The following is a 57,671-nucleotide window of genomic DNA, read 5'->3' as shown; positions in this document are numbered from 1 at the left end:
TTAGTGGCAGCTGTTTTTCTTTCGGCATGTTCCGCAGACATTGATAATTACCGCTCTTCTACACCGACTTTTGACGTATTCGGTTATTTCGAAGGCGACATAAAGGCGTGGGGGATGGTGCAAGATTATACCGAACAGCAAACCCGTCGCTTTGAAGTCGATATAGTGGGTACTGTAGAAGGTGATACGCTGACGCTGGTGGAAGACTTCGTGTTTGATGACGGAGAGGTGGACCAGCGAATTTGGGTTATCACTAGATTAGAAGACGGTAGTTATGAAGGTAAGGCAGACGATATTATAGGTGTAGCAACAGGGGAAGAGCAGGGCAATGCGCTACAGTGGCAATATGACTTTGAGCTACAAATGGAGGATTCATCAGTGACGGTTGCTTTTGATGATTGGCTTTATCGTCAGGATGACAGACACGTTTTCAATCTAACGAAAATAAAAAAGTTTGGTGTGGAAGTAGGAACAATAACCTTGTTCTTCCAAAAGCAGCCATAACAAATGGGGCTGATCTTCAATTAATAATCCATTCCATATAACTAAAATTATTTTCTCCCGACCTAACTCCCCTAACTAAAAAAGGTTGACGCTTTCGCGTCAACCTTTTAAGTATCTGGTCGTTACAGGAGTATTACAGCTTATCTGTCAGCTCGATTGCTTGACCGATATAGTTCGCTGGTGTCATTTCTTTCAGACGTGCTTTCTCGTGCTCAGGAAGCTCAAGACCGTCGATGAAGTTACGCATTGCTTCGCCGTCTACACGCTTACCACGAGTTAGCTCTTTCAGCTTCTCGTATGGCTTCTCGATGCCGTAACGACGCATAACGGTTTGTACTGGCTCAGCTAGTACTTCCCAGTTCTTGTCTAGTTCAGCAAGAAGCGCTTCACGGTTTACTTCTAGCTTGCTGATGCCTTTAAGTGTCGAAGTGTAAGCGATGATAGCGTAGCCAACACCAACACCAAGGTTACGTAGAACCGTTGAGTCAGTTAGGTCACGTTGCCAACGAGAGATAGGCAGTTTCTGTGCTAGGTGGCCGAATACAGCGTTCGCAAGACCTAGGTTACCTTCTGAGTTTTCAAAGTCGATTGGGTTAACTTTGTGAGGCATTGTTGAAGAACCGATCTCACCAGCAATAGTTTTTTGCTTGAAGTGGCCTAGTGCAATGTAACCCCAAACGTCACGGTCGAAGTCAATCAGGATAGTGTTGAAACGAGCGATAGCGTCGAACAGCTCAGCGATGTAATCGTGCGGTTCGATTTGAGTTGTGTAAGGGTTCCAAGTTACGCCTAGAGACTCTGTGATGAACTCTTCAGAGAACTTGTGCCAATCTAGCTCTGGGTAAGCAGAAAGGTGTGCATTGTAGTTACCTACTGCACCGTTGATTTTCGCTAGGATCTCAACGTTTTCGATTTGCTTGAATTGACGCTCCATACGGTACGCCACGTTTGCCATTTCTTTACCCATAGTAGATGGAGAAGCAGGCTGACCGTGTGTACGAGATAGAAGAGGAATGTCGCGGTATTCCACTGCTAGTGCTTTGATAGCGTCGATTAGGTTACGGATTTCTGGAAGAATCACGTTCTCACGCGCTTCTTTAAGCATTAGAGCGTGTGATGTGTTGTTGATGTCTTCAGAAGTACATGCGAAGTGGAAGAACTCGTTTACTGCGTGCAGTTCAGGAACGTCTGCTACTTTCTCTTTTAGGAAGTACTCAACCGCTTTTACGTCGTGGTTAGTTGTACGCTCGATCTCTTTGATACGGCGTGCATCTTCTTCAGAGAAGTTTGCAGCAAGGTCGTCTAGGAATTGGTTTGCTTCTGCGCTAAACGCTGGCACTTCTGCAATTTCAGCAGTAGCAGCAAGCTTTTGTAGCCAGCGGATTTCAACGATAGTACGGTACTTTAGTAGACCGTATTCACTGAAAATTTCGCGTAACGCAATTGTCTTGCTTCCGTAACGGCCGTCTACTGGTGAAACAGCAGTCAATGCTGACAGTTCCATGATGTTCTCCTGAATTGGGTTTCTAAATTTCGTGAGCTTTATACCAATAACTGTGGCAATTGTCACGAATATTGCGCAAACGTTTGCGCGAGATTTGTTTTAGTCGAAAAAAATGAGCTCGCGATAAACGCGAGCTGCTTATTTGATATTTTACTACAGACGAGCAAGAAGGATTTGTGCTTGCTCTACCATCTTCTTGCGCCCGAAGATTAGGTGGCGACGCTTACCACCAACTTGACGCCAAAGAACTGCACTACGAATGCCAGATAACAACAGCGCACGAACTTTGTGTTGGCTTGCCGTCTGCTGCAGTACAGATGGCGTGCCCGTTACTTGAATGCGTGGGCCAATAGGGCTAACGACATCCAGATAGATGCTCGCTAAATTGCTGATCATTTGATCGTCTAGTAGCTCAAAGTGCTCTGACTGACGCTTGGCCATTTGAATACGATCACCAAGCTGAGACATAGCATCGTTTCGAGAGCTTAACTTACGTTCTAACGCCATTAAACTAATAATGTAACGAGTAATTTCACTGCCTGATGGTGTGCTATCAATCCCTTTAACCAAGCATTCTAGGCCGAGCTTTAGATCGGCTTCGCGACCGAATACGCCAACTGTGTTAGCAGGGTTAGTGCTCAAAATAGCGTTGATTGATGTTTCAAAAGCATCTTGATCACAATGTCCGTTTCTCGCTACCTGTTGAACTAAAGCAACAGCTTGGCAAATCCCAGCGAAAGCGATAGTACGGTCATAAAGTGTATTCGCCACGTAACGACTCCTAAGCTTGAGAATATTTAATGCGTTGCTCGATGATGCCGCCACCTAGGCACACGTCACCTTTGTAGAACACTGCTGATTGACCTGGAGTTACAGCAATTTGTGGCTCGTCAAAGATAACTTTAATGTTTTCATCATCGATAGGGATGATTGTACAAGGAATATCTTCCTGACGGTAACGAGTTTTCACTGTGCACTTCATAACATCGCGAATTGGCTCACGATCTACCCAGTGAAGTTGTGATGCAAGTAGACCTTCTGATTTCAACATTGGATGGTCTTTACCTTGAACGGCAATCAAAACGTTACGTTCTAGATCTTTCTCACCAACGAACCATGGGTCCTCGTTACCACCGCCGCCTTTACGGCCACCAATGTGTAGACCTTTACGCTGACCAAGTGTGTGGTACATCAGGCCTTGGTGTTGACCAATCACTTCGCCTTCTGGAGTCTCGATATTACCAGGCTGAGCTGGAAGGTAGCGACCCAGGAATTCCGTAAACTTACGTTCACCGATGAAACAAATACCAGTAGAGTCTTTCTTCTTCGCCGTGATTAGATCTTGCTCTTCAGCAATGCGGCGTACTTCTGGCTTCTCTAGGTCACCAACAGGGAATAGGCTACGTGCGATTTGCTCGTTGCTTAATGTGTACAGGAAGTAGCTTTGATCTTTGTTGCCATCTAGACCACGCAGCATCTGTGGTTTTTCACCATTTTCTGGGAAAGAGCGACGCACATAGTGGCCCATTGCAATGTAATCAGCATCAAGTACTTCATCAGCGAATTCTAGGAATGCTTTGAACTTGATTTCTTTGTTACAAAGAATGTCAGGGTTCGGAGTACGGCCAGCTTTGTATTCAGCAAGGAAGTACTCAAATACGTTATCCCAGTATTCGGCAGCAAAGTTGATAGTGTGTAGGTGGATGCCTAGCTTGTCACATACTGCCTGAGCGTCAGCAAGATCTTCTGCCGCTGTACAATATTCTTCGTTGTCATCTTCTTCCCAGTTCTTCATGAAAAGGCCTTCTACTTGGTAGCCTTGCTGCTTTAGAAGATACGCGGAAACAGATGAATCAACGCCGCCGGACATACCGACGATGACTTTCTTTTGGCTGTTATCAGACATTACTAAACACCACTTAAATAAACGGGATGCAGATTCTATCAGAATCCACAGACCGGTGACAGATCCGAGATCGAAATCACAATTCGTTTCGCTGGATTTTTCTTCAACAAAGATTCGAACGAGTAATTTCGCAAGTATAGAAGAGGTATATATGGCATAGTTGGCCAAAATCCAAGAGGAAACACCAAATGACAGAAGAAAACCAATTTATGCAAGAAAGTGAGTTGATTGAAATTGTGGAAAATCAGCTCGAAGATGGCAACCCGCTTAAAGTAAAAGAAACCCTTATGCGTTTAATGATGACTGGCACACCACGTGAAGATGCGGTTGCGATGATGGCATGTGCGATGTCAATTGAGATTTTTGATGTAATGAAGAATGAAGGTGAGTTCAACCTAAAGCGTTATAGCGAGCACCTTGAGCAACTACCAGATCTCAGCTTTATGGAAGGTGAATAAGCCACCTAAAAGAAAAAAGCTGTCAGCAAACGTTTGCTATAATCGCTTTTATTGCTGCTTTATTATTAGCGGTATAGAATCCGCTCTCCTTTTCATCCCCTTACTCAGACTGACAATATGAAATTTCCTGGACAACGCAAATCGAAGCACTATTTTCCTGTTCATGCTCGTGACCCGCTGGTGAGCCAAGCACAAGAAAGCAAGAAGATGACGCGCACTCACATCATTGGTATTGACCAAACCTTGGTTGATATTGAAGCAAAAGTTACAACGGATGTGATTGAAAAGTACGGTCTGAGTAAAGGTCACTCTCTGGTTATCGATGACGAAAGAGCAGAAGAGTTATACCAGCAACTGAAAGAAGAGAACTTGATTACCAATGAGTATGCGGGCGGTACAATTGGTAACACGCTACATAACTACTCCGTGCTAGCGGATGATCGCTCCACACTACTTGGAGTGATGAGCCAGGATATTAAGATTGGCAGCTACGGTTACCGTTATCTTTGTAATACATCAAGCCGCATGGATTTGAACTACCTACAAGGTGTAGATGGTGCAATTGGCCGTTGCTTTGCTCTTATCACAGAAGACGGTGAACGTACTTTTGCTATCAGCGAAGGGCAAATGAACCAACTGCATCCTGATAGCATTCCAGAGAAAATCTTTAAAAATGCATCAGCACTTGTACTGACGTCATATCTAGTACGTTGCAAAGACGGCGACCCAATGCCGGAAGCAACAATGAAAGCGATTGAGTACGCGAAAAAGAATGATGTGCCTGTTGTTCTGACTCTAGGCACAAAGTTTGTTATTCAAGATGATCCTAAATATTGGCAAGAATTCATTCGAGATAACGTTTCTGTCGTTGCGATGAATGAAGATGAAGCAGAAGCTCTGACGGGGGAATCTGATCCACTTGCTGCGTCTGATAAAACATTGGAGTGGGCTGATCTAGTATTGTGCACGGCGGGTCCTGTAGGTCTATTTATGGCTGGGTATACGGAAGATAGCGCGAAGCGCGAAACTTCTTTGCCATTACTTCCAGGGTCAATTGCTGAATTTAATCGTTATGAATTCAGTCGTCCGGCGAAAAAAGACTCATGCGAGACGCCAATAAAAGTGTACTCGCATATCTCGCCATATATGGGTGGCCCAGAAAAAATTAAGAATACAAATGGCGCAGGTGATGCCGCGTTATCTGCTGTTCTTCATGATATGGCAGCAAATAAATACCATAAAGAAAATGTGCCTAATTCAAGCAAGCACAGTAACGAGTATTTAACTTACTCTTCTTTTTCTCAAGTCTGCAAATACGCAAACCGTGCTAGCTACGAAGTTCTCGTGCAACATTCACCACGATTGTCGCGCGGACTTCCTGAGCGAGAAGATAGCCTAGAAGAAGCATACTGGGAACGTTAATACGAAGCGGTTTAATTAACTATTCTGTAACTAAAGTAAAAGGCACATTAAGAAATGTGCCTTTTTTATTTGTAATGGTTTAAATAAAAAAGGCTCCCTATGGGAGCCTTTTAAAAATAGCACGGATCTAGATTAGGAACTCATCCAGAGATTTACCTGCATCAAGTTGCTCTTGAATCGCCGAAGGTGTACGACCTTGGCCAGTCCAAGTTTTCTCATTACCGTTTGAATCTGTGTATTTGTATTTAGCAGGGCGAGGTGCGCGCTTCGCTTTGCCTTTCGTCTTAGTTTCGCCAGATAGCGCAGTAATAAGTGCTTCTACGTCAATACCGTCTTGAGCGATTTTCTCAGCAATCTCTGCAAGCTTAGCTTCTTGCTCTGCTTGTGCTGCGCGTTCTGCTTCTTCTGCTTCACGACGCTCATCTACGACAGTAGTGAGTTTATCTAGAGCTTCTTCCAATTGTTCTAGAGTCAGCTCACGAGAAAATGCACGAAGGCTACGGATATTTAGAAGGGTTTTAGTCAGCTCTGACATAACGATTCCTATTAAAAGGTTAATGTGTTGGGCACTTTTTATCGTTACGATTAAATAATGCCAATCTATAAATAAACAAGAGTCCTTATATTTAACTTTATCTTTTCCTTATGTGCAAATGCTAAATCAAGATTTTGTTTAAATTTGACTATTTTTTAAAGCAATTAATATTATTACACTCGAAATAAATCATTATTAGATGAGAACTAAAATCAACAATCATTATTGTATAGAGAGAGTGACAGCTTGGTTTTTTATAAAAAAATTTGAGTTATTACTTAAAAATATGAAGCATCCATCTTTAATGGTGTGTCATATATCCTTAATTTATTGATATAAGATAAACCATGATATTTCTAAGGTAGTAATAATGTTTCATAAATAACATGATTGATGTGATTTCAGTTGCACAAAACTTATGGAAGTAGGCAAGGTTTATAAATTATCTCAGTCATTATTTATTTGTTTAATTTAGTTTGATGTGTTGCATTGACTCTCATCATAAGTACAATGGCTGCCACCTGATGCAATATTGCAGACAATTTGTTGTTAATTTGTACAGTTAGTGGTTAATTGTTTGTTGTTGCCGTAGAGGCGCGGTCTCGAAGAGTAGCTATTATTGGGGTGATGCCAATGAATAATAGTGGAAGGCGAAGATTGCCGAAGTAAGTAACTCATCAAAGTTACTTGCTGGGGTTGTATCTGAAAGGAACAACACTGCCATAGTATATATTCACATTAAACTATGGAGCGCTACTGTAGGGTTGGGTGGAGTGTTCGCTTCCCTGTCGCTAAGTTCAACATGAGCACGTATCGTATGCTACGTGACTTGTCTGCAGTAGATCTCTAGCCAAACTTTGGTTTTTGAAGATCATGAATTTAATAGATTTTTCTAGTTCTCCTGTTTCATTATTGCCACCTATTGTCGCTTTGACTTTGGCGATTTTGACTCGACGTGTATTAGTTTCCTTGGGTGTAGGTATCGTGCTAGGTGCGGTGCTACTTAATAGCTGGTCTATCAGCGACACCGCAGGTTACGTCAGTTCTCAAGTTTCTTCTGTCTTTATTGAAGATGGCGGAATTAACACTTGGAACATGAGCATTGTTGGTTTCCTAATCTTATTAGGTATGACAACAGCTTTATTAACGCTATCTGGCGGTACTCGTGCTTTTGCTGAATGGGCACAATCTCGAGTGAAGAGTAAACGCGGCTCCAAACTTCTTGCCGCCTTTTTAGGCGTATTCATTTTTGTCGATGATTACTTTAATAGCCTTGCTGTTGGTGCGATCTCTCGCCCAGTAACCGATCGCTTTTATGTGTCTCGCGCTAAGCTTGCGTACATTCTAGACTCAACCGCTGCTCCAATGTGTGTAATTATGCCTGCTTCTAGCTGGGGTGCTTACATTATTACTATTATTGGCGGGATCTTAGTCTCACATGGGATCACAGAGTATTCGGCTCTTGGCGCATATGTTCGTCTTATCCCAATGAACTTCTACGCCGTTTTTGCGCTGCTAATGGTGTTCGCTGTTGCGTGGTTTGGTCTTGATATTGGTAAAATGCGTGAGCATGAAATCTCTGCATCGCAAGGTCGTGGCTTTGATAAAGACAAAGAAAATGACTCGCAAGAAGCGCATGACCTAAACGAAGAGCTAGATATCCGTGAAAGTGAAAAGGGTAAAGTGTCAGATTTGATACTTCCTATCGTAACGCTGATTATCGCGACTATCGCTTCAATGCTTTACACGGGTGGCCAAGCATTGGCTGCTGATGGTAAGGAGTTTGCGCTTCTTGGTGCTTTTGAAAATACAGATGTAGGTACATCACTAATCTACGGTAGCTTGCTTGGCTTAGCTGTTGCACTGTTTACTGTTGTGAAGCAAGGTCTACCAATGGCTGAGATCGCACGTACACTTTGGATTGGTGCTAAGTCTATGTTTGGTGCGATTCTAATCTTAGTATTTGCCTGGACCATTGGTTCTGTTATCGGTGATATGAAGACTGGTACTTACCTTTCGACAATGGCGCAGGGCAACATTAACCCACACTGGCTACCAGTTATCCTATTCTTGTTGTCTGGCCTAATGGCGTTCTCAACAGGTACTTCATGGGGTACGTTCGGCATTATGCTACCAATCGCGGGTGACATGGCTGGCGCAACAGACGTAGCGCTAATGCTACCGATGCTGAGTGCGGTTTTAGCTGGTGCGGTATTCGGTGACCATTGTTCACCAATCTCAGATACGACTATCTTGTCATCGACGGGTGCACGTTGTAACCACATTGATCACGTATCAACACAGCTACCTTATGCATTATCAGTCGCGCTTGTTTCATGCGTGGGCTTTATTGCTCTTGGTATGACTGCTTCAATTGCGTTTTCGTTTATTGCAGCGTCGATAACATTCGTTATCGTTTGCGCTATTTTGTCATGGCTTTCAAAGTCTAAAATAGCGTCTTGCCAGAGTGCGTAATTCACTGATTTAAAAGGTGAAATTGTAGGAGGCTTCGGCCTCCTTTTTTATTTGTATTATACAATTCGAATTTTTTTAAAATTAAGGGTTGAAAAAAGTAATCAGCTTGGTTAGTGTGGTTGGTAACAAAGCAAATGAGAAGAGCCTTGAAATAAGTATGCGTAATTTTGTAATGAACATTCATCACCATCATCACCCAATCTAGTCTTTCGGGCGATGTACGCATACCCGGGAGGCAGGAAACTCCCGGAGGTAAAATCAAAGTAAAAGCAGATTTTAAACCCTCGGGAGACTTCAATCTCCCGAGGGTTTTTTAGTTTTATTAGTTTGAAAAATACTTAGATATCAAAATCTTGCATAGGGACAAAGCAATGCAAACACAACGTTTAAGAATCGCAATTCAGAAAAAAGGTCGTCTTAGCAAAGAGAGTCAAGCTCTACTAAAACAGTGCGGCGTAAAGTTCAACGTAATGGGCGAGCGTTTAGTTGTCCATTCTGAAAATATGCCAATTGATTTACTCTTGGTTCGTGACGACGACATCCCAGGTTTAATTATGGATGGCGTGGTTGACCTTGGCTTTATTGGCGAAAATGAACTAGAAGAAGTTCGCCTTGACCGCAAAGCATTAGGTGAACCCTGCGAGTTTGTTCAGCTTCGTCGACTTGATTTTGGTGGCTGTCGTTTATCTATCGCAATCGACAAGGACGAAGAGTACAACGGTCCACAAGACTTAGCTGGCAAGCGTATTGCTACAACGTATCCTCAACTTCTAAAAGCGTACATGGATGAAGCCGGCGTTCCATTCTCTACATGTATGCTGACAGGCTCTGTAGAAGTTGCGCCTCGCGCGGGTCTCGCTGATGCTATCGCTGATTTGGTTTCTACAGGTGCAACACTGGAAGCGAACGGCCTTAAAGAAGCTGAAATTATCTTCAAATCAAAAGCGACATTGATTCAACGCACAGGTGAGTTCGACGCAGACAAAGTGGCGCTAATCGAAAAGCTGTTAACTCGCATGCAAGGCGTGCAGCAAGCGAAAGAATCTAAGTACATTATGCTTCACGCCCCAGCAGAGAAGTTAGATCAAATTAAAGCACTACTGCCAGGTGCTGAAGACCCAACTGTTCTTCCTCTTTCTGCAGATAAGCAGAAAATGGCTGTTCACTTAGTGAGTTCTGAAAACCTATTCTGGGAAACAATGGAACAGCTGAAAGAGTTGGGCGCAAGTTCAATTCTCGTTCTACCAATTGAAAAAATGATGGAGTAAGCATCATGAGAACAGTCGTTTGGCAATCATTAAGTGAGAATCAGCAAGACTCTATTTTGGAGCGCCCTGCTATTGCAGAAGGTGCCAATATCACCACTGCTGTGGCCGAAGTTATTGCTAAAGTTCGAGAAGAAGGTGACTCTGCTCTTATTGAGCTGACAGAAAAGTTTGACCGTGTTAAGCCTGAATCCATTCGTGTTTCTTCTCAGGAAATTAAGGCAGCGTCAGAGCGTTTGTCAGAGTCAATGAAGAGCGCACTAGAGCAAGCTTACGCCAATATTTCTAAGTTCCACAAAGCGCAAAAGCCGCAACCGATCAAGGTGGAAACGCAGCCAGGTGTTCTTTGTGAACAAGTAACACGTCCAATTCAAAAAGTGGGTTTGTACATTCCTGGTGGCAGTGCGCCTTTGCCATCGACTGTTTTGATGCTCGGCGTTCCTGCAAAAATTGCAGGTTGTCGTAAAGTCGTTCTTTGTTCTCCACCCCCAATCGCTGATGAGATCCTTTATGTCGCGAAACTGTGTGGCATTGATGAGGTGTATAACGTCGGTGGTGGCCAAGCAGTTGCTGCAATGGCTTATGGCACCGAGACTGTATCGAAAGTAGATAAGATCTTTGGTCCGGGCAACGCTTACGTGACCGAAGCAAAACGACAGGTTAGCAATGATTTCCGCGGTGCTGCGATTGATATGCCAGCAGGGCCATCAGAAGTTCTTGTGATTGCCGATGAAACCGCAGATCCAGACTTTATCGCTGCGGATCTTTTGAGCCAAGCAGAACACGGTCCTGATTCTCAAGTGGTATTGGTGACTCCTTCTCCTGTGATTGCTGATCAAGTGACGGATGCGGTTCAACGTCAGCTTAAGGAGCTATCTCGTGCAGACATCGCAGAAAAGGCTCTGGCATCAAGCTTGATCATTATTTCCGAGTCGATGACGCAGTCAGTTTCTATTTCCAATTACTACGGTCCTGAGCACTTGATTGTTCAGACTAAGAACCCTCGTGAGCTTCTACCTCTACTTGATAATGCAGGCTCTATCTTCCTTGGGGATTGGTCGCCTGAATCTGCGGGAGATTACGCATCGGGGACTAACCACGTCCTTCCTACTTACGGTTACACACGTACTTATTCAAGCTTAGGTTTGGCGGATTTCTCTAAACGAATGACGGTTCAGGAGCTTTCTGCTGATGGTTTAAAGAACCTTGCACCAACGGTAGTCACGATGGCTGAAGCGGAAGGTCTGGACGCTCACAAACGTGCTGTTACTATCCGCGTAGAAAAATTAGCAAGTAAGTAAGAATAAGAGAGTAATGAGATGGAAAAGCTAGCGCGTAAACAAGTCCAACAGCTTACCCCTTATATGTCGGCTCGCCGAATCGGTGGTACGGGTGACGTATGGCTAAATGCCAACGAATCACCATTTAACAATGAATACAAAACAGACTTTGCTCGTCTTAATCGTTACAGCGAATGCCAACCGAAAGAACTGATTTCCGCTTACGCAGCGTATGCGGGTGTGAAACCAGAACAAACACTGACTTCTCGCGGCGCAGACGAAGGTATTGAGTTATTAATTCGTGCATTCTGTGAGCCGGGTGAAGATGCGATTCTTTACTGCCCACCAACTTACGGTATGTACGCCATCAGTGCAGAAACCATCGGTGTAGAGCGCAAAACCGTGCCGCTAACGTCAGATTGGCAACTAGACCTTGCAGGCATCGAAGCTAATCTGGATAACGTGAAACTGGTTTTTGTATGTTCGCCAAACAACCCAACGGGTAACTTGGTTAAGCGTGAGGACATTGTGTCTCTGCTTGAGATGACAAAAGACCGTGCAATCGTGGTGATGGATGAAGCGTACATCGATTTTTGTCCAGAAGCGTCAACGGTAGACCTACTGGCGCAATACCCGAATCTTGCGATTCTGCGTACTCTGTCGAAAGCTTTTGCGCTTGCAGGTCTGCGTTGTGGATTTACGCTTGCGAACGAAGAGCTTATTAATGTACTTCTTAAAGTTATCGCACCTTACCCAGTCCCAGTTCCAGTGGCAGAAATTGCGACTCAGGCGCTTTCGGAAGCTGGTTTAGCACGAGCGAAGTTTCAAGTTCTCGATTTGAATGCAAACCGTGCTTACTTGCAAGTTGGCCTTTCAATGATTCCGGGTTTGGAAGTGTTTGAAGGGTGGGGGAACTACCTATTGGTGAAATTCCCAGATGGCGATGACCTTTTCAAAGCGGCTTGGGATACGGGCATTATTTTGCGTAACTCGCCAATTGAAAACTGTGTGCGTATCAGTGTGGGTAACCGTGACGAGTGCGAAAAAACGCTTGGATTTATCAGAAACTACTACGCATAAATAGAGACAGAATTTATCGCTCTCGCTCAATAGCGGGAGCGCCAAAAGAATAGCAATAAGGAAGTTCGAGTGAGCAAACAACAAAAAATCCTTTTTATTGATCGTGATGGCACCTTAATTGTCGAGCCGCCGATTGATTTTCAAGTAGACCGTTTAGATAAACTAAAACTGGAACCATTTGTTATCCCAAGCCTGCTGTCGTTGCAGGATGCAGGATACCGTCTAGTGATGGTCACGAACCAAGATGGTTTGGGTACCGACAGCTACCCACAAGCTGATTTTGATGCACCACACAACATGATGATGGAGATCTTTGAATCTCAAGGTGTGAAGTTTGATGATGTGCTGATTTGTCCTCACTTCGATGAAGATAACTGCTCTTGCCGTAAGCCTAAATTGGGCTTGGTAAAAGAGTACCTTCAAGGTGGCAAAGTGGATTTTCAAAACTCTGTTGTGATTGGCGATCGTCAAACCGATCTTCAACTTGCAGAAAACATGGCAATTCGTGGCATTCAATACAACCCAGAAACCATGGGTTGGAAACAGATCCTAAAAGATCTCACGGTGAAGGCTCGCGTTGCTGAAGTGGTTCGCACCACAAAAGAAACAGACATTAAAGTATTCGTTAATCTTGACGAGCAAGGCGGTAACGATATTTCTACAGGTCTTGGCTTTTTTGACCACATGCTGGATCAAATTGCGACGCACGGTGGATTCCAAATGGTGTGCAAAGTGGAAGGTGACCTGCACATTGATGATCACCACACAGTAGAAGATACCGCTCTTGCGTTGGGTCAAGCGTTGAAAGAAGCACTGGGTGACAAGCGTGGTATTGGTCGCTTTGGCTTTAGCTTGCCAATGGATGAGTGTTTGGCGCAATGCGCACTAGACCTATCAGGTCGTCCTTACCTTAAGTTCGACGCGCAGTTTAGTCGTGAGCAAGTGGGTGATCTTTCAACAGAGATGGTGGTTCACTTCTTCCGCTCTCTGACTGACACATTAGCGTGTACGTTGCACCTGTCTTCTGCGGGCAACAATGATCACCACATCATTGAAAGCTTGTTTAAAGCGTTTGGTCGTACTTTGCGCCAAGCAATCAAAGTAGAAGGCACTGAGCTACCAAGTAGTAAAGGCGTGCTTTAAGGCTAACTTTAGCAAGGAGAAAAACAGTGACAGAACAGAAAGTTGTCATTATCGATACTGGCTGTGCCAACGTTTCTTCGGTGAAGTTTGCCATTGAACGCCTAGGCTATGACGTAACGATTTCAAAAGATCCGCAAGTCGTATTATCCGCAGATAAGCTATTCCTACCGGGTGTGGGAACCGCCAGCGAAGCGATGAAGAACCTAGAAGAGCGCGATCTGATCAGCTTGGTAAAACAGGTAGAAAAGCCATTACTAGGTATCTGTTTAGGCATGCAACTGTTGGGCAAAGTGTCTCAAGAGAAAGGGCAGAAAGCCGACGAGTTAGTTGAGTGTCTTGGACTTTGTGATGGCGAAGTGAAGCTACTACAAACTGGCGATTTGCCGTTGCCGCATATGGGGTGGAACACGGTCTCTGCAAAAGCAGGTAATCCACTTTTCAAAGATATTGAAGAAGGAGAGTATTTCTACTTCGTGCACAGCTTTGCGATGCCTGTTGGGGATTACACGATTGCGGAATGTGAATACGGCAACCCGTTCACAGCAGCAGTACAAAGCGGTAACTATTACGGCGTGCAATTCCACCCTGAGCGTTCTTCAAAAGCGGGCGCGAAGCTTATTCAAAACTTCTTAGAATTATAAAAGGGATTTAGTGTGATTATTCCAGCTCTTGATTTAATTGAAGGACAGGTGGTTCGCCTTTATCAAGGTGATTACGGCCAAGTAACTGAGTACAAAGTCGACCCAGCAGAGCAGTTCAACTTGTACCACCAAGCTGGTGCTAACTGGCTGCACTTGGTGGATTTAACTGGCGCGAAAGACACGACAGCACGTCAACTTGATTTAATTGCAAAGCTACTAGCAAGCACGCCAGCGAACATCCAAATCGGTGGCGGAGTGCGCACAGAGCAAGACGTGATTGAGCTGCTAGAAGCGGGGGCTCAGCGTGTTGTCGTTGGCTCAACAGCAGTAAAACAGCCAGAGCTTGTGAAAGGTTGGATGGAAAAATACGGTGCAGAGAAAATCGTTCTCGCGCTAGACATCAACATCGATCAAGACGGCACACGTAAAGTAGCGATTTCTGGTTGGCAAGAAGATTCAGGCGTGACTATCGAAGCTCTGATCAACGATTACCTGACGGTAGGTTTGCAGCACGTGCTTTGTACGGACATTTCTCGTGACGGTACGCTAGAAGGCTCAAACGTAGAGCTTTATGTCGACCTATGTAAACAGTACCCACAAGTGCAGTTTCAATCTTCAGGTGGCATTGGCTCATTAGCAGATATCGAAGCGCTAAAAGGCAGCGGTGTGGCTGGTGTGATTGTTGGTCGTGCGCTGTTAGATGGTAAATTCACAGCAGAGGAGGCATTTGCATGCTGGCAAAGCGAATAATTCCATGTCTTGATGTTCGTGATGGACAAGTGGTGAAGGGCGTCCAGTTCCGCAACCACGAAATCATTGGCGACATCGTTCCTCTGGCGCAGCGTTATGCGGAAGAAGGCGCTGACGAGCTTGTGTTCTACGATATTACCGCTTCAAGTGATGGGCGTGTCGTTGACAAAAGTTGGGTCGCTCGCGTTGCTGAAGTGATTGATATTCCCTTCTGTGTCGCTGGTGGTATTAAATCAGCGGAAGATGCAGCGCGCATTCTTGAGTTTGGTGCAGACAAAGTGTCTATTAACTCACCTGCATTGGCTAACCCGCAACTGATTACTGACCTTGCTGATAAGTTTGGTGTGCAATGTATCGTCGTTGGTATCGATTCATACTACGACAAAGAGACAGGCAAGTATCAGGTTTACCAGTTTACTGGCGATGAAGAACGCACCAAAGCAACTCAATGGGAAACACGTGATTGGGTGCAAGAAGTACAAAAGCGTGGCGCTGGTGAAATCGTACTGAACATGATGAACCAAGACGGCGTACGTAACGGTTACGATATTGAACAACTTAACATGGTGCGTGAAGTGTGTAACGTGCCATTGATTGCATCGGGTGGGGCAGGTGCTATGGAGCACTTTGCGGAAGCATACCAAAAAGCAAATGTGGATGGCGCGCTTGCCGCATCGGTATTCCACAAACAAGTCATCAATATTGGTGAACTAAAGCAGTATTTGAAACAACAAGGCATTGAGGTACGACTATGAGTGTGAAAGCCGCCGAAGTAAGTTCGCTAGTTGAGCGAATCAACTGGGAAAAGGTGGATGGTCTGGTACCTGCTATCGTACAAGATTTCCAATCAAGCCAAGTGCTGATGATGGGTTATATGAACCAAGATGCGTTGGCAAAAACGGGCGAAACAGGTCAAGTGACGTTTTTCTCTCGTACCAAGCAGCGTCTTTGGACGAAAGGTGAGACCTCCGGCAACGTATTGCAACTAGTGAACATTCAGCTCGATTGCGACAACGATACGCTACTGGTGAAAGTGAATCCCATTGGTCCTACGTGTCACTTGGGTAACACAACTTGCTGGGATGTGGACCCTCAAGAGGAGTCACAAATGGTGTGGCTTCATCAACTTGAGCAGCTATTGGCTGCCCGCAAGAGTGCCGACCCAGATTCCTCTTATACTGCCAGTCTTTATGCCCGTGGCACCAAGCGTATTTCGCAAAAAGTGGGCGAAGAAGGCGTTGAAGTCGCGCTTGCGGCGACGTCGGGCGATAAGGCGGAGTTAGTGTGTGAATCTGCAGATTTGATTTATCACTTAATGGTATTGCTTCAAGACCAAGGCTTATCGATGAATGACGTAGTGAACAAACTGAAAGAGCGTCATAAGTAAGCTTGCGATAAGTGAAAGCCCCTATGCTCTCGAGCCTAGGGGCTTTTTACTTTAGTGTTCTTGATTCGGGGCAAAAACCGGCAACAGTGCTGGTGGCGATTAGATTCTGAATCACGCTCGTCCCTCGCTGTTCAGAATGACGGTATATTTTCTAATGGTACTTGCAGTAGAGTTATTTACTTCAAATAGGTACATATATTCACGTCACTCCAACGAACCTAGGCGAAGTCAAGAATCCAATTAAATCGAGCTCAATAAGCTAGGAGTGGATGATCTTACCCACAACACTTCTTAAATTTCTTACCGCTTCCACAGATACACGGGTCGTTACGACCTACTTTTAGGCTACTCACTGGTTGGTTTAGGCGAGGATCTTGTTCTGGTTCTTCTTCTAGCTCTTCTTCTGGAAACGTGCCGTCAATGTAGTACCAAAGCCCATTTTCTTTCACGAAACGAGAACGCTCTGTCATACAGTAGCGTTTGCCGTCTTCATCAAAATAAGCGCTAAACTCTACAAAGCCTTCATTGTCATTACTGCCAGCTTCTGTTTTTACAACTTCAAGCTTGCACCAATCGCTGTCGATAGATTGGGCAATGCCTTCACGTTGCTCTTCTGCATTACAGCTTGGGTGGTATGTGTTCACCACGTAATCCACTAGACCTAACACATGCGCGCTGTAACGAGAGCGCATTAGCTGCTCCGGAGTGGTGACGTCAGCGTGGTTATTGTGGGCAATTTCACAACACTGTTGGTAGGTGCGGTTAGAGCCGCAAGGACAAGAAGAAGCCATAAAATGAAATCTCGATTAATTAAGCGGTAAAAACAAACAACCCCACATAAGTGAGGTCGCAGGTATTCTTTGGGGCATTATAGCCGTTTAGGGCGTTTGAGACAGCAGTTCTTGAGCCCATTCCGTCGATTGATTAAAAGCGTCTGCTAATTGAGGTTCGGTTAATTTAAGAACGGTGCAATATCGCTCGGCTAACTCCCAGTCCGCTTGTTCGTAGGCGATCGTCATCGAAAGTAAGTGACCAAGTACGCCTTTTCGACTGGTTAATGCGAGTTTTATATCTTCGTCAACGGGGATATCTTCAATGACATCCGAGAGCGGTTGATCGAGCAAAGATCCGAGCAAAGAAAACATGCCTGTCAAAAAAGCCTGCCCAGGGTCATACCTAGTGTTCATTTGACTAAGTAGCAGTTCACACATTCGTGCACGCTGAATCGCTAAAGAGTAAAGAGAGTCAGGTTTATCTTCTTGAACGGAGGCAATTGCAACTAAGGAAATAAAGCGTCGTAGTCGCTCTTCACCCAGATAAATAAGCGCCTGTCTGAACGATTTGATCTTAGTCGTTAATGTATATCCTGAATTTACGTAAGTAAGCAGCTTGTATGACAGCGTCACATCAATCGAAAACAGACGTTCAACCTCATTGAAGTCGATGGGCTTATCTGCAATCTCTTTACAAAGTTGGATGACGGTAAGAAACGCGGGGTTCAACCGTTTTTTCTGGATCATCTCAGGTTTGCTAAAAAAATACCCTTGAAAATAGTTAAAACCGGCTTCTAGAGCTTGCTCAAACTCTTCATAGGTCTCTACCTTTTCCGCAAGAAAGTCGATTTTAAATGGGCTCAACGCCTGAATAAAAATGGCAGCTTTCTTGATCGGCACAAGTCTAATATCAAACTTGATCATGGAAACGTATGGAAGAAAACGCTTCCAAGCTTTCGTCGGAACAAAATCATCCAGAGCAATTTTGTACCCGCACTCATGAAGGTGCTTGATGGCTTCTAACAGTTCTTCTGTCGGTTGGCAGTCTTCAAGGACTTCAATGACGAGAGATTCTTTAGGAAACAAAGTTGGGACCAAGTTCACCAAGCTTTGATGCGGAAAGTTAACAAAGCCAAGTTTGTTTCCTAATGTGTTGTAATGCGTCGACAAAAAATGATCGGATAGCAGTCGACTAGTAGCCAGCTCTGGTTCTACTTCAGGGAAGGTATTTTTAGGGCCGTCTCGAAAGAGGAGTTCGTAACCTATGGTTCGTTTTTCTCTATCCAGAATCGGTTGGCGAGCTACGTAAGAATACTTCAATTAGGTACTTCGTTCTGTTTAACTTAGTATTATGATAATAGCGATTTTTTACAAAATATCTACGACTTGAGCGTGAATCTTCTACACGCTCTACATGCTTAACGCAAATTCTGTATGAACGGTCTCGTTTGCAGGTCAAAACTATCAGAATTTACTTTTAAAACTGAGCCTTGCGTATACCAATCCCCTAAAACAATTCGGGTCTTTTTAATGCCATCGACGTCAAAAAAATGTGTGTTCGGGCGATGTGTGTGACCATGAATCATTATGTTGACGCAGTTCTGAGACATCACTTTCTCGACCTCATTTTGGTTAACGTCCATGATATCTAATGACTTGCTCATTTTATCATCACGAATATCGGATTGAACTTTTGAGACAATTTTCTTCTTAATGAACCAAGGAATACGGTTAAACAACCATTGTAGCCATGGCTTGTGAACGGTTTTTCTAAACTCTTGGTATTTCACATCGTCAATGCAGAGCGTATCGCCATGTAGGATTACGGCTTTTTGACCATAAAGATCAATCGTGCAGACATCGTCGAGTAATGTCATACCGGTTTCTTTGCAAAAGCGTTTGCCGAGTAAAAAATCTCGATTGCCTTGGATGAAAAAAGTTGGCACACCCGCATCCGTCAGTGCTTTAAATTCTGCACGGATTTGGTCTGCAAAAGGGGTGTTGTCATCGTCACCAATCCAGAACTCAAACAGATCGCCGAGTACATAAAGTGCATCAGCTTTTGTTGCTTCTGTTCGCATGAACGTCACAAAACATTCCGTGATATCAGGACGTGATGGGGTAAGGTGAAGATCGGAAATAAATAATGTCGTCATAGAAATAAGGGGAAGCTATGCCTCCCCATTAACTTATCTTTTAAAAATAATTCCTAAGAATTACTCTTCAATTGTTGTACCAGTGATTACTACGTCTTCTAGAGGTACGTCTTGGTGCATGCCGTAAGAACCAGTGCTAACGCCTTTGATCTTATTTACGATGTCCATGCCTTCGATTACTTCACCGAACACACAGTAACCCCAACCATCTAGGCTTTCGCTACGGAAGTCTAGGAATGTGTTGTTGTTTACGTTGATGAAGAACTGAGAGCTTGCTGAATGCGGCTCCATAGTACGTGCCATAGCAAGTGTACCCACTTTGTTGCTTAGGCCGTTGTTTGCTTCGTTCTTGATAGGTGCACGAGTCGCTTTTTCACGTAGACCAGACTCCATACCACCACCTTGGATCATGAAGCCGTCAATAACACGGTGGAAAAGCGTGTTGTCGTAGAAACCGTCGCGGCAGTACTGAAGGAAGTTTGCGCTTGTCTCTGGCGCTTTCTCTTCGTTTAGTTGAATCTTGATGTCACCAAAATTAGTGTGAAGGGTGATCATGCTACTTTCCTTTACTGTGTTGTGTTGAGCCCGAGATTCTAGCCTAAGTTCTAGTGCTTTAAAAACTCAGGAAGAGGAAATTCTTCGTTTTGTGCTTGAAGTTTAGCCGATTATCGTTTTATCGGTTAATTGCTATTACCTAACTAGGTTGGAGTTGATATACTCATCTTCTTTTATTCATTCACAATCATAGATAGAGATCATGTTAAAGATATATAACACACTCACAAGACAGAAAGAGGAATTCAAACCAATTACAGCTGGCAAAGTCGGTATGTATGTCTGTGGAGTTACCATCTACGATCTCTGTCACATTGGTCACGGTCGTACTTTCGTCTCTTTTGACGTTGTATCACGTTACCTTCGCTACTTGGGCTACGATCTGACGTTTGTACGTAACATCACAGATATCGACGATAAGATCATCAAACGTGCCGCAGAAAATGGTGAGTCTTGCGATTCATTGACTGAGCGTTTGATTGGTGAAATGCACGCTGATTTTGATGCGCTGAACATGAAACGCCCGGACGTTGAACCTCGTGCGACACAGTTTATTGCTGAAATCATCGAATTGGTTGAGAAGCTAATCGAGCGCGGTTTTGCATACGTTGCAGATAACGGTGACGTAATGTTTGAAGTGGGTAAGTTCAACGAATACGGCAAGCTTTCTAAGCAAGACCTTGATCAGCTTCAAGCTGGCGCGCGCGTTGATATCGAAACAGCAAAACGCAGCCCTCTAGACTTTGTACTTTGGAAGATGTCTAAGCCGGGTGAACCAACGTGGGAGTCACCATGGGGTCCTGGTCGTCCAGGTTGGCACATTGAGTGTTCAGCAATGAACTCTTCAATCCTAGGTAACCACTTCGACATTCACGGCGGCGGTTCTGACCTTCAGTTCCCACACCATGAAAATGAAATCGCGCAATCATGCTGTGCACACGATACACAATACGTGAACACATGGATGCACAGCGGCATGGTAATGGTAGACCGTGAGAAGATGTCTAAATCTCTAGGTAACTTCTTTACTATCCGTGACGTTCTTGGTCACTACGATGCTGAAACAGTGCGTTACTTCCTAATGTCTGGTCACTACCGTAGCCAGTTAAACTACAGCGAAGATAACCTAAACCAAGCACGTGCTTCGCTTGAGCGCCTGTACACATCTCTACGTGGTTTAGACCTAAACGCGGCGCCTGCTGGTGGTGAAGAATACGTATCTCGCTTCACTGCAGCGATGAACGATGACTTCAACACACCAGAAGCGTACTCAGTTCTGTTCGACATGGCGCGCGAAGTTAACCGCCTGAAGACAGAAAATCTAGAGAAAGCGAGCGAACTCGGTGCGCTAATGCGTGAACTAGCTGACGTGATCGGTATTCTTCACCAAGATCCTGAAGCCTTCCTAAAAGGTGATGCGGGTAACGATGATGAAGTGGCTGAAATCGAAGCTCTGATCAAGCTGCGTAACGACTCTCGTGCTGCGAAAGATTGGGCGAATGCAGATATGGCTCGTGACAAGCTGACCGAAATGGGCATTGTTCTGGAAGATGGTCCAGAAGGCACAACGTGGCGTCGTAAGTAATTGAATTTTCATTTTTAAGGGGCTGATAATTCAGCCCTTTTATTTTCCATTTCCATAAATTAAAACTTTAACTTTAGGTAATGCTCTGTGGCTCAGATGTATTTCTATTACTCAGCAATGAATGCGGGTAAATCAACAACGCTTCTTCAATCCTCTTTCAACTATCAAGAACGCGGCATGACGCCAGTTATTTTTACGGCTGCGCTAGATGATCGTTTTGGTGTCGGTAAAGTGAGCTCTCGTATTGGTCTTCAATCTGACGCACATTTATTTCGTCAGGATACCAATTTGTATCAGGAGATCGCAGCTCTGAATGAGGTTGAAAAACGTCACTGTATTCTTGTTGATGAGTGTCAGTTCTTGTCGAAAGAACAAGTTTATCAACTTACTGAAGTCGTTGATAAGTTGCATATTCCAGTATTGTGTTACGGCCTTCGCACCGATTTTCTAGGCGAACTTTTTGAAGGCAGTAAGTATCTATTATCTTGGGCGGACAAGCTGGTTGAGCTCAAAACAATCTGCCATTGCGGCCGCAAAGCGAATATGGTTATTCGTACCGATGAACACGGCGTGGCAATTAAAGAAGGCGATCAAGTTGCGATCGGCGGTAACGATAAGTATGTCTCCGTATGCCGCCAACATTACAAAGAAGCGCTCGGTAAATAAGCCGTATTGATACATAAAAGCCACCGAACTTGGTGGCTTTTTGTTGTCGGTTAGAAAAAGTTAGACTAAGTCAAAACCAAACCGCTCGAGTAAAACCTGGTAAGAAGATTCGACTTGCTGAGGGATGTTCTGCTCGGTTTGAAATCCTTTCTCTGGATAGCTTTTTACGCGAGAGAAATCTTCCATTAGTGCTTCTAGCACCATCATTAATGGCATGTCTTCATTAATGTATTCAAAAAATGGAAGAGCCGCAGAGCTTACTTGGAGCTGAGTGTAGGGTGACTGCCACTGTTTTTCAAATGTCGCGATTGCTCTACGCTCCATAAACGGTTTTTGTACCAGAATAAACGAGGAACATTGTTTTCCTTCCTCTTTTAATCGTTGCTCAGTAAAGCGGACGTTTTCTCCGCTGTTTGTGGATTTAGTCTCGAGCAAAATTGCTTTGCTTGGAACGCCCGACAACTTTGCAATCTCGGCAAAGGTTTCTGCTTCGCTTTTTTCAAACAGTCCATCTGTGAAGCGACCTTCACCCCCTGAAAATACAATCAAAGGTGCCAACTTTTGGTGGTAGAGCTTGGCAGCGTGCTCCGCTACACGCACATCATTACTGCACATCACAAACAAACAGTCCGCAGGCTTCAGTTCATGTTTAAGTTGCATGTAATCCCAAAGCGTTTCTATATGTCTATAGAGTCTCATAGCGCATCCAAAGTTGAATTGAAGTGAAATCGATAACCAAGTGAGAGTAGTTTGTCAGCAAGAATACGCTTGTCAGCTTGCTCTGTGACGGGTGGAAGAGGTATCTCACTTCCGATTTTGTTTATGGCAGCTTGGTAGAACTCAGCCTTGCTGACAGTATGAGGTGTCGTAACATTAATGACTTGGTTGCTTAAATTGCCTAAGGCAAATTTCGCAGCCGAGACAGCATCATCTTGATGAAGCATATTAGCTGGTGCTTTACGACTAACTTGTTGAAGCCTTGCTGCAAAGCGAGATGGGTGTCTATCTGGCCCGATTAATCCGCTACAACGTAGAATAACAAAGCTAATATTCGAGTCGATAACATGCTGCTCTGCTTGAAGCATAATACGTGCATTGTCAGAGAAATAAGGGCTTTCGGCTGCTAAAGAGATTGACGCGTCAGCTTCTTCCATATCGGAAGCAAGGTTAGGGTAAACCGTTGTAGAGCTGATCATGAGAAGTTTTTCAACGTTGTTTTGCTTAGCTGCGTTGGCAAGTATTTGCCATTGCTGTGCATATTCTTGACCGCGTCCTTTACGAAATCCTGGAGGAAAAGCACCGATAACGTGCGTAATTTGATGCTGTTTGAGCAGCTCATCTAGCCGTGCTGTGGCGTTCAATTGATTGAAATCGAACAATGCGGAGTGAGTTAATGAGGTGGGTAACTCTTTTAATCGAGTTTGGCTACGACGAGTGACAACAACATAGTGTCCATCTTTCATCAATGTTTCTGCTAGCGGAGTTCCGAGCCAGCCTGCACCTACGATCAATGTATTTGCCATTTGGGTCTTCCTACTTACTTATGTCTGCCCGAATAGGTTGAGCAGTTCTGCTTTGGCTTGTTGATGGAGGGGATCTGAATGCCATTTCTGGTGCTGAATAAGGTCAACATTGACTTGCCAAGCCAGTTTTGTGAAATCATCCCCAACTTTTTTTAATGTATTAGGTGAATACGCGACTAAATGCTGTGGTAGAAAGCACCAACCAAACCCTTTATTCGCCAATTCCAACAAAATATAGTAGTTATCAGCGTACCAGATATCTGGGCTAAATGCTTGATTGAGACCACATGGCTCTGCACTTTTGGATCGTATGACCAATTGACGATGTTGTTTTAGTTGATCAATGTGAGTGATTTGCTGCTTTGCTAAAGGATGTGTTGAAGAGACATAGACATCAAATGCAATATTGCCAAGATTGGTGAAATCGATGTGCCTTGGCATTTGTAAATCACTCAAAATAATCCCAGTCGTGGCGCGTTCCGACTTAACCAATTCAATGATATCAGGGCTTGATGCCGTTAAGCATTCAACTTGTAAGTGTGGAAAGCGTTGCTCTAACTTCTTTAGCACATCCGGCAAGCGAGTCAGAGGAATCCCTTCATCAATAGCTAAGACTAATTTGTTCGTTGGCGTGGAAAAGAGCTGCGATGCCCTATTGTTTAGGCGGTCGAGTTGGCTGATTGTTGCTTGTGCATAAGGTACGAGCGCGAGGCCATTCTCAGTTAATTTAGGGTACCTGCCTGATCGATCAAAAAGCTCAACGCCACAGTCGATCTCCATATTCATGATGTGCTGGCTCACTACAGATTGAGCTCGCCCCAGTTTTCTAGCTGCTCCTGAAAATGATCCTGCTTCTGATGTAGCAATAAAAGCTTGCAGTTGTTCGATGGTAAACATATCGCTTAAACCGATGGTATCTAACTTTTGGTTATCTAAATAATAGATAAAATTCTAAGCATTGAGTAGAACTATTTGGACAGAGAAATATGACTCGTAACGAACGAATTTTTCATGCAGTACTTTTTGAGTTAATCGCACTCGCGATTATTGTACCAGCGGCTTCATTGATCACTGGAAAGGGCTCTAGTGATCTTGCGTTGGTTGGGGTCGGGTTGAGCATGTATACCGTGATATGGAACTACATCTACAACTTGTACTTTGATAAGTGGTTTGGTGGCAATCGAGCTGAGCGAAGTTTAGCGATGCGGCTTGGACACACTGTTGGTTTCGAGGGAGGATTGATCTTTATCTCTCTACCTGTGATTGCCTGGTTCTTAGAAATTACGCTTCTTCAAGCTCTGATGCTGGAAGCCGGCTTCCTCGTTTTCTTCCTATTTTATGCTACTGGTTTTAACTGGTTGTATGACAAGGTTCAACCATTTAGCAAAATGAAAAAGCGATTATTGCCGCAGGCATCGACAGGAAAAATATAGGACTAAAAAACGCCACCGAGTTCGGTGGCGTTTTTTGTTCAAATTACACAGACAAAACTCTTAAAATCTTATCTGCATGTTCTGCAACTTCAATGCCTTCGTCTGTTAGATAACCACCGTCAGGCTGTGTACAAAGTTGCTTCTTATATAGACGAGCAACGGCTGCCTGCATTTCTTCTGACGCGTCTGTATGAACTTTAATACCAGTTGCAGCACTACTTAGGTCGAACTGAAGAAGTAGATTCAATTCGGCGATATGTTCAGCTGAATATTTCATAAATGATTCCTTTGCGCTTTTTTTACCAAGCTAGTCTGAAAAGTAGCGTTGGGCAACATTCAACGACAAGAAGTGTTAAGTATGGCGCTATCAGGCTGATATAACGCAGGATCTTTGTTCGAAAGGCCGAATACTTGTTAAGTATCAATGATACTTACGGTAGCGAATGATAGGCGCTATTTATTGCTTGATCTCCCAATAACAACGATTTTAGTAAACACGCCAAATAGCACTTGAAAAAATAGGGAAATAGAGCGATTATCCGCGCCTCTTTAAATGTTTCTAAATGTTACACCAGAATGAACTTTAATCAGTTTGACTCACTATTACCGCCACAAGCTGCGGAACGCGCGGCTGAAGTGGGGGTAGGCAAAGCAACGAAAGCTCCAATCAAATCTTTTCTGCTCGCCATTTCTGCGGGGCTTCATATTGGTATTGCTTTCATCTTCTATACCACAGTAACGACAGGCGCAGGCGAGCTGCCTTGGGGCATTACACGACTCATTGGTGGTCTGGCATTTAGCCTTGGTTTGATTTTGGTGGTGGTTACTGGCGGCGAGCTTTTCACTAGCTCTGTGCTAACACTAGTTGCGCGTGCGAGTGGAAAAATCTCTTGGCAAGCACTTATCAAAAACTGGTTGGTGGTTTACTTTGGCAATATGGTTGGGGCCATTTTGCTCGTGGCCTGTATGCTAGTTACCAAGCAATATATGTTTGATCATGGCCAAGTTGGTCTTAACGCGATGGCGATCTCCCAACACAAATTACATCATGGTTTCTTTGCTGCTGTTGCGCTTGGCATTATGTGTAACGTATTAGTTTGTATTGCAGTTTGGATGACGTTTAGTGGGCGAACATTGACAGATAAAATAGCGGTCATGATTTTGCCTGTGGCTATGTTCGTGTCGGCAGGTTTTGAGCACTGTATTGCGAACATGTTCCAAGTACCTATGGCGATTGGTATTAAGTACTTTGCGCCAGAAGCGTTTTGGCAAATGACAGGGGCAGATATTGCAAACTACGCGGACTTAAACATGATGGGGTTCATCGTAAACAACCTAATTCCTGTTACGATAGGAAACATTATTGGTGGTGGCGTATTTGTTGGCATGTGGTATTGGATGATTTATCTACGCGATGAAGATAACCATTTGCGATAAGTTTAGAAGATCACAAGAAAGGCGAACCAGATGGTTCGCCTTTCTTTTTATTTGTCTCTGCAAATGTCAAATAAGTCGAGTCATGCTAAATCAACTCTTCGTTGATGCCAAAATCGGTTGGGAGCCAATGAGAAGTTACTTCCTTTGGTTCTTGAACTAGCCAATCCAGAGGTGCATCGGACAGGAGTTCATCGTAATTTTCTTTGATCATTAAGACATCCATGTACGTCTCTCCAAGTTTGTGGTCACTGCCTTTACTATAAAATTAGAACATGTCAGTCACGTGATCAATGCATGACGATTCGATTGATCACTTATGTTGCTATGTTTCTGGTTGCGTATGTGTTTTGGGGGCTTATCCACATTTTCTGTGGATAACCTGTATCAAAGGTCGTGCGTATCTAAACTTGCAAAGAAAATTTCATAAAATTAGAGGCTTATATCAAAAAGAATTCTGCCTGACTTTTCATCTGAAAGCGTCTTGATGAGTGCTCGAAGAATAGTTGAGTTATTCAGTTATAAGTACGTTCGACTTGGCACCATAAGTTGTTTAACGGGCTTTACCCACAAGCGCCAACTAACCGTGAGTTTTGGTCGATTCGGGTTGCTCGATTTTTATCTTGATTCGGCCTTCTTTGGTTTGTACCCAGCGCAATGTCATTTCTAACGTTATGGTTACGGAGGCACTCAACATGACGAAAATAGCCAGCATAATTACTAACTGGTATTTAATCGCAACCATCGGGCTCGCGCCACCTAGAATTTGACCGGTCATCATACCCGGTAAGGTAACCAGTCCTGTAGTGGCCATAGAAGCTAAAGTCGGGGCAAGGGACTTTCTAAGAGCCTCTTGAATGAAGGGGAAGGATGCGTAGCGAGGAGAGGCTCCAAGTGAGATTGCAGCCTCATATTCTGCTTGTCTCTGCTCAAAAGCCGTAAACAAATTCTGAAGAGCGATGATATTACTACTCAAGCTGTTACCCAATAACATACCAGCAAGTGGGATCATGTACTGCGCATTGTAAATAGGGGATGGTTGCACTAGGCCTGCTGTAATTGCTATCAGAAGTGGTATTAGACCACAGGTAAGGCCCGTTAGTAGCGGAAGCATAAGTGGCTTTTTAGGTAAGTGAGCTTTTCCCGCAATTGAGCTGGCACCAATCAGTAGCATGATGGCAAGCCAAAGTATATTGACAAGTAAGCTGTTTAATTGAAAAAGATATTCTAAATACACGCCAATCAATATGAGCTGAAGTGTCATTCGGATAACACTGATTATGGTGTCTTTTGCTATCCCTAATTTGTAGCGGGCATTGATAAAGAAGGGGACCAATAAAATCAAACCAAACAGTGCCAGTTTGACCCAGCTTATATCCACCACGTTATCCATAATCGCTCCTTGAAAATACGCGAATAATTGTATCTAAGCCTCCCCTTTATATGAACCACTATGTGCACTTTTTGCTGTTCTTAAAGTAAACCTTGAGTGCTATTTTAGACATTAATACGCAGCATTTTGTTTACAAACGGTTATCTTTTTCGGAGTTTTTAAGTCGATTTATGGCATGGTAATTACGATTTAAATGTGATCGATGTTTCTTAAATGTTGGTTATTTAACAACTCCTTAAAAGACTTATTTTGTCACATCTGTTCATGTTTTTTAATAAATAACATCAATCCATCATATCTCTGGATGAGCTCAAAAAAGTGTTGAATTACAAGGTCTGAGGTCGCTTATTTGATTGAACCCTACTATTAGTATGGTCTAACATTTTCCATTAGAGATTGTAAAAAACTTAAGCTTGGTTACGCGGGCTTTTCAATAACACTAGATACAAAATAGGCAAATGTATGAGTGATGTTAATAAAATTGAGAGTGGTGAAAAACGCTCCCTGGAGTGGAAGTCGTTCCTCTTCATTGCAGTTGTTCTCTTCCCAATTCTGAGTGTGGCCTTTGTTGGCGGCTACGGGTTCATCGTTTGGATGTTGCAAGTCTTCTTCTTTGGGCCTCCAGGCGCGCACGGCATGTAAGCCAGTGAGCTCATAACCACACTTTTGAAAAGATTTTAAGAGAGCAAATAATGAAATCATTAATCATTAAACTGTGGCGTACCATGACGCGCCCAGCTGTACATATCAGCCTAGGTGTGCTGACTATGGGCGGCTTTATTGCTGGTGTTATCTTTTGGGGTGGCTTTAACACCGCTCTAGAAGCAACCAACACAGAAGAATTCTGTATTAGTTGTCACACAATGCGTGACAACGTGTACGTTGAGCTACAAGAAACGGTGCACTGGAAAAACCACTCTGGTGTTCGTGCTACCTGTCCTGATTGTCACGTTCCACATAACTGGACAGATAAGATCGCTCGTAAGATGCAAGCTTCTAAAGAAGTATTTGCACAAGTATTTGGCAACTACGACGAACCGGGTGTGTTCGAAGAGCGTCGTATCGAACTTGCTAAACACGAATGGGATCGTTTCTCGGCAAACAAATCTCTGGAGTGTAAAAACTGTCACAACTACGAATCGATGGATTTCGAGCAAATGTCTCCTACGGCTCGTATCCAAATGAAGCAAGCCGCTGAGAAAGATCAAAGCTGTGTTGACTGTCACAAGGGTATTGCGCACAACCTACCAGCAGGCATGGACAGCATTGGCGGTATCGTGGGTGATCTAGAGGGTATGACTTCTAACACGGATTACGGCGTTGGTCAGCAACTCGTGAGCGTTCGTCACCTACCAATTTACTTTGATGCGCAAGGCAGTAAAGAAGCTGGTCTTCTTAATCCTGCATCGACCGTTAAAGTTCTTGAAGACAAAGGCGAGTTTGTTGAGATCGAAATTGACGGTTGGCGCAAAGCAAAAGGTTTTGGTCGTGTAATTCAAGAAGACTTCGGTAAGAACATTGCGACTGCGTCTCTGATGAAAGAAGCAGCAACAGACAGCAACATTGTGACGACTGGTGAGAAAAAAGTGGATGAGCTAACAGGCCTTCCTTGGGAAAAAGTAGCGGCGAAAGTATGGATTAAGAAAGAGTCTATGCTGAACGACATCAATCCTGTTTGGGAAAAATCTCGTGAAGCCTACAAGACCAATTGTTCTGTATGTCACACTCAACCTGCGGAAGCGCACTTCGACGCGAACACCTGGCCAGGTATGTTCGACGGTATGTTGGCGTTCGTTAACCTAGATACAGACAGTGAAGCACTGATCTTGAAGTATCTACAGAAACACTCTTCAGATTATGCTGAAGGTCACCACTAATAAGCGTCGGATTGGAGTAATTTTAAATGGCTATTACACGAAGAAGTTTTCTTAAAGGTGTAGCAACCACAAGTGCAGCGTCAGTAATTGGTCCTAGCTTATTGGCGTCCGCCTCTGCAAATGCCGTTGAGACGACAGGTACTTGGAAAGTAACCGGTTCTCACTGGGGCGCGTTCCGCGCCCACATCTACGCGGGTAAAGTTCAAGAGATCAAGCCGCTAGAGCTAGACAAAAACCCAACAGAAATGTTGAACGGCATTAAGGGTATTATCTACAGCCCTTCACGTGTTCGTTACCCAATGGTTCGTCTAGATTGGTTGAAGAAACACAAATACAGCGCAGATACTCGCGGTAACAACCGTTTCATCCGAGTAACTTGGGATGAAGCGCTAGATTTGTTTTATCGCGAACTAGAACGTATTCAAAAAGACTACGGCCCATGGGCGCTGCATGCAGGTCAAACAGGTTGGAACCAAACGGGTTCATTCAACAACTGTACTGCGCACATGCAACGTGCAGTAGGTATGCATGGCAACTTCATCACTAAAGTAGGTGACTACTCGACGGGTGCAGGTCAAACCATTATGCCGTACGTGCTAGGTTCAACCGAAGTGTACGCACAAGGTACGTCTTGGTCTGAGATCCTAGAAAACTCTGACAACATCGTTCTTTGGGCTAACGACCCAGTGAAAAACCTTCAAGTAGGTTGGAACTGTGAAACGCATGAGTCGTTTAAGTACCTTGCACAACTAAAAGAAAAAGTGGCGAAAGGTGAGATCAACGTTCTATCTGTAGACCCAGTGAAGAACAAAACTCAGCGCTACTTAGAGAACGATCACTTGTACATCAACCCGCTGACAGACGTAGCGTTCATGCTCGCTGTGGCACACGTGTTGTACAACGAAAACCTGTACGATAAGAAATTCATTGATACTTACTGTCTAGGCTTTGAAGAGTTCATTCAATACGTTCAAGGTAAGACAAAAGACAAAGTAGAGAAGACGCCTGAATGGGCAGCAGCGATTTGTGGCGTGAAAGCGGACAAGATCCGTGAATTCGCACGCATGCTAGTCAGCGGTCGTACACAGATCCTGATGGGTTGGTGTATCCAGCGTCAAGAGCACGGTGAGCAGCCATACTGGGCAGCGGCTGTGGTTGCTGCAATGGTTGGTCAAATCGGTCTACCTGGCGGTGGTATCTCTTACGGTCACCATTACTCAAGTATCGGTGTGCCTTCTACTGGTTTCGCGGGCCCTGGTGGTTTCCCTCGTAACCTTGACCAAGGTATGAAACCGAAGTGGGACAACAACGACTTTAACGGTTACAGTCGTACTATCCCAGTTGCACGTTGGATCGACTGTCTGCTAGAACCTGGCAAAGAGATCAACTACAACGGCGGTAAAGTGAAACTGCCAGACTTCAAGATGATGGTTATCTCGGGTTGTAACCCATGGCACCACCATCAAGATCGTAACCGCATGAAGAAAGCGTTCCGCAAACTTCAAACGGTTGTAACGATCGAGTTTGCTTGGACTGCAACATGTCGTTTCTCTGACATCGTTCTACCGGCGTGTACGCAATGGGAACGTAACGACATCGACGTGTACGGTTCATACTCGAACAAAGGTCTGATCGCGATGCATCGCCTAGTTGATCCATTGTTCCAATCTAAGCCTGACTTCCAAATCATGAGTGAACTCACTCAGCGTTTTGGTCGCCGCGAAGAATACACTCGTGGTATGAGCGAGATGGAGTGGATCGAAAGCCTATACAACGATTGTAAGAAAGCGAACGAAGGTAAGTTCGAAATGCCAGAATTCAATGAGTTCTGGGAGAAGAGCGTACTAGACTTCGGTGAAGGTAAACCTTGGGTTCGTCACGCGGACTTCCGTAAAGACCCTGAGCTTAACCCTCTAGGTACACCGTCTGGCTTCATCGAGATTACATCACGTAAGATCGGCCGTTACGGTTACGAACACTGTCAAGAGCACCCAATGTGGTTCGAAAAATCAGAGCGTTCACACGGTGGCCCTGGTTCAGACAAATACCCATTCTGGTTGCAGTCTTGTCACCCAGACAAGCGTCTGCACTCTCAAATGTGTGAGTCTGAAGAGTTCCGCGCGACATACGCGGTGCAAGGTCGTGAGCCTGTTTACATCAACCCAATCGATGCAAAAGCAAAAGGCATCAAAGACGGTGACTTGGTACGCGTATTCAACGGTCGTGGTCAGCTATTAGCTGGTGCTGTTTTGACTGACAGCTACCCACGTGGCGTTATTCGTATCGAAGAAGGTGCATGGTACGGTCCTCTAAACGAGAAAGAAGGCGCAATCTGTACCTACGGTGATCCTAACACGCTAACGCAAGACATCGGTTCTTCTGAGCTAGCACAGGCGACTTCTGCGAACACATGTATCGTAGACTTCGAGAAGTTCACAGGTAAAGTGCCGCCAGTCACTTCATTTGGTGGTCCGATCGAAGTTGCTTAATTAGTGCAGTTTGCATAAATCGAAATACCAGCCTCAGGGCTGGTATTTTTTTATCAAAATTTCAGTGAGCGTTGTCTCAATAGTAACTTCATAACATTAAACGAGACTGGTATTCGTGATGATGGTAACGAATTGGGTGAGACAAGCAGGAGATAATGCGCCAAGCTAAACAATAATAATTAAGTGAGTAGACCCATTATGGCTCAGAGCATTCAATTAGCAAATCACACTGAGATCACTGTGAATAACAATGACTTCCAAGTTGAAGTCGAGGGTAATCAATTACATTTTTCTTTTGCTGGTATTCACAATAAAACCTTTACCGACCGTGAAGTGTTGCTCGAAATGCCGTTTTTGTACGAGCACGAGGCCAACGTAATTGGGGATGGTTTTCAAATGTTGGCGCAAACGGCGGGAACGATCAATCACCCCGTTGATATTGGTCGCTGCCCAGACAATAATCCTTCTTATCGAATCTACCCTAAAGATGCCCCTAAGCGTTATTACAACTATTTAGTGGTGGAAGGCTCGGCTGGCTACACATTGTATGGCTTCACATCATGTCATCGCTTTGCTGGCTATTTTGATGTTGTACTGCGTGATGGGCATTGGGTTTTATCAGCCGCAATTGATGGTGAGTTGACTCAAGTGGCGGATTGGGAAAGTAATCAACTTGAATCCGTGGCGGTACTCTGTGGTCAATCGCTGTCCGAGCTTTATCAAACCTATGGCGAGATGATTGCAAAGCATCATCCTGTTCGCCAAGGTGTGACACAAGATGCGCCTGTTGGTTGGTGTTCGTGGTACGCGTACTACGCAGACGTGACAGAGCAAAACATCATGCAGAACGTTGATTGCATGCAAGATAAGCTCGAAGACCTGGAGTGGGTACTTCTGGATGATGGCTATCAAGCCTTTATGGGCGATTGGTTAACCCCATCAGATAAGTTTTCTGGTGGCGTAAAAGAGCTCATTCATAGTATCCGTGCAAAAGGCAAAAAGCCGGCGATTTGGATGGCGCCCTTTATTGCTCAGCCTGAGTCGGAGATCTTCAAACAGCATCCAGATTGGTTTGTTCGCCACAAAGATGGAAGCTTACTTAAAGCAGAAGATGTCACATACGGTGGTTGGCGCTGCACACCTTGGTACATACTCGATACCTCAAATCCAGAAGTGCAAGACCATCTGACGAATGTGGTCTCTGTCATGAGACAAGAGTGGGGCGTTGAGTTGTTCAAGCTAGACGCGAACTATTGGGGCACCTTAAAAGGTGTTCGTAAACAATCTGGTATTACAGGCGTTGAGGCGTATCGCTTAGGAATGGAAGCGATTGCCAAAGGCGCTGGTGATGCGTGGCTTTTAGGTTGCAACGCGCCAATGTGGCCATCTCTGGGGCTTGTGGATGCAATGCGTGTTTCTGACGATGTAGAGCGTCATAGTCGTCGATTCGAGCAGATAGCCAGAGAAACCTTTTACCGTAGTTGGCAGCACCGAAAACTGTGGCAAATTGACCCGGATTGCGCGACATTCACTTCATTAGCTAATCAATCTGCATCCAGAGAAGAGTATGAATTTCATCGCACGGTGTTATTAGCGAGTGGTGGTTTGCTGCTGTCTGGCGACCCACTCCCTGAGATTACGCCGTTTGCTAAGAAGACACTGGCTAAGCTCATGTTACGTCAACAACGTAACCAGCAATCTGCAAAGTTTACCGCTTTGAGTTTAAATCACGCGTTTTTAAAACTAACGACGAAGAATGACCTCCATTGTTTGTTTAATTATGCGAGTTACGGAGCGATGGAATTTACGCTGACGTCTGATCAACCGGTGGACTGGTATGATTACTGGACAGGGGAAAAGCTAAACCAAGAACCTTGCCAGTTGTTAATGGTGAGCGTGGATAAAGGGCTCAATGCGAAAGCGATCGTTACAGCATAACGTGAAGTAAATCGCCTAATACCAAGATCAAGAAAGGAGCCTATTGCGGCTCCTTTCTCGTTTTGATGCTCTGGGCGTTAGAACTCGAATAAAAAGTAATACCCGTATCCAACAATAAACGCAGGAATGGACGAATAAATAGTCGCGACCAAAGCAGCTTTCGGTGCCATAGCAATGGCGGGGAATAGGGCGTCACCATCGTTAGAAATCGCATTTGCCAATTGCGCCGAAAGTGGCGCTGCACCAGAGATGTACAGGCTAGTGACTAAAATTTGCGGACCACAACCAGGTAGCATACCAATGGCTAAGCCAGCTAATGGCATCCATATCCCCCAATGAGAAAAGGTTTCTACGAGGTCGATTCCAGAAAAATAGGTCGTCAGTTCAAACGCCAGAAAAGCGACGATCACCCAAGCACTGACGAAGTTTGTGTCTTGAGCCGCTTTTTGAATTGGATGCGAGTCCACAATTTTTTCATCTTCAGAGACCGTTGACTGATAATCGCCGAGCTCTTTTGTCATAGCCCACAACGACATTGTGATCACCGCGAAGATAGCGCCCAGCCATTCAATGGTGTTGGCTTTCAAAGATAGCAACTGATTAATATCTATTTGGAAAGACATTAACACAGCAACGACACTAGCAGGCACAATAAGCCATTTCCAAAATGCGCCTTGTAGATTGATTGCACGTTGTTCAAGAGGCGTGTGTCGGTCTGTCTGGTGTTGGCAACAAGCATGTGTCTGAGGTGCTTCTTTTGGTTCTGGTCGCAGAAAGTTATCAGCATGAAAAGCATTAACGACTAACCCTGAAAGAGTACCCACGATAATGCCTAATCCAACCACGCCTAATCCAACACTTGGTTTGGCGGCAAGAAGTAAAAAGGCAGCGTCACCCATTGTTGAAGTAAGTACCGCGACAATCGCACCAAATCCCACTCGGCCACTAATAAATTGCGTTGTCACAACAATAGCGCCACCACAGCCAGGCAAAGCACCCAATAAAGAAGCAAAGAAAACCTGATGATTACGCGAGCGATGATATAGCTCGGTAATTCGATTGGTTTTCGACATAAAGTTTGAAAGATAATGATAAATAGCCAATGTGGCAGCAACATAGCATGACACTGCCCAGAATGAGTCGGATAGCGTCTGTACGGCTACGTCACGTGTATTTTCATTGCCTAGCAAAATGAGCATGACGATAGGGATCAGCAATCGCTTATAAGCTAAACGAAACTGAGTAGGCTGAAACAACTGTTGTGCAGAGTGTAATAATTGGGTCGCGTTCATCGTTTACTCAAATGCAAATAGGAATAATTATCATTATATGTAAATGAGATTTATTCGCAATAGCATTGTGAACTTTTCTTCGTGTCAAACTCTCTGAAATCAGGTAAAGTATCGGCCTTTGTGAGCAAACACGCCCTAATTAACTGTATTAGGCGGCGTATAAAATTGACTTGAATAGGAAGAAACATGATTCTAGTTGTAGGTCATAAGAACCCAGACAGTGACAGTATTTGTAGTGCACTCGTTGCAACTGAACTTCTAAAAGCGCGTGGCGTTGAAGCTATGCCAATTCGCCAAGGCGAAATCAACCGTGAAACTCAGCACATCCTAGAAGTTGCTGGCGCTGAAGTTCCTGAGCTTCGCACATCAGTTGCGGGTGAGACCGTTTGGCTAGTAGATTACTCAGATCTAGCACAAGCACCAGACGATATCGCAGAAGCTGAAATTGCGGGTATTGTTGACCACCACCGTCTAGGTGACGTGATGACAGTAAACCCAATGGAAGCATGGATCTGGCCTGTTGGTTGTACCAACACTGTTCTATTCAACATGTTCAAGATTGAAGGTCACGCGATTACTCCACAAATTGCTAAGCTAATGATGTCAGCAATTCTATCTGACACAGTAGGTTTTGCTTCTCCAACTTGTACACAAAAAGACAAAGATGCCGTTGCTGAATTAGCGGCAATCGCAGACGTACAAGATGTTGACGCGTTCACTAAAGATCTTCTAATTGCTAAAACAAACATCGAAGGTCTATCAGCGGCTGAGCTTGTTGAGAAAGACCTTAAAGGTTACCCATTCAACGGTCGTGACGTAGTGGTTGGTCAGGTTGAACTTGCAACTCTTGAGCAAGTTGACGGTATGATCGAAGCACTAGAAGCAGACCTAGAATCTCGTTGTGAGAAAGATAACCTAGCGTTCGCTGCTGTAATGCTAACAGACATCACGACTGCTCAAACTCGTCTTCTATACAAAGGTGAGTGGGCTGAGAAGCTTGTTAAGCACGAAAAAGACGGCATGCTAATGATGGAAAACACGCTAAGCCGTAAGAAGCAAGGTTGGCCTTGGCTTCAAACTGAGCTAGCTTAATTTTCTAGCATATACTTTAAATGCCCGCCTAGCTGCGGGCATTTTTCTATGGGAAATAGGAGACGAATATGTCTGAGCAACTGACCCAAGAGCAGATGGATACCATTAATCGCTACAACGAAGAGCAACGTTTAAAGTACTGCGTAAAAGAGATTGTGGCGAATCGTAAGGTTTGGATTCTGAAAGACGAACATGGCTGTGTCATGTTAAATACAGAAGATGATGATTGTGTACCAGTATGGCCAAACGAAGAGTTCGCTTTGCAATGGGCGAATGGTGATTGGGAAGATTGCGAGCCTGAGGCGATCTCTTTAAACAAGTGGCACAGCCGTTGGACCTCTGGTCTAGAGGATGACGAGCTATCGATTGTTGTATTCCCAAATCAAAATGAAGAAGGGGTCGTATTGTTTCCTGACGAGTTTGATTTTGAACTGCGCAAACAAGCGAGCCGCCGTTAGTTCTTTGATTAGTACCCATGCAATAAAGAAGCCTGCGTTAAAGCAGGCTTCTTTACATTTGAACGATTACATCTTTGATAAGCTATTTTGTTTGATGGCTTGGCGCTTTATAAAAGTGGCTTTCGACTAGTCGTTGAGTAATAGGATGCTCGGGATGAGTCAGTACTTGGTTGGTCTCGCCAAACTCGACCACTTCACCTTCATGCATCACCATCACTTTATCAGTAATATGCTTAACAATGCCAATATGCTGAGACACGTACACAAATGACAATCCCATCTCTTCTTGCAACTCGAGGAATAAGTTAATGATCTGCGAGCGCATTGCCATATCCAAACCGTTTAACGCCTCATCAGCGACAATGATGGAAGGTTGAAGAATAAGTGCACGAGCCAAACACACGCGCTGTTTTTGACCGGCAGCTAGCATTTGTGGATAAAAATAGGCGTGCTCAGGCAGCAATCCTACGCGGAGCAGGGTGTTCTTTACACGCTGCATGCGCGCATCTGGCGGCATGTTGGTATTTCGCTTTAGCGGACCTTCTAAAATACGACCAATCTGGATTCGTGGGTTTAACGATGTGTTTGGATCTTGGAAAATCATGCGGATGAGCTTGCAGCGTGTCGCGTAATCTTTGTGCTCCAATCGTTCGCCATTCACACGGATCTCTCCGGAGCTTGGTTCAACAACGCCAGCAAGCATACGAGCTAGTGTGGATTTTCCTGACCCGTTTTGACCAATAAAACCAATAGTTTGCCCTGGCTCTAAAGTAAAGCTTACCGGTTTTACTGCCTCATTAACCTGGCGTTTGAACAGACGGGAGCGCGTAACAAATTGCTTCGATAAATTATCGACTTCAAGTAACGCACTCATGACTTTTTCTCCGTGTTCAATGGAAAGTGGCAGTTAAATTTATGATTCTTAATTCGTCTGGTGTGTGGAATTTCTACACATTGTTTCTGCGCATATGGGCAACGTGGTCCGAGGCGACAACCGATAGGTAGATGCTGCAATGGCGGAATCGAGCCCGGTAGGGATTGGAGTTTTTGCTTGTGTGGTACCCAATCATTAAAGTCAGGCATCGCTTTAAGCAAGGCATCGGTGTACGGGTGCTTGGGTGCCGCAATGATTTTACTGGTATCGGCAGACTCCACCGACTGACCACAATACATTACCGTAATACGTCCTGCCCACTGTGTTATGGTCGCTAAGTCGTGGCCGATAAGCAGAATGGTTGTGTTATTAAGTTGGTTCATGCGGCTCAACAGACGCAAAATTTGCGATTGGGTAATCGGGTCTAAGTCGTTGGTTGGCTCATCTGCGATCAGCAACTTTGGTTTGGTCGCTATCGCCATGGCAATCATGACTTTTTGACACTCACCATCAGTCAGTTCATAAGGATAGCTACCCATTAAACGCTTGTGATCTTTAATACCCACTTTATGCAAAAGCGCGATGGCCTGTTTTTTACGCCATTTAAATCGCTCCCACCATTTCCCTTCAAATGCGCGAGATGGAATGGATTCAATCAATTGACGCCCGACTTCCTCTGAAGGGTCAAGACAAGTTGAAGGTTCTTGGAAAATCATCGCAATATCACGAGCAATGACGCGCCGACGCTCTTTTGGTGTAAGCTGAAGCAAGTCAATATTGCCAAGGCGCATACGGTCTGCGGTGATGCGCCAGTTATCTTTACTTACCCCGACAATCGCTTTTGCAACTAAGCTTTTCCCTGAACCAGACTCACCTACAAGACCACGAATTTCGCCTTCGTTCAAAGTTAGGCTCATTCGGTCAACGGCTTTGACCAACCCTTGAGGTGTTTCGATCTCAATGGTCAAATGTCGAATATCTAACAACGGCATTATTCGATCCCCGCATTAAGCGCTTGACGTACACCTTCACCTACTAAGTTTAGGGTAATAACAGTAAACATGATGGTCAGGCCGGGTAGGGTCACTGTCCAAGGTGCAATATAAATAAGCTCGACAGAGTCACCTAATATTGCTCCCCACTCGGTGCTTGGGGCCTGTGCGCCTAGGCCAAGAAAACCCAGTGCCGTAATATCTAAAATCGCAGCAGACAGCGCGAGTGTGATTTCAGCGGCAATGACCGTCAGAATGTTAGGAAGAATTGAACTCCACAGTAAGTAGAAATCATTAGCTCCATCAAGGCGTGCTGCCATTATGTAGTCTTTTTCAACTTCGGTGTGGACTGCGATATAAACAGAGCGAATAAAACGCGGAATCAAAGCTAAGCAGATTGCGAGTAAAATATTGAACCCACCAAAGCCGAGAAATGCCACAAAAATGATTGCTAATAAGAGCGACGGGATCGACATGACGGTATCGAGCAAGTGGTTGAGAGTACTCGACAGTAAGCCTTTCGTCATACCTGCCAATACGCCAATTAAACAGCCTACAACGGCAGCAATTGCGGTGATGGCGACAGCAGCGCCAAATGTTAGCTGAGAGCCCATAATCAGGCGCGAAAGAATATCTCTACCTAAGTCATCGGTCCCCAAAAAGTAATCAACCGTTCCTGCTGGGGCCCATGATGGCGGCACAAGCAACTCACCTGACTGTGCTTGGGCGTCAAATGGTGCAAGTAGGGGCGCAAAAATGGTAATAAGGACGATAAACACCAAGCACCACAAGCCAAACATGGCTAGTCCGTTGGCGCGGTAGCTTCGCCAAAAACGCTCAAACTGTGTTGGAATGCGCTCTTCCTGATAAACGTTATTTGTTAGCATACCATTCCTTTCGAACTAAAGGGTTAATCATCGCGCCAATCAAATCCGAGAGAATGTTAGCGGTAAGAACCAAAGTCGCAAGTACCATCACGCCAGCTTGGATAGATGCATAGTCTTGGCTTGCTAGCGCATCTAAAAGCCAACGACCAATACCTGGCCAGTTAAAAATAGACTCCGTGATGATAGCTAAGGTAATCATACTCGAAAGTTGAACACCAACTTTGGGAATGATAGGCGGTATCGCATTCCGCAATACATGTTGAGTTACGATTTCGCGGTTAGAAAGACCTTTGATTCTCGCTGCACGGATGTAGTTTTGGCTCATCACTTCCGCTACCGAGGAACGCATTAGTCCGACAACCTGGGTGGTTGGAGCCAAAGCGAGCACCAAACATGGCAGCACCATATGCTCAATGACGCTTTGCAGTGCATGAGCGCGGTATTCGCCTTTCGCCATGAATGCGTCGATAATGGCAAACCCGGTTACATGATCAATTTCGTAAAGTAAATCATACCGTCCCGCAACGGGAAAGAGTTGGTATTCCAATGAAAAGACCATGATAAGTAACAGAGCAACCCAAAAGATTGGGGCGGAATAACCAGACATTGACATGAATGAAATGCTGGTATCGAGCCATTTACCTTGCTTCATCCCAGCCACGGTTCCAAGTGGAATGCCGATCAAAAGGGACACCAAAAAGGCAAAGAAACACAATTCCAAAGTGGCTGGGAATACAACGGCGAGCTCGTCGTAAATCGCATTGCCGTTTTTACTTATGCCAAAATCGAGTTGAGAAAGGTTGATCAAGTAAGTTTGCCAGCCAGACCAAAAATCAACGTTTGCCCAGTGCGAGAGAGGGTCAAGGCGCAGCAGAGAAAAACCCACTAATGTAAGGATCATCAAAGTGATGATAAATAGGTTAAAGCGTCGAACGGTATACCAAAACATCAGTGAATTCTCTCAACTCTATCAAACGGTTGGGCATTGAAAGGGCTTGATTTGAAGCCTGTCAGCGATTTGTCGTGCACACGGAACTGCACGCCATGCGCCAGAGGAATAACCGGGAACTCTTGATTCAAAATGTTCTGTGCTTGGCGATATAGGTTCAAACGGTAACGCGGTTCTTGAGTTTCTAAAGCCAAATCGAGCAAGAAATCGAAGTCATCGTTACACCACATGGACACGTTAAGGCCAACGCGGTCAGACTCGCAAGATAATAAAGGGCGGAAAAAGTTGTCAGGATCCCCGGTATCACCAATCCAACCAGTTAAAAGTAAATCGATATCGTTGATGTTCTCCAAATCCACACGTTCAAACCTATCATCGGTAAGTAGCGTTAATTTAACCCCAATATCGGCAAAATTCGCTTGGATTAGCTCTGCGGTCTTGCGAGGGCTTGGGTTAAAAGCACGTGGTTCAAGTGGTACCCACATGGTCAATTCTAGGCCGTCTTCGTAGCCTGCATCTCGAAGTAGTGCCAATGCATAATTCCGGTCATAACGAATTTTTACGCTGTCTTTTTGATAAGCCCATGAATTAGGTGGTAGCAAGGTATAAGCTTGGGAGCCAGTTCCGTAGTAAACCGAATCTAAAATATTTTGACGGTTGATCGCTAAGTTAAGAGCTTGGCGAACTCGAGCATCACTCAGCGCGGTGGTTTCTGTGTTTATCGCAATAAAGGAAACGTTGTTAGCTGGTGTAGCCGTCAGCTCAAGGTTGTCATTTTCTTGAATGACAGGTATTTGGCTCGAAATAGGTGAAGAGAGTACGTCACACTCGTTTCTTAAAAGTTTAGCTAATGTACCCGTCCCTCTGTGAGAGATATCGAACACCACTTGTTCCATTTTTGCTGGTGACTTCCAGTAATTTGAATGACGCTCTAATCGAATCAAGTCGTTCACTTGGTACTCTTTTAATTGATAAGGGCCGGTACCGATAGGAAGTTGGTCGATTTCTTCTTTATGATCTTTTGCTGCCAATTGCTGTCCATACTCCGCAGACAAGATAACCGCATGGCTGGTGGCAATATTGGCCAAGAAAGAAAAGTTTGGCTGAGATAACGTAAACCTTACCGTATACTCATCTATTGCAACCACGTCTTGGAGTAGGTTTTGAAAATCTAACCCTGCAAACCATGGATAAAAACCACCACCTACTTGGTGAAAAGGATGGTCTACATCGATGATTCGCTTGAAGCTAAATACCACATCTTTTGCATTCAATGAGCGAGTGGGTGTGAACCAAGGTGTGGTTTGGAATTTAACACCACGTTTAAGCTTAAACGTGTATTCCGTCCCTGATTCATTTACTGACCAACTCTCGGCGATGCTTGCCACGGGCTGATGTGATTTAGGATCGAGCGTGAGCAGCGTATCGTACAGCTGCGGGCTCAGAGCCTCTGCGGTAATACCGCTATCAATAAGCTGAGGGTTAAACGTGGTCGGCTTACCTTGTCCGCAAAACACAAAGCCAGCTTTGCGAATATCATTGTGGTCAATTTCATCGCCACAAGCGGTCAGTAGGCTAATCCCAATAAGGCTCAGCGATAATCTTATAAAAGCATTCATAATATGAAATGTTCATTGGATCTTGCTCGTTTCGTTTGATCTTACTCTTTCAAAGCTAACAAGCGAAAATGATCTCGCTAATTTATCACCTTTGTGAACTCGCTCCAAACATAAAATCCATACACTGTAAGGTGTTATGCCATAAATGCATGCGAATTAGAGCGCAGTCACGAGCTCGTGTATTGATTGAGTACTCTCGGTCAAGTTAGCTTTGTCCGACCAAACCATATTTTCTAACCATCCCTCGTAATTGGTGATAGCTCAAGCCAAGTAGCTCGGCTGCTTGACGTTGATTAAACTTGGCTTCTTCCAATGCACGATTGAGTAAATGGATATCTTGTTCCTCTTGCCATTGTTTATAGTCTAGAGGGAATTGGATGGTGTTGCTTGATGCTTCCTCTTCTTGTTGTTCTGCTTGTTTTGCACTATGGCCAAGCGCGCTGTGCCAAACCGTTTCAAAAGGATTGAAAACCAGTTCATCAATTGGGTGAGCATTCAGACCATGTTGGTAAATCGCACGTTCAATCACGTTTTTTAGTTCGCGGACGTTACCGGGCCATTCATATTCAATAAGCGACTGCTGCGCTTTTGGGGTAAAACCGACAAAGTATTCCAGTTGCAGTTCACGACACATTTTCATCGCGTAGTGCTCTGCTAAAGAGAGAATGTCTTCTTTGCGCTCGCGAAGAGGCGGTAACATAATGACATCGAAGGCTAGCCTGTCGAGCAAATCTGCACGAAAATCACCTTGCTCTGCCAATTTTGGTAGGTCGGCATTGGTTGCACAAACAAGTCGAACATCCGCATTGAGAGCGGTATGACCGCCAACTCGCTCATATTCACCATATTCGATGACGCGTAATAGCTTTTCTTGAACTAAAAGTGGTGCGGTCGCCAGCTCGTCAAGAAACAAAGTACCGCCCTCGGCACGCTCGAAACGCCCTTTATGCTTACCTTTAGAGCCTGTGAAGGAGCCGGATTCATGTCCAAACAATTCGGAATCTATTAGCCCTTCGCTTAATGTCGCACAGTTGAGTGATAGTAGTGGTTTATCCCAACGTCTTGATAAATAATGCAAACGCTGAGCGATGAGTTCTTTACCCGTACCTCGTTCACCAATGATGAGGACAGGGCGCTCAATGGGTGCAAGTTGTGATACTTTATCTAGTACAGCGAGAAAAGCAGGTGATTCACCAATCAGGTTTTGCTTCATAAAGTCCTTCTTATTTAACAGCCGAGCCATGATTTAGAGATAGAGTTGGTAAATTTCACCAACAGTTGGTGAAAAACATCATAGCACAATAGTGTGTAACGACAACAAAATGAATAACACTATGATTTAAAAGAAAATTATAAGTTGGCACGTTACTTGTTATATATTCAGGGAGACACAAGGTTAATCACCACCTTGTCGAGTTTTAATAGGAAAAAAGAGGAGTTCCGTTATGGGTATTTTTTCTCGATTTGCAGATATCGTTAACTCAAACATCAGTGCATTACTGGACAAGGCGGAAGATCCTGAAAAAATGATCCGTCTTATCATTCAAGAAATGGAAGACACACTTGTTGAAGTGCGTACTAACTCGGCTAAAGCGATTGCAGACAAGAAAGAGTTGGCTCGTAAGGTTGAAACGTTAGAAGAGCAAATTGGCGAATGGGGCCAAAAAGCGAGCTTAGCATTAGTTAAAGAGCGTGAAGATCTAGCTCGTGCAGCGTTAATTGAAAAGCAAAAGCTAGAGCAAGTGATTAAAGGCCTCCACACTGAGCAAACCTTAGTGGAAGAAACGATCGATAAGCTTACTGGCGAGATTGGTAAGTTGGAAAGCAAAATTGCTGAAACGCGCGCAAAACAGCAAGCACTAGCAATTCGTAACCAAACTGCATCTAACCGTCGTGATGTGCAAAAACACCTGCACACTAGCCGTACTAATGAAGCGATGGCGAAATTCGAGCAATACTCACGTAAAGTGGATGAAATGGAAGCGGAAGCAGACCTGTATGCTCAAACCGGTAATGCTAAATCGCTAGAACAAGAGTTTGCAGAGTTGCAGGCACAAGACGAAATTGAAAAAGAGTTGGCAAAACTGAAAGAACAGATGTCATCGAAAGATAAATAAGAAAGGAGCCATTTATGTCGGCATTTTTTATAGCAGGACCAGTGATTGTCTTTTTAATCTTTGTCGCTCCACTATGGCTCTTCTTACACTATCGCAGCAAACGCAAAACAGATAGTGCACTGTCGAGCCAGGATTTAGAGCGCCTTCAGGTACTATCTGAAAAAGCAGAAGCGATGCAGTCCCGAGTTGATACATTGGAGCGCATCTTGGATGCTGAGTCACCAACATGGAGACGCAAGTATGAATAATCGAGAACTGTATCGTGATCCAGTAAATGGCAAAATCTCCGGTGTTTGCGCCGGTATTGCCAACTACTTTGGTGCAGAAGTTTGGTTGATTCGTATTGTAGTGATTTCTGCAGCGCTGTTAGGTGGTACGTTTTTGGTATTGTTAGCGTACGTCGCGATGGCGTTTATGTTAGAAAAGCAACCAGTAACGTATTCTGAAAATATCAGAGCGCAGCAAGAGCATACGCTCAAAAGTAAGCCTTGGCAGAAAGGGCAAAGCCCTGATCAACTGCTCAGTGTGTTGGAAAGGGATTTTGACCGTCTTGATGGCAAAATTCGTAACATGGAAGCTTATGTTACGTCTGATACATATAGGGTGAACAGAGAATTCAGTAAGCTTTAGGCATTTTGTATCCAAAGAAGATTTAACTGAAGCAGGCATAAAGCCTGCTTTTTTATCACAAATTACTAATTTTAAAGCACTATTAATCTTTTCTGCTCTGGAAGTTCGTTCAAAATTCATCTACTTTAAAAATAATCCCCCAATTTTTATGGATGAATGTAATGAGAAAATTGCTCATTCCTATTGCCATCTCGGCTGTCTTGTCGGGGTGCGGTAAAGAACTTCCTCCTGTTCCTGAACCTGAATCGCGCCCTGCGAAGCTATTTACAGTATCTGTTGGCAATGCCCAGTTTGAGCGACATTTTCCTGCCACGACGGAAGCTGGCGATAGAGCAGTACTGACATTTCGAGTTCCTGGGCTTCTTCAAACGATAGAAGTGAATGAAGGTCAAGTCGTCAGTAAAGGTGATGTTTTGGCGTCATTAAACCCAGATGAATATTCTCTGCTCGAACAGCAAGCTCGGGCAAATTTTTTGCTCGCAGATGTGCAATACAAGCGATACCAAAAGCTACGTAAAGACCAAGTAGTATCTGAGCAAGATTTTGATGAGGCAAAAGCGAACCACAACTCGGCAAAAGCTCAATGGAATCAAGCAAAGGCAAACTTAAGGTATACCAAACTTGTCGCGCCATATGATGGAACTATTTCGTACATTCCAGCAGAAAACCATGAATATGTTGCCGCGAAAGAAGGGGTGATGAATATTCAGTCCAACCAACTCCTCAAAGTGATATTCCAAATCCCAGACTATCTTCTAAATCGTTACACGCAGGGGAGCGATGTCTCTGCCAGAATGATATTTGATGCGTTCCCCGAGCGAGCCTTTGACTTAACCTTTCAGGAAATCGATACAGAAGCCGACCCTAAAACGGGCAGTTACAAAGTCACGATGGTCATGGAGCGGCCAGCAGAAATTGGCCTTTTGCCGGGAATGTCTGGCAATGCTTACCTCCTGTCCAAAAGTGCAGGAGCGACAAAGATTCCTAACTCCGCGTTGCTAGAAGAAAACGGCAAAACATACGTTTGGCGTGTCGATGAGCAAGGCATTGTATCCAAAGCCGCAATTGAGATGAATGACAAAAATCAAGTGTTAGCCGGGCTTAACGATGGCGACCAAATCATTATCTCGGGTGTCAGTGTAATTGAACCCGGAATTAAGGTAAGAGCGTGGATTAAGGAAAGAGGGTTGTAATATGAAAGGAATCATCTCTCTAGCGACTTTACTTTCAACGCTTTTTCTCGTTGGCTGTGGGGATAAGGCGCCAGAAAAAGAGCTCGAAACGCCACGAGTTAGAGTTACGTCATTAGCGGGAAACAAGGTGGATGACAACTTGTACTTCCCTGCGGTTGCGAATGCAGCGGATCGCTCTCATTTGAGCTTCAGAGTGGCAGGAGAAGTCAGCCGCATCATGGTAAAAGAGGGCGACAAAGTCACGAAGGGTGATGTTATTGCAACGCTAGATCCCACTGACTATGAGTTGGATGTAGATAATGCGAGTGCGCGTTTTTCTGTTGTCGACAGTCAGTATCGCCGCTCACGCCCTTTGGTTGATAAAGGCCTATTAGCTAAGTCTCAGTTTGATGAAATTGCAGCACAACGACAAATCGCCTTAGCTGAGCTTCAGTTAGCCAAACTTCGTCTATCATTTACTGCCTTAAAAGCGCCCGTGGATGGGATTATTTCGCGAGTTAATATCGACCAATTCGAAAATGTTCAAGTCGGACAGCATATCGTTAATATTCACAGCTTGGAGCGAGTCGAAGTGTTGATTCAGCTTCCTGACCGCCTCTATGTGAACCAACCGCCAACGGAAGAAAGGCTTACCGCGATCAAAGCATTAGTGCGCGTGCCCAGTGGTAATGAATATAACGCGACGGTAAAAGAATTTACGACTGAGCCCGATCCAACAACAGGTACGTTTACTGTCACACTGTCGCTTCCTATGCCGGAAGAAGAGTACATCCTAGATGGTATGGCTGTTGAGGTAACTTCTAAAGACGAGAATGTTGGGCTTGATCTCAACCTAGGAATTAATGTCCCTATCGAAGCCATTTTCAATGCGGACGGTGACGAGCTGGGGCGCGAAAACAAATTTGTTTGGGTACTGAATGACGACAATACGGTATCGCGCAAACAGGTGCGAGCAGGTAAGGCATCTAAAACGTCCATTCAAATCCTTGATGGTCTCATGCTCAAAGACAAAGTTGTGATTGCCGGTGTTTCTCGATTAAGGGATGGCATGAAAGTGGAAGTGATACAGGAAATGGCTACGCAGGAGGCCGGTCTATGAGCGATCTTAATAAATCAGTGCCTCAAAGTGATGATGATGTGACCGGTATTGCTGCGTACTTCATCCGAAATCGCGTCATCAGTTGGATGGTTGCACTGATATTTTTGATTGGTGGTATCGCCGCATTCTTTGGTTTAGGGCGTCTTGAGGACCCTGCTTTTACTATTAAAGATGCGATGGTAGTGACCTCTTACCCTGGTGCGACACCGCAACAAGTCGAAGAAGAAGTGACGTATCCAATCGAAAAAGCGATTCAGCAGCTTACTTATGTTGATGAAGTGAATTCGATTTCTAGCCGAGGATTATCGCAAATCACGGTCACGATGAAGAACAATTATGGCCCTGATGATCTACCACAAATTTGGGATGAGTTGCGCCGTAAAGTGAACGACCTTAAAGGGACGTTGCCTCCAGGTGTGAATGAACCTCAAGTGATCGATGATTTTGGTGATGTTTACGGGATTTTGTTAGCGGTGACTGGCGACGGTTATAGCTATAAAGAGCTACTGGATTACGTCGATTACTTACGCCGAGAGCTCGAACTGGTTGATGGCGTGAGTAAAGTTTCGGTATCTGGGCAACAGCAAGAGCAAGTGTTCATCGAAGTATCGATGAAAAAATTGAGCAGTATAGGTCTTGCTCCGGATACCGTGTTTAATCTTCTTTCGACGCAAAACGTAGTTTCTGACGCAGGAGCGATCAGAATTGGTGATGAGTACATCAGAATTCAGCCGACTGGCGAGTTCCAGAGTGTGGATGAGCTAGGCGATTTGTTGATTACTGAGTCGGGTGCTCAGGGGCTCATCTTCTTGAAAGATGTGGCGGAAATAAAACGTGGTTACGTAGAAGTCCCGAATAATATTATTAATTTTAACGGCAGCCTCGCACTAAACGTGGGTGTTTCTTTTGCTGAAGGCGTCAACGTCGTTGAAGTCGGAAAAGCGTTTGATCATCGCCTTGGAGAGCTAAAGTACCAACAACCTGTTGGTATCGAAATCTCGGAAATTTACAGTCAGCCTAAAGAGGTGGATAAATCGGTTAGCGGTTTTGTTGTCAGCTTGGCTCAAGCTGTCGGTATCGTCATTATCGTACTTCTGTTCTTTATGGGGCTACGTTCAGGTCTGCTTATCGGTTTAATTTTACTGCTGACGGTGTTGGGTACGTTCATTTTCATGAAGTATCTCGCGATAGATTTGCAGCGGATTTCATTAGGTGCCTTGGTTATCGCGTTAGGTATGTTGGTGGACAATGCAATCGTCGTGGTTGAGGGGATTTTGATTGGTACGCAAAAAGGGCGAACTCGACTCCAAGCGGCGACTGACATCGTTACCCAAACCAAGTGGCCATTACTTGGGGCAACTGTGATTGCTGTAACTGCATTTGCGCCCATTGGACTGTCTGAAGACTCGACGGGTGAATACTGTGGCACTTTGTTTACGGTTCTGCTGATCTCATTGATGTTGAGTTGGTTTACCGCTATCTCGTTGACACCGTTCTTTGCTGACATCTTCTTTAAAGGCCAGAAGATTAAACAAGGTGAAGGGGAAGAAAATGATCCATATAACGGGGTTATTTTCGTTATTTATAAAAAGTTTCTTCAGTTTTGTATGCGTCGTGCTTGGTTTACCGTTGTGGTGCTGATTGCGGGATTAGCGGCAAGTGTTTACGGGTTCACCTTTGTGAAGCAAGCGTTTTTCCCATCTTCGACAACGCCGATTTTTCAGTTAGATGTATGGATGCCAGAAGGAACTGATATTCGAGCAACCAACACAACGCTTAAAGAGTTAGAAAGTTGGTTAGCTAAGCAAGAGCATGTTGACCATATCACGACGACCGCGGGTAAAGGCTTACAGCGCTTCATGTTAACGTACGCGCCAGAGAAAAGTTATGCGGCTTATGGTGAGATAACCACTCGTATGGAAAACTACGAAGCGTTAAAACCATTAATGGCGAAGTTTCGAGAGTATTTAAAAGCCAACTACCCAGAAATCAATTACAAGCTCAAACAGATTGAGTTAGGCCCTGGTGGTGGTGCAAAAATTGAAGCGCGCATTATTGGTTCAGATCCAACCGTCCTTCGTACGATAGCCGCTCAGGTCAAGGACATCATGTACGCCGATCCTCAGGCAACAAATATCAGGCATGATTGGCGTGAACGAACCCAAGTTCTTGAACCTCAGTTTAACGAGAGTCAGGCACGTCGCTATGGCATTACAAAATCAGATGTCGATGACTTCTTGTCCATGTCATTCTCTGGAATGACGATAGGTCTTTACCGAGACGGCACTACGCTCATGCCTATCGTGGCTCGCTTACCTGAAGATGAACGCATTGATATTCGTAACATCGAAGGCATGAAAATATGGAGTCCAGCACAGAGTGAGTTTATCCCACTTCAACAAGTCACAATGGGTTACGACATGCGTTGGGAGGATCCTATTATTGTGCGTAAGAACCGTAAGCGTATGCTCACTGTGATGGCAGACCCAGATATTCTAGGTGAAGAAACCGCATCGACGTTGCAAAAACGCTTACAGCCCCAAATCGAAGCGATTCAATTACCACCAGGTTATTCCTTAGAGTGGGGTGGTGAATACGAATCTTCAGGTGATGCTCAAGAGTCACTGTTTACTACTATGCCAATGGGGTACTTGTTCATGTTCTTGATCACTGTATTCCTATTTAACTCTATCAAAGAGCCACTCATTGTTTGGCTTACCGTGCCGCTGGCGTTAATTGGTGTCACCACTGGTTTGTTGGCACTCAACACGCCGTTTGGTTTTATGGCATTGCTCGGCTTCTTAAGCTTATCGGGAATGGTGCTCAAAAATGGCATCGTATTACTGGACCAAATTGAAATTGAAATGAAGTCCGGTAAAGAGGCTTATGACGCGGTCGTTGATGCTGCGGTAAGTCGCGTCCGTCCCGTTTGTATGGCTGCTATCACGACGATCCTTGGTATGATCCCACTGTTGCCAGATATTTTCTTCAAACCAATGGCGGTTACGATTATGTTTGGTTTGGGTTTTGCGACAGTCCTGACACTGATTGTCGTGCCAGTGTTGTATCGTTTGTTCCATAAAGTGGCAGTACCGAAACAGGCTTAGTGCTACTGATATAACGATGAAAAATATCGCGCCTCTAGCTCATCAGTTAGAGGCGCTTTTTAAGGAAGAATAATGACAGAACAAAAAACGTGTGCGTGGGCGATGAATCACCCATTAGAACGCGAATATCATGATTCCGAATGGGGCGTGCCAGTATATGACGACCAAGTCCTGTTTGAATTTATTACTTTGGAAGGTGCGCAAGCTGGGCTTAGCTGGATCACCATCCTTAAAAAACGCGAAGGTTACAGAGAAGCGTTCGAGAACTACGACCTAGATGCGTTGGAACAAAGAAATGAAGAACGCGCTGAATACATCGTGGAAAACTTCGATGTTGTGAGACATCGCGGAAAGATTAACTCGGTATTTAGTAATGCCAAAGCGGCCAAAGCGTTAATTGCTGAATACGGGAGTTTATCAGACGCGTTGTGGCAGTTCGTGGACGGTGAACCAATCGTCAATCAATGGCAACATATGAGTGACGTACCAGCTTCGACAGAGCAATCCAAAGCCATGAGTAAATTCCTAAAAAAGAAAGGCTTCAAGTTTGTCGGTGAAACCATCTGTTATGCTTTCATGCAAGCCGTCGGCATGGTGGATGACCATATCGTTGGATGTCCTAAAAAGCAGAATAAGTGACGTTTGGCTATTAAGCTAATGTTGTTAGTTCTGGCTATCATGAATACGTTCCAAAGCTTCGATTCGACGCCATTGAGTGGCATCGAAGCTTTGTTTTCTTAAAGCAATGATTTCTGCCTGTTTTTCGTCTTGCCCTAGAAAATCCCTATTCAGAATATTTTGACGCTGCTTTAAGTAAGTGGCGAGTTGAGTCTTAAATGATGCTCTTTGCTCATCAAGCTTTTGCAGCCTCTGCGCTCCGGCATCTCCTACCAGAGCAACACGGGCGATGTACATGTCTTGTGAATCAAGCTGAGAAGCTTGCTCGAGCTGCTCTGCTAATGCGTTATTGCGTTCACTTTCTCGTATGTAATCCGGTTGTTCTGATAACGCTTGATTGAGAAGGTGGGTCTGACTCTCGATATCCGATGCCTGTGTTTTAATCGTCAGTTTTTCCAATGCAAGTTGGCGAAGTCGGTTTTCTTCGTCAAACAATTGGGTTATCTGCACCTCGTTAAAGTATTGAAGCTGTAAGTTCAGTATTGCTTCATTCAGCATGGTTAACTGTTCAAGCGTTAGGTGGTTGTGCTCAAAAGGCTCTAATGCAGAGAGTGCTTGCTTGTAGGAAAGGTAGGTTTGAAAAAGTTTGGCATCAATATTCAGAGTTTGCTTTGCTAAAGTGTCATCATTGACTTCCGCTTTGATCGTATCGAGATCTTCTTCGCCCAGCCGGCTAAGAGAATATTCGAAGAAATCTTTTGGGGAAGAGACATCGGCGGCTATATCTTGCTGAGATGGCGAATGGTTAGAGGTTATCTCTTGTTGTTTGTCGCTTTGCAACAGAGAAAGCGCTCCCACGCCAAATATCGAGAGCAGGATAAAAGTGGTGAGAGCGACTTTCTTCATTGTGATGACCTCTTATAAACCTTGAAGTTTGAGACGATTTGCATGTTGGCGATAAAGCGTGACTGGATCGGTTTCAAAAAGATGATGAATACCGAGTAGGCCGTTAATTTCATCCAAATGGTTCATTTGATAATCATCACGTATGACTTTGCCCAAATGTGTGCTGCACGCACCAACTAAGCCATCATTTGGCCCATCAAAGGCTAAGCCAAGTACCATCATGGCAGCGTCAGTCGGATCGAAAACGTTTGTAAAAGTGGATGATCCGGTCCATGAGTAGTAATAAACGCCATTTGAAGCCAGCAAGTCACCATTACCACATTCACTGGTAGGGACTCCCTCAGGGTAGTGTTGGTTAAACGCTAATGATCCTTCCGTGGTTAATGCTGCTAATGAGGCCAAAGGGTCTTGGTCGAGATCAGAACCACCTGATAGAAGATTAATAAGAGTGGTTAAACCTTGCGCCAGTTTTACCGCGAGCTGCTCACTACCCGAACCCTCAGATACGGTGCCACGAACTAAATCGGCTACTTTAGACCCTTTATTAACGCCTCCTATACTCGTAACTGATGCGACTAGGTCAGGACGGACAGAGGCAACATAGCGCGTTGTTGGACCACCATGACTGTGACCAATGAGATTGACTTTCTCTGCGCCTGTTGCTGCAAGTAAGGTTTCTACTTGAGCAAGCAGTTGCTCCCCTCGAACTTCGCTGCTATTGGTCGCGGATACCTGTGCAACATAAACCGTAGCGCCATCTTTTGTTAAGGAATGTGGTATTCCGAAAAAGTAATCAACGCCTGCCAGGGTATCAAAACCAAACAAACCGTGAACCAGAACAATCGGATACTTGGTTTGGGTATAACCTGTTGCAGCGTATACGGAGGTTATTGGGACGGTAACTAAGGTAAAAAGCATTAGCGCTATAAATTTGAGTTTCAAAACTATCTCCTTGTGGTATGACCTCTTATGAGTGATAAAAAGTAGGAGAGAAACTCTAAATTTGGAAAGCCTATTTGTGGCACATTATTTCATTCTGTGACTGCTCAATTGAAAAACAACACAAATGATTAACATTAATTAATGGCTCGGGTGAATGTTAGTTAATTCTAATTAAGTCAGGGGTTTATAAAAACGCCCCGCAATGCAGGGCGATTCAATCATTGTTATAGGGAGGCTTCTTTTTCAAGCATTAAGGCGTTATAACGCGCAAAACCAGCCTCTAAATCAGCGATCAAGTCATTCACGTCTTCTAAGCCAATATGAATACGAACCAAAGTACCTTCAAAGTGTGGGTGAGCTATGGTTCTCAGGCTGTTAAAGCTCTTAGGTTCGTTAGCTAGAATGAGGCTTTCATAACCGCCCCAAGAGTAACCCATACTGAAGTGTTTCATGCCATCAAGCAGAGCCGTCGTCGCTTTTGGATAAGACGTTTTGAGAACAAATGAAAACAAGCCGTTTCCACCTGTGAAGTCTCGTTTGAAAAACTCATGGCCAGGATTTGTTTCTAAAGCTGGATGGCGGACATGATCAACTTCTGGGCGAGAAGCGAGCCACTGAGCGACTTTTAAACTGCTTTCTGCGTGCTGTCTTAGGCGAACATCCAACGTGCGAATACCTCGAAGACCTAGGTATGCGTCGTCAGGAGAAACGCACTGACCCATCAGGTAGCTTTGTTCACGAAGCTGATCCCAATACTTTTCAGAAGCCACAGCAGTACCTAGCATGACATCTGAATGTCCAACGATATACTTAGTTGCCGCTTGAATGGAAATGTCTACGCCATGCTCGAAAGGAGAGAAGTTCACGCCAGCTCCCCATGTGTTGTCTAGCATCACGATGATATCTTGCTCGTGGGCAATGCGCGCTAATGTAGGCACATCTTGGACTTCCATGGTTATTGAACCAGGAGACTCCAAGAAAAGGACTTTGGTATTCGGCTGAATCAAGTCTCGGATACCTTCACCGATCATTGGGTCATAATAGGTGGTTTCGATGCCCATTTTCTTCATGATGGTGTTACAAAAGTCACGAGTTGGTTCGTAACAAGTGTCCACCATTAGAATGTGATCGCCAGTTTCAACGAAAGAGAGGATGGTGTTTGAAATTGCTGCCGTTCCACAAGGGTAAAGCGCGCAACCAGCTCCACCTTCAATCTCAACCATTGCGTCTTGGAAAGCAAAGTGCGTGTTGGTGCCTCGGCGACCATAAAACAACGTTTTGTTTGCACGATTAATGGTGGCTTGGTTCTTTTCTGCAACGGTATTGAATACCACAGTTGAAGCGCGTTGAACGGGTGGGTTTACAACACCATTTGTCCACTTTTTATCGCGGCCAGCGGTAATGAGTTTGGTTTTTTTTCCCTCTGACATAAAAGTTCCCTGTCTTAAATATTGCGGTTTTGAATATTTAAAACATGGACGACGTAGGTTATGCAAGGGAAAAGTCAACTATCAGCCAATAACAGCCAAGATGAACAGGTAATGATGTCGAGAGGTATCGTGTACATAGGGAGCTAAAAGAACAAACCTCCAGCAGGATGCATGTAGCGCTGGAGGTTTTTTAGTCGGTGTATTTGAGGTATTAGAGGAGTGGGTTGAAGAGATAGAACACTCGCTCTAAGAACCGAGAAAATAGGCTCCTTTTCTCCCATTCTTCCAATACAACAGTGTGAGATTGCTTAATATAGCTATCTTGTAACCAAGACATTTGCTTGGTGAACTCTTCGTCATCAACGGCGAGGGTCACTTCGAAGTTCAGCCACAAGCTGCGCATATCCATGTTTACGGTGCCAACTAAACAGAATTGGTCGTCAATTACGACAGATTTTGTATGCAGCAAACCACCATAAAACTCATAAATCTTGACCCCAGCACTCAAGAGCTCACTATAAAAAGCGCGTGACGCCCATTGCACCATCATAGAGTCATTTTTATGGGGAATAATGAGTTCAACGTCAATGCCTCGTTGTGCTGTCATCTTTAACGTTTCGAGTAAATCAGCATTGGGCACGAAATATGGTGTTGTGATTCGTACCGAGCGATTGGCTTGGTTTATTGCCAATGTTAATACTTGATAGATCAGATATTCCGGCATACCTGGGCCAGAAGGCACAACCTGAATAGGGTGTTGGAATTCACTCTCATCGATCTTGCATTCAGGTAGTCTTGGTAAATGACGTTCGCCAGTTTCGACTTCCCAATCCCAACAGTGGATGGCACTCAATACGTTTACCGTTGGTCCCGTAATGCGAACCATGATGTCCACCCAATGCCCGACGCCACTGTTTTGCTTGAAGTAAGCCGGGTCAACCAGGTTCATTGAACCGGTATAAGCAATTTCATCATCAATTACGATGATCTTGCGATGTTGGCGAAGATCAAGACGACGTAAGAAAATACGCCACATCTTCACTTCTAGCGCTTGAATAACTTCAATTCCAGCATCCTGCATCATTCGATACCAAGGACTTCTGAAAAAACGTGGACTACCTGCTGAATCGAGCAATAGCTTGACATCTACGCCGCGTTTAGCCGCTTGAATAAGCGCAGAAGCGACAGAGTCAGCCAAACCACCCGGATGCCAAATGTAGAATACCATTCGAATACTGCTCTGCGCGTTTTCGATGTCTTCAATAATGGAATGCAAAATCTCATTAGGTGACTGTTGCAGCGACAATGTATTACCGCTCAATGCGGGAAGACCAAGGCGGTTGTTACAAAGTTCATCAATTCGGTAGATGTGCCTTCCCATCGTTTCTGGGTTGTGCGCGTTACAGTCGTTAAGCTGACTGAACCACTTCTCGAATGGTGTAAACATCTCTTTCGCACGTTCGGCTCGCTTTCTGCCTAAGTTCAGTTCACCGAAGAGGAAATAACATGCGACACCCAGAACGGGAAGGATATAAATGATCATTAGCCAAGCTAAAGACACGCTCACTGCACGGCGCTTTAAAACGACACGAATGGTCACACCTGCGACCAGTAACCAATATAGCCCGATGCCAGCTAAAGTAAGAAAGTGATAAAACTTGTCCATATACGCTCAGAGTAATATGCCCTTCTAGGATATTAAGCATAAAAGTGGGTTGGGGGAATAGATTTCCCATTTAGACGTGGGATTGACCTTATATGAGGAACGAATTTCATAACAGCTGATTCTGTTATTTTAATGTGAAAAATAAGGTCATTCTTTAACTTTTGAACAAAAAAGCAGCATTTAACCTGCGTAACTCGACACTTGTGCGATAAATGTACTTTTTTGGGGTTCCAATTTTAAAGGGGAGCTGCTTTACTTTCTAGACATAGTGCGTCGAACGCTTATTTTATAAGTGTACAATAATTTTTACATAAACTTTTAAGACGCCTATCTCTATGCATACACAACAAACTAATTTTGGAGAAAAAGCGTGGCTACAACTAATACAGCAGCACCACGTGATACGTGGGGGTCTAAACTAGGCTTCGTAATGGCAGCAGCGGGTTCCGCTGTCGGTTTAGGCAATATATGGAAATTCCCTTACACAGCAGGTGAGAGTGGCGGCGGTGCATTCGTTGCTATCTATCTTATCTTTGTAATTTTTATCGGCTTTAGCGTGATGCTGACAGAGTTCGCTATTGGTCGTAAGACAGGTCTTTCTGCCGTAGGTGCATTCAAAACAACTGACCGACGCTGGACGTTCACTGGCGTTATGGGAGTCTTCAGTGGTCTTTTGATCATGGGCTTCTACCCTGTGGTTGGTGGTTGGGCATTGGCCTATATCTTTAAAGTGGGTGGTGGTCTACTCAGCGCGCCAGAAGCAATTGGCGACAGCTTTGGCGGTTTCATCTCAGATCCGATTCAACCTTTAATGTGGATGGGTGTTTACCTGTTCCTTAACGTCATGATTGTGATGAAAGGGATTTCGGGTGGTATTGAGAAAGCCGGTAAGGTTCTGATGCCGCTTCTGTTCTTAATCCTAATCGTTGTTTCTGTTAAGGGCTTAATGCTGCCAGGTGCAATGGCTGGCCTTGAGTTCTTATTCATGCCCGACTTTTCTAAAGTCGACAGCAACGTGGTTCTTGCTGCACTAGGGCAAGCGTTCTTCTCACTTAGCTTAGGTATGGGTTGTATGATGACGTACGGTTCTTACCTGAAGAAGAAAGAGAACCTAGTTCAAACAACCGGTATGGTTACAGCGATGGATACTGGTGTCGCGATTCTTGCTGGTGTTGCTATGTTCCCAGCTATGTTTGCCTTTGGCATGGAGCCTGCGGCAGGCCCTGGTCTTGTATTTGTTGTCGTTCCTCAGCTATTTGCTGAAATGGGCGGAGTAATTGGGTTGCTATTCGCGTTGCTATTTTTCATCGGTTTGACGGTGGCGGCATTAACTTCTTCAGTATCATTATTGGAAGTTGTCGTGTCTTACCTAATCGACGAGAAAGGCATGAAGCGCTCTAACGCTGTTCTGTCTGCAAGTGCAGTTATGGCGGCATTATGTATTTTTGCGTCACTATCGTTAGGTGGAATGGGACCAACGCTGTTTGGTACCGGTGCCTTTGATATCTTTGACTTACTAACGGACAAAATCTTCTTAGCGGTTGGTGGTATGTTGGTTTGTATCTTTGCTGGATGGCGCCTAAGCCGTGCTGAGCTAGAAAAAGAGATCACTAATGACGGCGAAGTAT

At 44.5% G+C, this 57,671-nt stretch carries 55 protein-coding genes, 1 riboswitch and 1 other annotated feature (2 of these 57 cut by a window edge); of the genes, 30 read left to right on the top strand and 25 right to left on the bottom strand.

Annotated elements, in window-relative coordinates:
* Positions 1 to 504: the 3' portion of a DUF3833 domain-containing protein gene (locus R7127_RS06655; RefSeq protein WP_005378200.1), read on the top strand. 30 nt of this gene lie to the left of the window's left edge; only the last 504 of its 534 coding nucleotides appear in the window; the start codon falls outside the window, past its left edge; the stop codon is at positions 502 to 504.
* A 133-nt stretch (positions 505 to 637) separates the two neighbouring features.
* On the opposite strand, the gene purB is transcribed toward R7127_RS06655, so the two are convergent.
* From purB to mnmA, 3 genes are all read right to left on the bottom strand, one after another.
* Positions 638 to 2,008, bottom strand: a complete 1,371-nt coding sequence (purB, locus tag R7127_RS06650; RefSeq protein WP_005378198.1) for an adenylosuccinate lyase — start codon at positions 2,006 to 2,008, stop codon at positions 638 to 640.
* A 153-nt stretch (positions 2,009 to 2,161) separates the two neighbouring features.
* The gene (hflD, locus tag R7127_RS06645; protein WP_005378194.1) at positions 2,162 to 2,779 is read right to left on the bottom strand and encodes a high frequency lysogenization protein HflD; all 618 of its coding nucleotides are present in this window, start codon (positions 2,777 to 2,779) and stop codon (positions 2,162 to 2,164) included.
* A 10-nt stretch (positions 2,780 to 2,789) separates the two neighbouring features.
* Positions 2,790 to 3,914: a tRNA 2-thiouridine(34) synthase MnmA gene (gene mnmA / locus R7127_RS06640; protein ID WP_005378192.1), complete on the bottom strand. Its 1,125-nt coding sequence runs from the start codon at positions 3,912 to 3,914 to the stop codon at positions 2,790 to 2,792.
* A gap of 188 nt (positions 3,915 to 4,102) precedes the next feature.
* Between mnmA and R7127_RS06635 the strand changes: the two genes are divergently transcribed.
* Positions 4,103 to 4,372 (top strand): hypothetical protein, encoded by a 270-nt coding sequence (locus tag R7127_RS06635; RefSeq protein ID WP_005378190.1) that lies wholly within the window; start codon positions 4,103 to 4,105, stop codon positions 4,370 to 4,372.
* A gap of 117 nt (positions 4,373 to 4,489) precedes the next feature.
* Entirely contained in the window at positions 4,490 to 5,794 is a 1,305-nt protein-coding gene (locus R7127_RS06630) for an inosine/guanosine kinase (RefSeq protein ID WP_005378187.1), read from the top strand.
* A 127-nt stretch (positions 5,795 to 5,921) separates the two neighbouring features.
* Here the strand turns inward: R7127_RS06630 and R7127_RS06625 are convergent, their stop codons facing one another.
* Positions 5,922 to 6,329, bottom strand: coding sequence for an H-NS family nucleoid-associated regulatory protein (locus R7127_RS06625; protein ID WP_005378185.1), 408 nt, complete (start codon positions 6,327 to 6,329; stop codon positions 5,922 to 5,924).
* A 581-nt stretch (positions 6,330 to 6,910) separates the two neighbouring features.
* Positions 6,911 to 7,093: riboswitch (Lysine riboswitch) on the top strand.
* A 109-nt stretch (positions 7,094 to 7,202) separates the two neighbouring features.
* Between R7127_RS06625 and tet(35) the strand changes: the two genes are divergently transcribed.
* The 9 genes from tet(35) to hisIE all read left to right on the top strand — a co-directional run bounded on the left by tet(35) (position 7,203) and on the right by hisIE (position 16,350).
* Positions 7,203 to 8,804 (top strand): tetracycline efflux Na+/H+ antiporter family transporter Tet(35), encoded by a 1,602-nt coding sequence (gene tet(35), locus R7127_RS06620; RefSeq protein WP_005378182.1) that lies wholly within the window; start codon positions 7,203 to 7,205, stop codon positions 8,802 to 8,804.
* A 180-nt stretch (positions 8,805 to 8,984) separates the two neighbouring features.
* Positions 8,985 to 9,122 (top strand) — a sequence feature (His leader region).
* A 53-nt stretch (positions 9,123 to 9,175) separates the two neighbouring features.
* Positions 9,176 to 10,072 carry an ATP phosphoribosyltransferase gene (gene hisG, locus R7127_RS06615; RefSeq protein ID WP_005378180.1) on the top strand — a complete coding sequence of 299 codons (897 nt, stop codon included), beginning with the start codon at positions 9,176 to 9,178 and terminating at the stop codon, positions 10,070 to 10,072.
* A gap of 5 nt (positions 10,073 to 10,077) precedes the next feature.
* Complete coding sequence (gene hisD, locus R7127_RS06610; RefSeq protein WP_172563320.1) at positions 10,078 to 11,370, top strand: histidinol dehydrogenase; 1,293 nt, start codon at positions 10,078 to 10,080, stop codon at positions 11,368 to 11,370.
* 18 nt (positions 11,371 to 11,388) lie between these two features.
* Entirely contained in the window at positions 11,389 to 12,429 is a 1,041-nt protein-coding gene (gene hisC / locus R7127_RS06605; RefSeq protein ID WP_017634689.1) for a histidinol-phosphate transaminase, read from the top strand.
* 69 nt (positions 12,430 to 12,498) lie between these two features.
* The gene (gene hisB, locus R7127_RS06600; RefSeq protein WP_005389832.1) at positions 12,499 to 13,572 is read left to right on the top strand and encodes a bifunctional histidinol-phosphatase/imidazoleglycerol-phosphate dehydratase HisB; all 1,074 of its coding nucleotides are present in this window, start codon (positions 12,499 to 12,501) and stop codon (positions 13,570 to 13,572) included.
* Between the two features lie 26 nt (positions 13,573 to 13,598).
* On the top strand, positions 13,599 to 14,213 hold the full coding sequence (hisH, locus tag R7127_RS06595; RefSeq protein ID WP_017821716.1) for an imidazole glycerol phosphate synthase subunit HisH: 615 nt from the start codon (positions 13,599 to 13,601) through the stop codon (positions 14,211 to 14,213).
* 12 nt (positions 14,214 to 14,225) lie between these two features.
* A complete protein-coding gene (gene hisA / locus R7127_RS06590) occupies positions 14,226 to 14,963 on the top strand; it encodes a 1-(5-phosphoribosyl)-5-[(5-phosphoribosylamino)methylideneamino]imidazole-4-carboxamide isomerase (RefSeq protein WP_053307442.1) in 738 nt (245 codons plus the stop codon).
* Positions 14,945 to 15,718, top strand: a complete 774-nt coding sequence (hisF, locus tag R7127_RS06585) for an imidazole glycerol phosphate synthase subunit HisF (protein ID WP_004749837.1) — start codon at positions 14,945 to 14,947, stop codon at positions 15,716 to 15,718. The genes hisA and hisF overlap by 19 nt, the downstream gene beginning before the upstream one ends.
* Positions 15,715 to 16,350, top strand: a complete 636-nt coding sequence (gene hisIE, locus R7127_RS06580; protein ID WP_053307441.1) for a bifunctional phosphoribosyl-AMP cyclohydrolase/phosphoribosyl-ATP diphosphatase HisIE — start codon at positions 15,715 to 15,717, stop codon at positions 16,348 to 16,350. The genes hisF and hisIE overlap by 4 nt, the downstream gene beginning before the upstream one ends.
* A gap of 275 nt (positions 16,351 to 16,625) precedes the next feature.
* Here the strand turns inward: hisIE and R7127_RS06575 are convergent, their stop codons facing one another.
* From R7127_RS06575 to R7127_RS06560, 4 genes are all read right to left on the bottom strand, one after another.
* Positions 16,626 to 17,141, bottom strand: coding sequence for a YchJ family protein (locus R7127_RS06575; RefSeq protein WP_031812834.1), 516 nt, complete (start codon positions 17,139 to 17,141; stop codon positions 16,626 to 16,628).
* An 87-nt stretch (positions 17,142 to 17,228) separates the two neighbouring features.
* Positions 17,229 to 18,443, bottom strand: a complete 1,215-nt coding sequence (locus R7127_RS06570) for an EAL and HDOD domain-containing protein (RefSeq protein ID WP_017821720.1) — start codon at positions 18,441 to 18,443, stop codon at positions 17,229 to 17,231.
* Between the two features lie 98 nt (positions 18,444 to 18,541).
* Positions 18,542 to 19,279: a UDP-2,3-diacylglucosamine diphosphatase gene (gene lpxH / locus R7127_RS06565; RefSeq protein ID WP_005378157.1), complete on the bottom strand. Its 738-nt coding sequence runs from the start codon at positions 19,277 to 19,279 to the stop codon at positions 18,542 to 18,544.
* Between the two features lie 60 nt (positions 19,280 to 19,339).
* Positions 19,340 to 19,834, bottom strand: a complete 495-nt coding sequence (locus R7127_RS06560) for a peptidylprolyl isomerase (RefSeq protein ID WP_005378156.1) — start codon at positions 19,832 to 19,834, stop codon at positions 19,340 to 19,342.
* Positions 19,835 to 20,036: 202 nt separating this feature from the next.
* Between R7127_RS06560 and cysS the strand changes: the two genes are divergently transcribed.
* Positions 20,037 to 21,419, top strand: coding sequence for a cysteine--tRNA ligase (gene cysS, locus R7127_RS06555; RefSeq protein ID WP_005378155.1), 1,383 nt, complete (start codon positions 20,037 to 20,039; stop codon positions 21,417 to 21,419).
* An 87-nt stretch (positions 21,420 to 21,506) separates the two neighbouring features.
* Positions 21,507 to 22,085: a thymidine kinase gene (locus R7127_RS06550; protein WP_005378154.1), complete on the top strand. Its 579-nt coding sequence runs from the start codon at positions 21,507 to 21,509 to the stop codon at positions 22,083 to 22,085.
* A gap of 60 nt (positions 22,086 to 22,145) precedes the next feature.
* Here the strand turns inward: R7127_RS06550 and R7127_RS06545 are convergent, their stop codons facing one another.
* Genes R7127_RS06545 through R7127_RS06535 form a run of 3 tightly spaced genes read right to left on the bottom strand, consistent with a single transcriptional unit; the run spans position 22,146 to position 24,505 of the window.
* Positions 22,146 to 22,784, bottom strand: a complete 639-nt coding sequence (locus R7127_RS06545) for a YdcF family protein (protein ID WP_017821723.1) — start codon at positions 22,782 to 22,784, stop codon at positions 22,146 to 22,148.
* Positions 22,781 to 23,608 carry an NAD-dependent epimerase/dehydratase family protein gene (locus R7127_RS06540; protein WP_017634682.1) on the bottom strand — a complete coding sequence of 276 codons (828 nt, stop codon included), beginning with the start codon at positions 23,606 to 23,608 and terminating at the stop codon, positions 22,781 to 22,783. Before R7127_RS06540 ends, R7127_RS06545 begins: the two co-directional genes overlap by 4 nt.
* An 18-nt stretch (positions 23,609 to 23,626) precedes the next feature.
* Positions 23,627 to 24,505 (bottom strand): LysR family transcriptional regulator, encoded by an 879-nt coding sequence (locus R7127_RS06535; RefSeq protein ID WP_005378151.1) that lies wholly within the window; start codon positions 24,503 to 24,505, stop codon positions 23,627 to 23,629.
* A gap of 89 nt (positions 24,506 to 24,594) precedes the next feature.
* Here R7127_RS06535 and R7127_RS06530 point away from each other — a divergent pair, with 89 nt between their 5' ends.
* A complete protein-coding gene (locus R7127_RS06530; RefSeq protein WP_005378150.1) occupies positions 24,595 to 25,041 on the top strand; it encodes a PACE efflux transporter in 447 nt (148 codons plus the stop codon).
* Between the two features lie 43 nt (positions 25,042 to 25,084).
* Here R7127_RS06530 and R7127_RS06525 read toward each other — a convergent pair whose 3' ends face one another.
* The gene (locus tag R7127_RS06525; RefSeq protein WP_005387662.1) at positions 25,085 to 25,318 is read right to left on the bottom strand and encodes a TIGR02647 family protein; all 234 of its coding nucleotides are present in this window, start codon (positions 25,316 to 25,318) and stop codon (positions 25,085 to 25,087) included.
* A 299-nt stretch (positions 25,319 to 25,617) separates the two neighbouring features.
* Here R7127_RS06525 and focA point away from each other — a divergent pair, with 299 nt between their 5' ends.
* Positions 25,618 to 26,478 (top strand): formate transporter FocA, encoded by an 861-nt coding sequence (gene focA, locus R7127_RS06520; RefSeq protein WP_005378146.1) that lies wholly within the window; start codon positions 25,618 to 25,620, stop codon positions 26,476 to 26,478.
* Between the two features lie 85 nt (positions 26,479 to 26,563).
* Here focA and R7127_RS06515 read toward each other — a convergent pair whose 3' ends face one another.
* Both R7127_RS06515 and R7127_RS06510 read right to left on the bottom strand, forming a co-directional pair.
* Positions 26,564 to 26,689 carry a hypothetical protein gene (locus R7127_RS06515; protein ID WP_254903806.1) on the bottom strand — a complete coding sequence of 42 codons (126 nt, stop codon included), beginning with the start codon at positions 26,687 to 26,689 and terminating at the stop codon, positions 26,564 to 26,566.
* Between the two features lie 366 nt (positions 26,690 to 27,055).
* Entirely contained in the window at positions 27,056 to 27,868 is an 813-nt protein-coding gene (locus tag R7127_RS06510) for an ABC transporter permease (protein WP_017634681.1), read from the bottom strand.
* A 462-nt stretch (positions 27,869 to 28,330) separates the two neighbouring features.
* On the opposite strand from R7127_RS06510, the gene torE reads away from it, so the two are divergent.
* The 4 genes from torE (at position 28,331) to R7127_RS06490 (ending at position 34,172) form a co-directional block, all read left to right on the top strand.
* Positions 28,331 to 28,510 (top strand): trimethylamine N-oxide reductase system protein TorE, encoded by a 180-nt coding sequence (gene torE, locus R7127_RS06505; protein ID WP_005378141.1) that lies wholly within the window; start codon positions 28,331 to 28,333, stop codon positions 28,508 to 28,510.
* A gap of 50 nt (positions 28,511 to 28,560) precedes the next feature.
* The gene (torC, locus tag R7127_RS06500) at positions 28,561 to 29,745 is read left to right on the top strand and encodes a pentaheme c-type cytochrome TorC (protein WP_005378139.1); all 1,185 of its coding nucleotides are present in this window, start codon (positions 28,561 to 28,563) and stop codon (positions 29,743 to 29,745) included.
* Positions 29,746 to 29,771: 26 nt separating this feature from the next.
* The gene (gene torA / locus R7127_RS06495) at positions 29,772 to 32,234 is read left to right on the top strand and encodes a trimethylamine-N-oxide reductase TorA (RefSeq protein ID WP_172563319.1); all 2,463 of its coding nucleotides are present in this window, start codon (positions 29,772 to 29,774) and stop codon (positions 32,232 to 32,234) included.
* 198 nt (positions 32,235 to 32,432) lie between these two features.
* Entirely contained in the window at positions 32,433 to 34,172 is a 1,740-nt protein-coding gene (locus R7127_RS06490; protein ID WP_172563318.1) for a glycoside hydrolase family 36 protein, read from the top strand.
* Positions 34,173 to 34,249: 77 nt separating this feature from the next.
* Here the strand turns inward: R7127_RS06490 and R7127_RS06485 are convergent, their stop codons facing one another.
* On the bottom strand, positions 34,250 to 35,464 hold the full coding sequence (locus R7127_RS06485; RefSeq protein WP_025766868.1) for a putative manganese transporter: 1,215 nt from the start codon (positions 35,462 to 35,464) through the stop codon (positions 34,250 to 34,252).
* Positions 35,465 to 35,650: 186 nt separating this feature from the next.
* Here R7127_RS06485 and R7127_RS06480 point away from each other — a divergent pair, with 186 nt between their 5' ends.
* On the top strand, positions 35,651 to 36,556 hold the full coding sequence (locus R7127_RS06480; RefSeq protein ID WP_017634678.1) for a manganese-dependent inorganic pyrophosphatase: 906 nt from the start codon (positions 35,651 to 35,653) through the stop codon (positions 36,554 to 36,556).
* 68 nt (positions 36,557 to 36,624) lie between these two features.
* Positions 36,625 to 37,014: a DUF2750 domain-containing protein gene (locus tag R7127_RS06475; protein WP_005378129.1), complete on the top strand. Its 390-nt coding sequence runs from the start codon at positions 36,625 to 36,627 to the stop codon at positions 37,012 to 37,014.
* 82 nt (positions 37,015 to 37,096) lie between these two features.
* On the opposite strand, the gene R7127_RS06470 is transcribed toward R7127_RS06475, so the two are convergent.
* The 6 genes from R7127_RS06470 to pspF all read right to left on the bottom strand — a co-directional run bounded on the left by R7127_RS06470 (position 37,097) and on the right by pspF (position 43,548).
* The gene (locus R7127_RS06470; RefSeq protein ID WP_005393308.1) at positions 37,097 to 37,888 is read right to left on the bottom strand and encodes an ATP-binding cassette domain-containing protein; all 792 of its coding nucleotides are present in this window, start codon (positions 37,886 to 37,888) and stop codon (positions 37,097 to 37,099) included.
* Positions 37,885 to 38,880: an oligopeptide/dipeptide ABC transporter ATP-binding protein gene (locus tag R7127_RS06465; protein ID WP_005378126.1), complete on the bottom strand. Its 996-nt coding sequence runs from the start codon at positions 38,878 to 38,880 to the stop codon at positions 37,885 to 37,887. Before R7127_RS06465 ends, R7127_RS06470 begins: the two co-directional genes overlap by 4 nt.
* A complete protein-coding gene (locus R7127_RS06460; RefSeq protein WP_005378123.1) occupies positions 38,880 to 39,767 on the bottom strand; it encodes an ABC transporter permease subunit in 888 nt (295 codons plus the stop codon). The genes R7127_RS06465 and R7127_RS06460 overlap by 1 nt, the downstream gene beginning before the upstream one ends.
* Positions 39,754 to 40,716 carry an ABC transporter permease gene (locus R7127_RS06455; RefSeq protein ID WP_005378122.1) on the bottom strand — a complete coding sequence of 321 codons (963 nt, stop codon included), beginning with the start codon at positions 40,714 to 40,716 and terminating at the stop codon, positions 39,754 to 39,756. The genes R7127_RS06460 and R7127_RS06455 overlap by 14 nt, the downstream gene beginning before the upstream one ends.
* Entirely contained in the window at positions 40,716 to 42,335 is a 1,620-nt protein-coding gene (gene sapA, locus R7127_RS06450) for an ABC transporter substrate-binding protein SapA (protein WP_064376950.1), read from the bottom strand. Before sapA ends, R7127_RS06455 begins: the two co-directional genes overlap by 1 nt.
* A 205-nt stretch (positions 42,336 to 42,540) precedes the next feature.
* The gene (pspF, locus tag R7127_RS06445) at positions 42,541 to 43,548 is read right to left on the bottom strand and encodes a phage shock protein operon transcriptional activator (protein ID WP_017820869.1); all 1,008 of its coding nucleotides are present in this window, start codon (positions 43,546 to 43,548) and stop codon (positions 42,541 to 42,543) included.
* 232 nt (positions 43,549 to 43,780) lie between these two features.
* On the opposite strand from pspF, the gene pspA reads away from it, so the two are divergent.
* From pspA to R7127_RS06410, 7 genes are all read left to right on the top strand, one after another.
* The gene (pspA, locus tag R7127_RS06440) at positions 43,781 to 44,452 is read left to right on the top strand and encodes a phage shock protein PspA (protein ID WP_005378119.1); all 672 of its coding nucleotides are present in this window, start codon (positions 43,781 to 43,783) and stop codon (positions 44,450 to 44,452) included.
* Positions 44,453 to 44,466: 14 nt separating this feature from the next.
* Complete coding sequence (gene pspB / locus R7127_RS06435; RefSeq protein WP_005378117.1) at positions 44,467 to 44,700, top strand: envelope stress response membrane protein PspB; 234 nt, start codon at positions 44,467 to 44,469, stop codon at positions 44,698 to 44,700.
* Positions 44,693 to 45,082 (top strand): envelope stress response membrane protein PspC, encoded by a 390-nt coding sequence (pspC, locus tag R7127_RS06430; RefSeq protein WP_017634673.1) that lies wholly within the window; start codon positions 44,693 to 44,695, stop codon positions 45,080 to 45,082. Before pspB ends, pspC begins: the two co-directional genes overlap by 8 nt.
* Before the next feature lie 161 nt (positions 45,083 to 45,243).
* Positions 45,244 to 46,275 carry an efflux RND transporter periplasmic adaptor subunit gene (locus R7127_RS06425; RefSeq protein WP_005378114.1) on the top strand — a complete coding sequence of 344 codons (1,032 nt, stop codon included), beginning with the start codon at positions 45,244 to 45,246 and terminating at the stop codon, positions 46,273 to 46,275.
* A 1-nt stretch (position 46,276) separates the two neighbouring features.
* Positions 46,277 to 47,374 carry an efflux RND transporter periplasmic adaptor subunit gene (locus R7127_RS06420; protein WP_005378112.1) on the top strand — a complete coding sequence of 366 codons (1,098 nt, stop codon included), beginning with the start codon at positions 46,277 to 46,279 and terminating at the stop codon, positions 47,372 to 47,374.
* Positions 47,371 to 50,481 carry an efflux RND transporter permease subunit VmeI gene (gene vmeI / locus R7127_RS06415; RefSeq protein WP_064376948.1) on the top strand — a complete coding sequence of 1,037 codons (3,111 nt, stop codon included), beginning with the start codon at positions 47,371 to 47,373 and terminating at the stop codon, positions 50,479 to 50,481. Before R7127_RS06420 ends, vmeI begins: the two co-directional genes overlap by 4 nt.
* A 72-nt stretch (positions 50,482 to 50,553) precedes the next feature.
* Positions 50,554 to 51,120, top strand: coding sequence for a DNA-3-methyladenine glycosylase I (locus R7127_RS06410; RefSeq protein WP_005378109.1), 567 nt, complete (start codon positions 50,554 to 50,556; stop codon positions 51,118 to 51,120).
* A 24-nt stretch (positions 51,121 to 51,144) separates the two neighbouring features.
* Here R7127_RS06410 and R7127_RS06405 read toward each other — a convergent pair whose 3' ends face one another.
* From R7127_RS06405 to cls, 4 genes are all read right to left on the bottom strand, one after another.
* The gene (locus tag R7127_RS06405) at positions 51,145 to 52,005 is read right to left on the bottom strand and encodes a lipase secretion chaperone (RefSeq protein WP_064376947.1); all 861 of its coding nucleotides are present in this window, start codon (positions 52,003 to 52,005) and stop codon (positions 51,145 to 51,147) included.
* A gap of 12 nt (positions 52,006 to 52,017) precedes the next feature.
* Positions 52,018 to 52,923 (bottom strand): esterase/lipase family protein, encoded by a 906-nt coding sequence (locus R7127_RS06400; protein WP_017820863.1) that lies wholly within the window; start codon positions 52,921 to 52,923, stop codon positions 52,018 to 52,020.
* Positions 52,924 to 53,171: 248 nt separating this feature from the next.
* Entirely contained in the window at positions 53,172 to 54,377 is a 1,206-nt protein-coding gene (locus tag R7127_RS06395; RefSeq protein ID WP_064376946.1) for a cystathionine beta-lyase, read from the bottom strand.
* Between the two features lie 211 nt (positions 54,378 to 54,588).
* The gene (gene cls, locus R7127_RS06390) at positions 54,589 to 56,043 is read right to left on the bottom strand and encodes a cardiolipin synthase (protein WP_005378105.1); all 1,455 of its coding nucleotides are present in this window, start codon (positions 56,041 to 56,043) and stop codon (positions 54,589 to 54,591) included.
* A 430-nt stretch (positions 56,044 to 56,473) separates the two neighbouring features.
* On the opposite strand from cls, the gene R7127_RS06385 reads away from it, so the two are divergent.
* Positions 56,474 to 57,671, top strand: partial view of a sodium-dependent transporter gene (locus R7127_RS06385; protein ID WP_042522154.1) — the 5' portion only. The gene runs 173 nt beyond the window's last position; the window shows 1,198 of its 1,371 coding nt (coding positions 1-1,198); the start codon lies at positions 56,474 to 56,476; the stop codon falls past the right edge of the window.

Source organism: Vibrio sp. 1159, from assembly GCF_033340395.1.
GTDB classification, from domain to species: Bacteria; Pseudomonadota; Gammaproteobacteria; order Enterobacterales; family Vibrionaceae; genus Vibrio; species Vibrio alginolyticus.
This window is presented reverse-complemented; position numbering and strand designations above follow the sequence as displayed.

Bases quoted from the DNA above. Each gene is read 5' to 3' on its own strand.
- purB (WP_005378198.1), bottom strand. From the start codon at position 2,008: ATGGAACTGTCAGCATTGACTGCTGTTTCACCAGTAGACGGCCGTTAC.
- mnmA (WP_005378192.1), bottom strand. From the start codon at position 3,914: ATGTCTGATAACAGCCAAAAGAAAGTCATCGTCGGTATGTCCGGCGGC.
- R7127_RS06635 (WP_005378190.1), top strand. From the start codon at position 4,103: ATGACAGAAGAAAACCAATTTATGCAAGAAAGTGAGTTGATTGAAATT.
- R7127_RS06630 (WP_005378187.1), top strand. From the start codon at position 4,490: ATGAAATTTCCTGGACAACGCAAATCGAAGCACTATTTTCCTGTTCAT.
- R7127_RS06625 (WP_005378185.1), bottom strand. From the start codon at position 6,329: ATGTCAGAGCTGACTAAAACCCTTCTAAATATCCGTAGCCTTCGTGCA.
- hisG (WP_005378180.1), top strand. From the start codon at position 9,176: ATGCAAACACAACGTTTAAGAATCGCAATTCAGAAAAAAGGTCGTCTT.
- hisD (WP_172563320.1), top strand. From the start codon at position 10,078: ATGAGAACAGTCGTTTGGCAATCATTAAGTGAGAATCAGCAAGACTCT.
- hisC (WP_017634689.1), top strand. From the start codon at position 11,389: ATGGAAAAGCTAGCGCGTAAACAAGTCCAACAGCTTACCCCTTATATG.
- hisF (WP_004749837.1), top strand. From the start codon at position 14,945: ATGCTGGCAAAGCGAATAATTCCATGTCTTGATGTTCGTGATGGACAA.
- hisIE (WP_053307441.1), top strand. From the start codon at position 15,715: ATGAGTGTGAAAGCCGCCGAAGTAAGTTCGCTAGTTGAGCGAATCAAC.
- R7127_RS06575 (WP_031812834.1), bottom strand. From the start codon at position 17,141: ATGGCTTCTTCTTGTCCTTGCGGCTCTAACCGCACCTACCAACAGTGT.
- lpxH (WP_005378157.1), bottom strand. From the start codon at position 19,279: ATGACGACATTATTTATTTCCGATCTTCACCTTACCCCATCACGTCCT.
- R7127_RS06560 (WP_005378156.1), bottom strand. From the start codon at position 19,834: ATGATCACCCTTCACACTAATTTTGGTGACATCAAGATTCAACTAAAC.
- cysS (WP_005378155.1), top strand. From the start codon at position 20,037: ATGTTAAAGATATATAACACACTCACAAGACAGAAAGAGGAATTCAAA.
- R7127_RS06545 (WP_017821723.1), bottom strand. From the start codon at position 22,784: ATGAGACTCTATAGACATATAGAAACGCTTTGGGATTACATGCAACTT.
- R7127_RS06540 (WP_017634682.1), bottom strand. From the start codon at position 23,608: ATGGCAAATACATTGATCGTAGGTGCAGGCTGGCTCGGAACTCCGCTA.
- R7127_RS06535 (WP_005378151.1), bottom strand. From the start codon at position 24,505: ATGTTTACCATCGAACAACTGCAAGCTTTTATTGCTACATCAGAAGCA.
- R7127_RS06530 (WP_005378150.1), top strand. From the start codon at position 24,595: ATGACTCGTAACGAACGAATTTTTCATGCAGTACTTTTTGAGTTAATC.
- R7127_RS06525 (WP_005387662.1), bottom strand. From the start codon at position 25,318: ATGAAATATTCAGCTGAACATATCGCCGAATTGAATCTACTTCTTCAG.
- focA (WP_005378146.1), top strand. From the start codon at position 25,618: ATGAACTTTAATCAGTTTGACTCACTATTACCGCCACAAGCTGCGGAA.
- R7127_RS06515 (WP_254903806.1), bottom strand. From the start codon at position 26,689: ATGATCAAAGAAAATTACGATGAACTCCTGTCCGATGCACCTCTGGAT.
- R7127_RS06510 (WP_017634681.1), bottom strand. From the start codon at position 27,868: ATGGATAACGTGGTGGATATAAGCTGGGTCAAACTGGCACTGTTTGGT.
- torE (WP_005378141.1), top strand. From the start codon at position 28,331: ATGAGTGATGTTAATAAAATTGAGAGTGGTGAAAAACGCTCCCTGGAG.
- torC (WP_005378139.1), top strand. From the start codon at position 28,561: ATGAAATCATTAATCATTAAACTGTGGCGTACCATGACGCGCCCAGCT.
- torA (WP_172563319.1), top strand. From the start codon at position 29,772: ATGGCTATTACACGAAGAAGTTTTCTTAAAGGTGTAGCAACCACAAGT.
- R7127_RS06490 (WP_172563318.1), top strand. From the start codon at position 32,433: ATGGCTCAGAGCATTCAATTAGCAAATCACACTGAGATCACTGTGAAT.
- R7127_RS06485 (WP_025766868.1), bottom strand. From the start codon at position 35,464: ATGAACGCGACCCAATTATTACACTCTGCACAACAGTTGTTTCAGCCT.
- R7127_RS06480 (WP_017634678.1), top strand. From the start codon at position 35,651: ATGATTCTAGTTGTAGGTCATAAGAACCCAGACAGTGACAGTATTTGT.
- R7127_RS06475 (WP_005378129.1), top strand. From the start codon at position 36,625: ATGTCTGAGCAACTGACCCAAGAGCAGATGGATACCATTAATCGCTAC.
- R7127_RS06470 (WP_005393308.1), bottom strand. From the start codon at position 37,888: ATGAGTGCGTTACTTGAAGTCGATAATTTATCGAAGCAATTTGTTACG.
- R7127_RS06465 (WP_005378126.1), bottom strand. From the start codon at position 38,880: ATGCCGTTGTTAGATATTCGACATTTGACCATTGAGATCGAAACACCT.
- R7127_RS06460 (WP_005378123.1), bottom strand. From the start codon at position 39,767: ATGCTAACAAATAACGTTTATCAGGAAGAGCGCATTCCAACACAGTTT.
- R7127_RS06455 (WP_005378122.1), bottom strand. From the start codon at position 40,716: ATGTTTTGGTATACCGTTCGACGCTTTAACCTATTTATCATCACTTTG.
- sapA (WP_064376950.1), bottom strand. From the start codon at position 42,335: ATGAATGCTTTTATAAGATTATCGCTGAGCCTTATTGGGATTAGCCTA.
- pspF (WP_017820869.1), bottom strand. From the start codon at position 43,548: ATGAAGCAAAACCTGATTGGTGAATCACCTGCTTTTCTCGCTGTACTA.
- pspA (WP_005378119.1), top strand. From the start codon at position 43,781: ATGGGTATTTTTTCTCGATTTGCAGATATCGTTAACTCAAACATCAGT.
- pspB (WP_005378117.1), top strand. From the start codon at position 44,467: ATGTCGGCATTTTTTATAGCAGGACCAGTGATTGTCTTTTTAATCTTT.
- pspC (WP_017634673.1), top strand. From the start codon at position 44,693: ATGAATAATCGAGAACTGTATCGTGATCCAGTAAATGGCAAAATCTCC.
- R7127_RS06425 (WP_005378114.1), top strand. From the start codon at position 45,244: ATGAGAAAATTGCTCATTCCTATTGCCATCTCGGCTGTCTTGTCGGGG.
- R7127_RS06420 (WP_005378112.1), top strand. From the start codon at position 46,277: ATGAAAGGAATCATCTCTCTAGCGACTTTACTTTCAACGCTTTTTCTC.
- vmeI (WP_064376948.1), top strand. From the start codon at position 47,371: ATGAGCGATCTTAATAAATCAGTGCCTCAAAGTGATGATGATGTGACC.
- R7127_RS06410 (WP_005378109.1), top strand. From the start codon at position 50,554: ATGACAGAACAAAAAACGTGTGCGTGGGCGATGAATCACCCATTAGAA.
- R7127_RS06405 (WP_064376947.1), bottom strand. From the start codon at position 52,005: ATGAAGAAAGTCGCTCTCACCACTTTTATCCTGCTCTCGATATTTGGC.
- R7127_RS06400 (WP_017820863.1), bottom strand. From the start codon at position 52,923: ATGCTTTTTACCTTAGTTACCGTCCCAATAACCTCCGTATACGCTGCA.
- R7127_RS06395 (WP_064376946.1), bottom strand. From the start codon at position 54,377: ATGTCAGAGGGAAAAAAAACCAAACTCATTACCGCTGGCCGCGATAAA.
- cls (WP_005378105.1), bottom strand. From the start codon at position 56,043: ATGGACAAGTTTTATCACTTTCTTACTTTAGCTGGCATCGGGCTATAT.